General features: G+C 68.1%; 50 protein-coding genes (2 of these 50 only partly in view). 22 read left to right on the top strand and 28 right to left on the bottom strand.

The genetic code is table 11. The features are described from left to right. The 3 genes in view from R3E10_19275 to R3E10_19265 are tightly spaced (at most 1 nt apart) and all read left to right on the top strand, a layout consistent with a single transcriptional unit that may run on beyond the window. Positions 1–1,219: the 3' portion of a membrane dipeptidase gene (locus tag R3E10_19275; GenBank protein ID MEZ4417906.1), read on the top strand. The gene continues 8 nt to the left of window position 1, outside the view; the window shows 1,219 of its 1,227 coding nt (coding positions 9–1,227); its start codon lies beyond the left edge, outside the window; the stop codon is at positions 1,217–1,219. Next, positions 1,216–1,413: a hypothetical protein gene (locus tag R3E10_19270; GenBank protein MEZ4417905.1), complete on the top strand. Its 198-nt coding sequence runs from the start codon at positions 1,216–1,218 to the stop codon at positions 1,411–1,413. The genes R3E10_19275 and R3E10_19270 overlap by 4 nt, the downstream gene beginning before the upstream one ends. A gap of 1 nt (position 1,414) precedes the next feature. Beyond that, positions 1,415–2,899, top strand: a complete 1,485-nt coding sequence (locus R3E10_19265) for a sodium/proline symporter (GenBank protein MEZ4417904.1) — start codon at positions 1,415–1,417, stop codon at positions 2,897–2,899. Between the two features lie 23 nt (positions 2,900–2,922). Here R3E10_19265 and R3E10_19260 read toward each other — a convergent pair whose 3' ends face one another. The 17 genes from R3E10_19260 to glmM all read right to left on the bottom strand — a co-directional run bounded on the left by R3E10_19260 (position 2,923) and on the right by glmM (position 20,261). Further along, entirely contained in the window at positions 2,923–3,510 is a 588-nt protein-coding gene (locus R3E10_19260; GenBank protein ID MEZ4417903.1) for a YdeI/OmpD-associated family protein, read from the bottom strand. Beyond that, the gene (locus R3E10_19255; GenBank protein MEZ4417902.1) at positions 3,492–4,997 is read right to left on the bottom strand and encodes a hypothetical protein; all 1,506 of its coding nucleotides are present in this window, start codon (positions 4,995–4,997) and stop codon (positions 3,492–3,494) included. Before R3E10_19255 ends, R3E10_19260 begins: the two co-directional genes overlap by 19 nt. A 333-nt stretch (positions 4,998–5,330) precedes the next feature. Next, positions 5,331–6,758 carry a hypothetical protein gene (locus R3E10_19250; GenBank protein MEZ4417901.1) on the bottom strand — a complete coding sequence of 476 codons (1,428 nt, stop codon included), beginning with the start codon at positions 6,756–6,758 and terminating at the stop codon, positions 5,331–5,333. 121 nt (positions 6,759–6,879) lie between these two features. After that, positions 6,880–7,920, bottom strand: coding sequence for a threonine aldolase family protein (locus R3E10_19245; GenBank protein MEZ4417900.1), 1,041 nt, complete (start codon positions 7,918–7,920; stop codon positions 6,880–6,882). Positions 7,921–7,942: 22 nt separating this feature from the next. After that, the gene (locus R3E10_19240; GenBank protein MEZ4417899.1) at positions 7,943–8,182 is read right to left on the bottom strand and encodes a CcmD family protein; all 240 of its coding nucleotides are present in this window, start codon (positions 8,180–8,182) and stop codon (positions 7,943–7,945) included. After that, positions 8,179–8,868 (bottom strand): cytochrome c biogenesis protein, encoded by a 690-nt coding sequence (locus tag R3E10_19235; protein MEZ4417898.1) that lies wholly within the window; start codon positions 8,866–8,868, stop codon positions 8,179–8,181. The genes R3E10_19240 and R3E10_19235 overlap by 4 nt, the downstream gene beginning before the upstream one ends. Continuing rightward, positions 8,865–9,545, bottom strand: a complete 681-nt coding sequence (locus R3E10_19230) for a heme exporter protein CcmB (protein MEZ4417897.1) — start codon at positions 9,543–9,545, stop codon at positions 8,865–8,867. The genes R3E10_19235 and R3E10_19230 overlap by 4 nt, the downstream gene beginning before the upstream one ends. Then, complete coding sequence (ccmA, locus tag R3E10_19225) at positions 9,542–10,255, bottom strand: heme ABC exporter ATP-binding protein CcmA (GenBank protein ID MEZ4417896.1); 714 nt, start codon at positions 10,253–10,255, stop codon at positions 9,542–9,544. The genes R3E10_19230 and ccmA overlap by 4 nt, the downstream gene beginning before the upstream one ends. Beyond that, positions 10,252–10,671 (bottom strand): hypothetical protein, encoded by a 420-nt coding sequence (locus R3E10_19220; protein MEZ4417895.1) that lies wholly within the window; start codon positions 10,669–10,671, stop codon positions 10,252–10,254. The genes ccmA and R3E10_19220 overlap by 4 nt, the downstream gene beginning before the upstream one ends. Positions 10,672–10,675: 4 nt before the next feature. Continuing rightward, positions 10,676–12,736, bottom strand: coding sequence for a heme lyase CcmF/NrfE family subunit (locus tag R3E10_19215; GenBank protein ID MEZ4417894.1), 2,061 nt, complete (start codon positions 12,734–12,736; stop codon positions 10,676–10,678). Further along, positions 12,733–13,155, bottom strand: coding sequence for a cytochrome c maturation protein CcmE (locus R3E10_19210; GenBank protein MEZ4417893.1), 423 nt, complete (start codon positions 13,153–13,155; stop codon positions 12,733–12,735). Before R3E10_19210 ends, R3E10_19215 begins: the two co-directional genes overlap by 4 nt. 132 nt (positions 13,156–13,287) lie before the next feature. Further along, positions 13,288–14,787, bottom strand: coding sequence for a glycerol kinase GlpK (gene glpK / locus R3E10_19205; GenBank protein ID MEZ4417892.1), 1,500 nt, complete (start codon positions 14,785–14,787; stop codon positions 13,288–13,290). A gap of 112 nt (positions 14,788–14,899) precedes the next feature. Continuing rightward, entirely contained in the window at positions 14,900–15,985 is a 1,086-nt protein-coding gene (gene mtnA / locus R3E10_19200; GenBank protein ID MEZ4417891.1) for an S-methyl-5-thioribose-1-phosphate isomerase, read from the bottom strand. Further along, positions 15,979–16,560, bottom strand: a complete 582-nt coding sequence (locus tag R3E10_19195) for a Maf family protein (GenBank protein ID MEZ4417890.1) — start codon at positions 16,558–16,560, stop codon at positions 15,979–15,981. The genes mtnA and R3E10_19195 overlap by 7 nt, the downstream gene beginning before the upstream one ends. Before the next feature lie 30 nt (positions 16,561–16,590). Further along, positions 16,591–17,031, bottom strand: coding sequence for a D-aminoacyl-tRNA deacylase (dtd, locus tag R3E10_19190; protein ID MEZ4417889.1), 441 nt, complete (start codon positions 17,029–17,031; stop codon positions 16,591–16,593). After that, complete coding sequence (glmS, locus tag R3E10_19185) at positions 17,028–18,869, bottom strand: glutamine--fructose-6-phosphate transaminase (isomerizing) (GenBank protein ID MEZ4417888.1); 1,842 nt, start codon at positions 18,867–18,869, stop codon at positions 17,028–17,030. The genes dtd and glmS overlap by 4 nt, the downstream gene beginning before the upstream one ends. A gap of 6 nt (positions 18,870–18,875) precedes the next feature. Further along, a complete protein-coding gene (glmM, locus tag R3E10_19180; protein MEZ4417887.1) occupies positions 18,876–20,261 on the bottom strand; it encodes a phosphoglucosamine mutase in 1,386 nt (461 codons plus the stop codon). A 219-nt stretch (positions 20,262–20,480) separates the two neighbouring features. Here glmM and R3E10_19175 point away from each other — a divergent pair, with 219 nt between their 5' ends. From R3E10_19175 to R3E10_19150, 6 genes are all read left to right on the top strand, one after another. Further along, complete coding sequence (locus R3E10_19175; protein MEZ4417886.1) at positions 20,481–21,647, top strand: cystathionine gamma-synthase; 1,167 nt, start codon at positions 20,481–20,483, stop codon at positions 21,645–21,647. 58 nt (positions 21,648–21,705) lie between these two features. Continuing rightward, complete coding sequence (locus R3E10_19170) at positions 21,706–22,695, top strand: M48 family metallopeptidase (protein MEZ4417885.1); 990 nt, start codon at positions 21,706–21,708, stop codon at positions 22,693–22,695. A 7-nt stretch (positions 22,696–22,702) separates the two neighbouring features. Then, on the top strand, positions 22,703–24,001 hold the full coding sequence (gene purD, locus R3E10_19165; protein MEZ4417884.1) for a phosphoribosylamine--glycine ligase: 1,299 nt from the start codon (positions 22,703–22,705) through the stop codon (positions 23,999–24,001). Next, positions 23,998–24,318: a heavy metal-binding domain-containing protein gene (locus R3E10_19160; GenBank protein MEZ4417883.1), complete on the top strand. Its 321-nt coding sequence runs from the start codon at positions 23,998–24,000 to the stop codon at positions 24,316–24,318. The genes purD and R3E10_19160 overlap by 4 nt, the downstream gene beginning before the upstream one ends. 103 nt (positions 24,319–24,421) lie before the next feature. Further along, the gene (mutM, locus tag R3E10_19155) at positions 24,422–25,246 is read left to right on the top strand and encodes a bifunctional DNA-formamidopyrimidine glycosylase/DNA-(apurinic or apyrimidinic site) lyase (protein MEZ4417882.1); all 825 of its coding nucleotides are present in this window, start codon (positions 24,422–24,424) and stop codon (positions 25,244–25,246) included. Continuing rightward, the gene (locus tag R3E10_19150; GenBank protein ID MEZ4417881.1) at positions 25,216–28,275 is read left to right on the top strand and encodes a pitrilysin family protein; all 3,060 of its coding nucleotides are present in this window, start codon (positions 25,216–25,218) and stop codon (positions 28,273–28,275) included. The genes mutM and R3E10_19150 overlap by 31 nt, the downstream gene beginning before the upstream one ends. Before the next feature lie 49 nt (positions 28,276–28,324). Here R3E10_19150 and R3E10_19145 read toward each other — a convergent pair whose 3' ends face one another. Continuing rightward, entirely contained in the window at positions 28,325–29,053 is a 729-nt protein-coding gene (locus R3E10_19145) for a ubiquinone/menaquinone biosynthesis methyltransferase (GenBank protein MEZ4417880.1), read from the bottom strand. Between the two features lie 167 nt (positions 29,054–29,220). On the opposite strand from R3E10_19145, the gene R3E10_19140 reads away from it, so the two are divergent. From R3E10_19140 to R3E10_19120, 5 genes are all read left to right on the top strand, one after another. Further along, entirely contained in the window at positions 29,221–29,862 is a 642-nt protein-coding gene (locus R3E10_19140) for a sigma-70 family RNA polymerase sigma factor (protein MEZ4417879.1), read from the top strand. A 112-nt stretch (positions 29,863–29,974) separates the two neighbouring features. After that, positions 29,975–30,862, top strand: a complete 888-nt coding sequence (locus R3E10_19135) for a zf-HC2 domain-containing protein (GenBank protein MEZ4417878.1) — start codon at positions 29,975–29,977, stop codon at positions 30,860–30,862. A gap of 1 nt (position 30,863) precedes the next feature. Beyond that, positions 30,864–32,600 carry a hypothetical protein gene (locus R3E10_19130; GenBank protein MEZ4417877.1) on the top strand — a complete coding sequence of 579 codons (1,737 nt, stop codon included), beginning with the start codon at positions 30,864–30,866 and terminating at the stop codon, positions 32,598–32,600. Between the two features lie 10 nt (positions 32,601–32,610). Then, on the top strand, positions 32,611–33,468 hold the full coding sequence (locus R3E10_19125; protein ID MEZ4417876.1) for a LiaF-related protein: 858 nt from the start codon (positions 32,611–32,613) through the stop codon (positions 33,466–33,468). Positions 33,469–33,549: 81 nt separating this feature from the next. Next, entirely contained in the window at positions 33,550–33,780 is a 231-nt protein-coding gene (locus R3E10_19120) for a hypothetical protein (GenBank protein ID MEZ4417875.1), read from the top strand. Positions 33,781–33,978: 198 nt separating this feature from the next. Here R3E10_19120 and R3E10_19115 read toward each other — a convergent pair whose 3' ends face one another. From R3E10_19115 to R3E10_19105, 3 genes are read right to left on the bottom strand one after another with little or no spacing between them, the layout of a single operon-like run. Then, a complete protein-coding gene (locus tag R3E10_19115) occupies positions 33,979–34,185 on the bottom strand; it encodes a hypothetical protein (protein MEZ4417874.1) in 207 nt (68 codons plus the stop codon). Further along, a complete protein-coding gene (locus R3E10_19110; GenBank protein ID MEZ4417873.1) occupies positions 34,182–35,273 on the bottom strand; it encodes an Mrp/NBP35 family ATP-binding protein in 1,092 nt (363 codons plus the stop codon). The genes R3E10_19115 and R3E10_19110 overlap by 4 nt, the downstream gene beginning before the upstream one ends. Before the next feature lie 50 nt (positions 35,274–35,323). Further along, positions 35,324–35,584, bottom strand: coding sequence for a NifU family protein (locus tag R3E10_19105; protein MEZ4417872.1), 261 nt, complete (start codon positions 35,582–35,584; stop codon positions 35,324–35,326). Between the two features lie 210 nt (positions 35,585–35,794). Between R3E10_19105 and R3E10_19100 the strand changes: the two genes are divergently transcribed. After that, positions 35,795–38,128, top strand: coding sequence for a polysaccharide biosynthesis tyrosine autokinase (locus R3E10_19100; GenBank protein MEZ4417871.1), 2,334 nt, complete (start codon positions 35,795–35,797; stop codon positions 38,126–38,128). Continuing rightward, positions 38,125–39,753 (top strand): L-glutamate gamma-semialdehyde dehydrogenase, encoded by a 1,629-nt coding sequence (gene pruA / locus R3E10_19095; protein ID MEZ4417870.1) that lies wholly within the window; start codon positions 38,125–38,127, stop codon positions 39,751–39,753. The genes R3E10_19100 and pruA overlap by 4 nt, the downstream gene beginning before the upstream one ends. 43 nt (positions 39,754–39,796) lie before the next feature. Here pruA and R3E10_19090 read toward each other — a convergent pair whose 3' ends face one another. The 7 genes from R3E10_19090 to R3E10_19060 form a co-directional block, all read right to left on the bottom strand. Further along, a complete protein-coding gene (locus R3E10_19090) occupies positions 39,797–40,978 on the bottom strand; it encodes an aminotransferase class I/II-fold pyridoxal phosphate-dependent enzyme (GenBank protein ID MEZ4417869.1) in 1,182 nt (393 codons plus the stop codon). Positions 40,979–41,111: 133 nt separating this feature from the next. Further along, complete coding sequence (locus tag R3E10_19085) at positions 41,112–41,687, bottom strand: hypothetical protein (GenBank protein MEZ4417868.1); 576 nt, start codon at positions 41,685–41,687, stop codon at positions 41,112–41,114. A 6-nt stretch (positions 41,688–41,693) separates the two neighbouring features. Beyond that, complete coding sequence (locus R3E10_19080; protein ID MEZ4417867.1) at positions 41,694–42,584, bottom strand: hypothetical protein; 891 nt, start codon at positions 42,582–42,584, stop codon at positions 41,694–41,696. Continuing rightward, complete coding sequence (locus tag R3E10_19075) at positions 42,581–43,573, bottom strand: carbohydrate kinase family protein (GenBank protein MEZ4417866.1); 993 nt, start codon at positions 43,571–43,573, stop codon at positions 42,581–42,583. Before R3E10_19075 ends, R3E10_19080 begins: the two co-directional genes overlap by 4 nt. Then, positions 43,570–44,556 (bottom strand): ROK family protein, encoded by a 987-nt coding sequence (locus tag R3E10_19070; protein MEZ4417865.1) that lies wholly within the window; start codon positions 44,554–44,556, stop codon positions 43,570–43,572. Before R3E10_19070 ends, R3E10_19075 begins: the two co-directional genes overlap by 4 nt. Position 44,557: 1 nt before the next feature. Beyond that, on the bottom strand, positions 44,558–46,429 hold the full coding sequence (gene lepA / locus R3E10_19065) for a translation elongation factor 4 (GenBank protein ID MEZ4417864.1): 1,872 nt from the start codon (positions 46,427–46,429) through the stop codon (positions 44,558–44,560). Between the two features lie 93 nt (positions 46,430–46,522). Continuing rightward, entirely contained in the window at positions 46,523–47,896 is a 1,374-nt protein-coding gene (locus R3E10_19060; protein MEZ4417863.1) for a DUF4384 domain-containing protein, read from the bottom strand. A gap of 289 nt (positions 47,897–48,185) precedes the next feature. Here R3E10_19060 and R3E10_19055 point away from each other — a divergent pair, with 289 nt between their 5' ends. The 6 genes in view from R3E10_19055 to pdxA are tightly spaced (at most 47 nt apart) and all read left to right on the top strand, a layout consistent with a single transcriptional unit that may run on beyond the window. Further along, positions 48,186–49,115, top strand: a complete 930-nt coding sequence (locus R3E10_19055; protein MEZ4417862.1) for a DUF58 domain-containing protein — start codon at positions 48,186–48,188, stop codon at positions 49,113–49,115. Positions 49,116–49,130: 15 nt separating this feature from the next. Continuing rightward, on the top strand, positions 49,131–51,041 hold the full coding sequence (locus R3E10_19050; GenBank protein MEZ4417861.1) for a BatA and WFA domain-containing protein: 1,911 nt from the start codon (positions 49,131–49,133) through the stop codon (positions 51,039–51,041). Continuing rightward, the gene (mfd, locus tag R3E10_19045) at positions 51,038–54,370 is read left to right on the top strand and encodes a transcription-repair coupling factor (protein MEZ4417860.1); all 3,333 of its coding nucleotides are present in this window, start codon (positions 51,038–51,040) and stop codon (positions 54,368–54,370) included. The genes R3E10_19050 and mfd overlap by 4 nt, the downstream gene beginning before the upstream one ends. Before the next feature lie 37 nt (positions 54,371–54,407). Further along, positions 54,408–55,850: a peptidylprolyl isomerase gene (locus R3E10_19040; protein ID MEZ4417859.1), complete on the top strand. Its 1,443-nt coding sequence runs from the start codon at positions 54,408–54,410 to the stop codon at positions 55,848–55,850. Positions 55,851–55,872: 22 nt separating this feature from the next. Further along, complete coding sequence (locus R3E10_19035; GenBank protein MEZ4417858.1) at positions 55,873–57,207, top strand: peptidylprolyl isomerase; 1,335 nt, start codon at positions 55,873–55,875, stop codon at positions 57,205–57,207. Positions 57,208–57,254: 47 nt separating this feature from the next. After that, positions 57,255–57,671, top strand: partial view of a 4-hydroxythreonine-4-phosphate dehydrogenase PdxA gene (gene pdxA / locus R3E10_19030; GenBank protein MEZ4417857.1) — the 5' end (the start) only. The gene runs 465 nt beyond the window's last position; only the first 417 of its 882 coding nucleotides appear in the window; its start codon is at positions 57,255–57,257; its stop codon lies beyond the right edge, outside the window.

The raw sequence follows: 57,671 nt of genomic DNA, 5'->3' as shown, positions 1-57,671 counted from the left end.
GGGAAAGCGCAAGCGCTACTCGGGATATCGATCGTTCGACTACCTGCGCGCAACGCGTGACTTTCGCGAATTCGACCTGATCGACGGCGCGTCTCCCTTCGAACCCTATCTGCTCCCGCTCTCGGCGGAACAGGAAGTGCGCGTGGAGGAGCTGGCCACGCGGCTGGTCATGATCTCCTTGCACGAGCATCCGCACCTCTTCCCCAAGCGAGCCGACGAGATCCGACCGTACGACCAGGAAGCGCGCGTCGCGACGGCCTACGAGGCGCTATCCGATTCCTACTGGGATTGCGTCTTCGACAACTTCCAGGACGGCGCCTCCTTCATCACGTCGAAGAATGGCTGGAAGTGGAGCGACGTCATCTACGACATGGGCATGCGCCTGTGTGACCTCGCCCACCAGGACTTCCTCATCCGGTGTGAGAAGGTCGACGACATCCATCGCGCGCACCGGGAGGGCCGCATCGCCCTGGTACCCGCGCAGGAAGGCGCGGCCATGATCGAGAACGAGCTGGATCGCATCGAGATCCTGTACGGAATCGGGTTGAGGGTGTTGGGCATCACCTACAGTGAGTCCAACGCGCTGGGCAGCGGCTTGAAGGAAAGTCGCGATGGGGGCCTGACCGCCTTCGGCCGCAAGGCGGTGGCGCGTATGAACGAGGTAGGCATGGCCATCGACTGCGCCCATACCAGCGACCAGACCGCCATCGACACCGCTCGCGAAAGCAGCAAGCCGATCTTCCTCACACATACGGGCGCGCGTGGCCTCTGGAACATCAAGCGTCTGGCCTCGGACGAGGTGATTCGTACGGTCGCGGGCGAAGGTGGCGTCATCGGCATCGAAGCTGCGCCGCACACCACGGTCTCCGCGAAGCACCCGCGGCACGACCTGGAGTCCTTCATGGAGCACTTCGAGTACGTGGCCGACCTGGTCGGCATCGAGCACGTGGCGTTCGGTCCGGACACGCTCTACGGCGATCACGTCGGCCTGCACCAGGTCTACACCGCCCAACTGTCCATCGGGGATTCGCACCGGGCCGAGTCCGGGGAGGCGAGTCCTACCTACGAACGGGTCGCGTATGTGAAGGGCGTAGAGAATCCGACGGAGGCTTCCAAGAACATCCTCCGCTGGCTGGTAGCGCACGGGTATTCGGAGTCGGACATGGCCAAGGTGCTGGGAGAGAACATCCTCAGGGTGCTCGAGGACGCCTGGCAGTGACGCCCATCCGCCCCCGCACCCCCTGGGTCACCTTTCTGTTGATGGCGCTCTTCCTGGTGGGAGGAAGCGTGGCGCTGGTGCTGGACTGGCCGGCCGGGCCCGCGCACCTCGACTGGGGCGTGTGGTTGCTGATCTACGGGGGCTACCCGTTCGTGGTCGGCGCGGCGCTCTTCTACGTCCGCACCGGCAAGTAGCGTGGCCGGCACAGCGGTCTACTCCGCCATCCTGGTGGTCTATTTCCTGGTGCTGCTGGGAGCGGGGCTCTGGTTCAACCGACGCCAGGGTTCCCGGCAGGAGTACTTCCTGGCGCGGGGGAAGCTGGGACCAGCCACCGTCGGCTTTTCATACTCCGCCACGCAGATGAGCGGCAGCTCCTACATGGGCGCCGTGGGCACGGAGCGGGTCTTGGGCTACAACTTCTCGCCCGGAGGCGTCTCGTCCGCCGCGGCCGCCTGGTTCACCTACGTCCTCGTAGGGGAAAGGCTACGGCGCGTCTCCGATCGCGTCCGTTTGACCACGCTGGTCGACGTCTTCGAAGCGCGCTACTACGGCCGACGGATCGGGGGCCTCGCGACCGCGATCATGTTGATCGCGTTCATTCCCTTGATCGCGGCCCAGCTCAAGGCCGCCAGCAACGTCTTCGAGGTTCTGCTCGGACTTCCCTACCTGACCGGTCTCTTCCTCTTCGGCGGCATCGTGATCCTCTACACGGTGGTGGGTGGGATGCACGCCGTCGCGTGGACCGACCTGGTGCAGGGGACCATCATGGTGTTGGGCTTCGCATTGTTGGCGCCGGTGGCGGTCTCCCGCGCCGGGGGATTCGCCGAGATGCACCTGCGCTACGCGGCCCTCAATCCCGAGGGCATTCACTTCCTGGGCGGCATGCCCGCGCTGTGGGTGGTCTCCTCCTTCCTGGTGTGGGGCTTCTTCCAGATCGGCGGCGCTCCCGCGGCCGTGACCCGATTCTTGATCCCGGACGACGCCGACACGCTGAGGCGGGCCCTGGTCTATTCCATCGGGTTCTCGAGCTTCGTGTTCGTCTGCGGCACCTTGATCGCGATCGCCTCCGGCGTGCTGCTCCCCGAGCTGGATCGCCCGGACTTGGCACTTCCCACCCTGGTCTCGATGCTTCTGCCACCGGCGTTGGGGGGACTCATCGTCGCCGCCGTCCTGGGTGCCACGATGTCCACCATCGACTCGGTGCTGCTCCTGGCCAGCTCGCTCGTGGTCGAGAATCTCGTGGTGCCTCTCAGCCGGAGGGCCATCGACACGGAGCGTGGCGTTCGGATCGCGCGCCTGTCGACGCTGGCGTTGGGACTGGCAGCCGTGCTGGTCGCGATCGATCCCCCTGCCACGATCTTCTGGATCGTGACGATGGCCTTCAGCCTCATGGCCTCCGCCTTCACGTTTCCGCTGTTGCTCGGCCTCTGGTGGCCGCGCGCCACTCAGGCGGGAGCGCTGGCGGGGATGACCGGAGGGGCGCTTGCCTGCGTGGGGTGGTACGGGCTGGGGTATCTCACCACGGGCTCGTTCGAGAATTGGGTCGGGGGCATCTGGCCGGCACTCTTCGGGCCGGCGCTCTCCCTGGGGCTGATGGTGGTGGTGAGCCGGTTGTCCCCACCACCCCCGCAGACGGTCCTCGACCTGTTCTTTTCGGAGAGCGCGCCGACGGGCCCTTGAGGTCCGCGCCCGCCGACGGCGGGTCAGCGCCGCATCTCTTTGATGCGAAATCCCGCCGCCGAGTCCTCGATCAAGCGATCCAGGCGTCGGAGGCGGGTCTCTTCCCGCCTGGCGCTGACCACCCACCAGGTGACGGCCTTCCGGTAGGAGGCTGTCTCGCCGCCGAAGTGCTTCCAGGCCCTCCGGTTCGCGCGGAAGCGCTTCTCCAACTCCGGGGGCAAGGCAATCTCGTCCTGTTCGAAGGAGTAGCGGCGGCTCAGATGCTCCTTCCTCCGCTCGTAGGCGTCCTTCCCCGCGCGGCGCACGAGACCCCCCTCGAGGAGCACCTCCATGCGGCGGAGGTTCCGGTCGCTCCAGACACTCGCGTCCCTTCGTGGGGTGAAGCGGATCGTGTAGGCCTCGGCGCCCAGGGAGCGGCGTACACCGTCGATCCATCCGAAGCACAGCGCCTGATCCACCGATTCGGGCCAGGTCAAGCTGGGCTTGCCCGTGCTCTTCTTGTGATAGCCCACCCACAACTCCGTTGCCGACCGGTGGTGCGTGGCCAGCCAGGTGCGGAACTCGGCGGGCGAGGTGAAGAAGTGGGGCTCGGTCACGATGCGGGACGACACATTCCTTCCCAGCCTTGCTCGCACGCCAGAGCCAGCAGGCGTCCCGGGTCTCGTTCTCGGAGGGCCGGCTTGGTGCCCCTGAGGACGATGGGAAGATCGGCCAGCGTGGGGGACTCGCGTACCCAGTCCCCCCGCCCCGCTGCCGCCCGGCGTGCGTTTTCGCAGGCTGGCTCGAAGCCGCCGTCGCACCCTCGGGAGAAATGCAGCCGCGGGTCCTGGCGCAGAGCGGCCGCCTGGATTCCCACTTCATTACACGCCCAGCCCGACCCGTTGTTGCAGTAGGCCAGCGTGAGGAAGGTGGCATAGTCGCAGGCCCTCTCGCTGCCTTGCGCACACGCGTTCGCCCAGAACGGCAGGTACTGCCCGGGGTGACGATCCCCGAGGGCCCGGGTTCCGATCAAGGCCACGAACACCAGCGTCCAGATGCCGGCCCAGAGCGTGTTGCGCCGCGCCGGGGTCAGTGTTCGTCCCACGCGTGACGGATCGAGCGCACGGAGGCCGCCCTTCGCCACCACCCCGTCGATGCCGCGCACGGTCAGGTTCATGAGCGGCACCGGGAGCAGCTTGTCATAGAAGGTCGGGATGCCCCCCCGGGTCAGGAGGACGTAGAAGACCAGCGTGCCCAGAGCATACAGCACTCCGAACCCGACCCGCCCCAGCTCCGAGCGGGGGGACGTGGAGGGATCGGTGAACAAGAGATGCATGCCGAGGAAGACTGGAACGGGAATGAAGGAGTCGTAGAAGAAGTACGTCCCGGTCGCCTGGAAATAGGCCCACCCGAACACGACCATGGTGACCACAGCCGCCAGCGTCATGCGTGCCACACCGAACAGGAGTTGTCCGGGTAGCGCGGCGAGGAAGATCGCCAGGTAGATGAATGGCGGATCGTGCTGCGTGTTGGCGATCAGGTTGCCGAAGGTGATGTCCGACGCTCCCGTAGCGATGAGCACCATCGAGACGAGCGCCAGCGGGAACGACGACGGGTTGAAGATGTGCGCGGAACGGCCGTCACGCGTCCAACGGATCAGCTCTTTCCCCAGGTAACCGACGGCGATCATGGCGAACTGGAAATGGAACCACTCGGGGCGGAACCACAGGAAGAGATTGATGCTGCCAATCACCGGGAGCGGCCCAAACCCGAGCGAGTAGCGGTCGCGTCGCGACCAGGTCAGCAAGGCGTCGACCGCATAGGCGAAGAGCACCTGCGCGAAGAGCAAGGGCAGGTACGCGTACACGACCCGCACATACCACCCCCACCAGGCGTAGACGACGATCTGCGCCAGGGCCTGCACCCAATGGTGTTTGTAGAGGGCAAAGCCGAGTGTAAACGTGCGTCCCTGGCGTCGAGCCGAGACCAGCAGGGCCAGCGCCCAAAGACCGGCGACACCGGCGGCGGAGAGGCACGCGCGCAAGAGGAGCCCCTGTCCGGCCAGGACCGACCATCCGAACAGAGCCAGCGCCAGGGCGAACCCCAGGGGCAGCAACACAGCCCGTCCAGGGCTGAGCGCCCGCTCCGGCCAGGGCGTCTGTGGTGGGCCGGCCGCGGAGACCGGGGCGCCGTCCGGGTTCGAAGAGGGGGGAGCCGTTTTCATGGCCTACCAAGGGCTGGGTCATCGGGCTGGCGACGGAAGCCTGCCCCCGAGGATCGTTCCCGAAGGTAGCCCGCCCTGCCCGACGAGCAATGTCCGTGTGGACGTGGCGGAACCCCGCGCTCCCTGGAAAGGAAGACACCACGGGAGGGTCATTGCCCGCAGGGTGCCAAAAGAAAGGGGGCCCGCCCCGTCAGGAACGGACCCCCACCTCTCTAGGCAGACCGTGCGCTAGCCGCGCGTCCGCTGCAGGCCCGACTGATAGGCCTGCCAGACCCCCGGTCGCACCGGCACATACACCGTTTGGTACGGGGTGGACCCTCCGCGATCCGCGAAGAGCGGCACACCGTTGAACTCACCCACCTGCATGATGTCGTTACAGGATAGGCGCACCTCGCCACCCGACTTGGAGTAGCGACGGCGCTCGAAGGTCACCGCCTCGTCGTTCTCGAACCAGCTGGCGCCCTCGGCATACGTTCCGGCGAACACAACGCCCGGCCGCAACTGACGGACCGACACACGCTGCGGGCCGACCAACGTGTCGCCCTGTGCGGTGACGAGCACCGTCTCGGTGGCACCGGTCGCCAGACAGATCGGCGTCGACGTCCCGGTCGGGAGCGGCGGCGCGACCGTGCGCTCCACGACCACCGTGTCCGGCGGAGGCGCTGGCAGCACGATGGTGTCGGGCATGGGCCGATCCAGCAGTCCGGGCTTGCACAGGCCACCCGTCTGCGGGCAGAGAGCCACCGAGCCGAGCACGCCGAACTTCTTGGACCGGTAGATCGAAGTCTCCTCAGCGTAGTTCGCGCCGAGCAGGAAGCCACCGATGCGGAAGCCGCCGAAGTCCGCTTGGGCGCCCAGGTTGATGTCGAAGCCGTTCCACTCACCGATCAGGTTGAGCAGGCTCGTCTCGCCCAGCGCCATATGGAGGGCCGCGCCGGTGAACCACCCTTCCGAGTCCACGAACGAATACCAGGGAAGCTGGTCGCCGTCCTTGAACATCCCGGCACCCCACCCGAGCGCGAACGTGAAGTCGTGCTCCGGCAGAACGTCGGAGTCGAAGCCGCGCAGCTGCGCCGTTCCGACCACGTAAGGCGTGAAGGCGGTACTGACGTCGTCCCTACCGCTACCGGGATAGGTCTCCACCAAACGGGCGTCCGGATAGCCGAGCCGGCCCGGTTGATAGTCGTCGCGAGAGGTCCCGTCGAAGGACGGCGGCGTCACGTAACGCGCGCCCACAGCCAGACCCAGACCCTGCGCTTCCGGGCGGATGAGGGCGACCCGGCCGAAGGCACCCACCATGGTGCCACCCTGCTCGGCATCCGAGAAGTTTTGAACGGTGACACCGGCTTCGACACGGTCGAAGAGACCGATCGCTACAGACGCGTCCGACAACCATTTGTCGAACGATCCGCCGCGGCCGACGATGTCGCCGCGGGCGTTGGTCTGGACCATGCGGTCGATGCTGACTGGGAATCCCGAATAGGTCCCGACGATGGCCATGTGCGGGAGAACGCTGGCGACCGGCACGTCGAGAAGACCCGAGCCGTAACGGAGCGTGCTCGGCACCTTCGTGCTCTGGGCCGCGAGCGAACTCGTGGTGGCGAGCGCCACCGTGAGGACCATCGCCCCGGAGAATACTCCCCGAGCGATCTTCATGGGAATGGAACCTCCGTCTCAGTGTAGTTGCCGTAGACCCTGCCCCTCGGGGGCGAGACATGCGGCCTAACCCCTTCCGGGGCTTGGCCAAAAGCTAACCGCAGGTCCACTCTCAAGCCAGTCAAGGACTTGCCCCCTCCGCCGTCAGGACGTCCCCCACGAGGGTAACGACACGCTCGACGTCCGCCAGCGCGAAATCTCGGTGGGTCACAGCCCGCACCCGTCGTTCCCCGAAGCGGCTGAGGCGCACGCCCCGGCGAGCGAGGCTGTCCAGGACCGACTCCGTGGGGGGTGCCTCGTCCATGAGGTCGATCATCACGACGTTGGTCTCGGGCTCCGTGACCCGGAGCGATGGGATGCGGGCGAACCCACACGCCAGCAGGCGAGCCTTTTCGTGGTCCTCGGACAACAAAGGGAGATTGCGCTCGAGCGCGAAGAGACCTGCAGCCGCCAGCATCCCGGACTGACGCAGGCCGCCACCCATCCGACGCCGGACGCGCCACGCTTCGTCGATCAAGGCTTCCGATCCCGCCAGCACGCTCCCCACCGGGCAACCCAGCCCCTTCGATAGGGTGACCATCACGGTGTCCGCGAGCGCGCCCCACTCGCGAAGGGCGCATCCCGTGGCCACGTGGGCGTGCCACAGGCGAGCTCCGTCCAGATGCACGGCCAGCTTCCGCTCGCGGGCCCAGCCGACGAGCTCCTGGAACCGCGCGACGGGGAGCACGGCGCCCCCCGCGGAGAGGTGGGTGTTCTCCAACTCGAGGATCGAGACCCGGGGAACCAGACGCGAGGGCGGGCGCCATGCCGCATCCAGGGCGGCCACCGTCAGCCGGCCACGCTCGCCCGGCACGCCCCGGAGCTGCAACCCGGAATGCGCGGCGGCCGCCGCCTCTTCCCAGGTCAGGACGTGGGCATCCTGCTCACACAACACCTCGGTCCCTGGAGGTCCGAGGACGGCCAGCGCCGTCTGGTTGGCCATGATTCCGCTGGGAAAGAAGAGCGCGCGTTCCTGACCCAGGAGCACCGCCAGACGCTCTTCGAGGGCCCTGGTGGTGGGATCGCCGTCGAGGACGTCGTCGCCCACCGCGGCCTCCGCCATGGCGGCGCGCATGGCCGCGTCCGGGCGGGTGACCGTATCGCTGCGCAGGTCGAAGACCATGTGCGGCCCTCGCGGTCCAGACTCAGTCTCTGGAGACGGCGATATCCCGCTCCAACTTGCCCAAGCGCCTGGCGATGCTCACGATCCACCCGAACACCAGCACCCACGCGATCGCGTACGCTGCGAAGACATGCCAGTACGGTCGCAGCGATCCTCTCGCCACGCGGTCGCCGACCTCCTGGGCGAGCACGGACTCCGGCCCCGCCAGCACCACGAACAGCAGCGCCACCACGGGCCCGAACCAGCGGACGACTCTCATCATCGAGCACCCTCCAGGAAGACCGACGCCTGCCGGCGCGCTCGTTCCAGGCCGTAGCGCAGCAGGAAAAGGGAGAAGAAGAGGACGGTGAACGCGGCCAGGCCGGTCAGCAGCGTCGCGAGCATGCGCGGATCGAGCGTGGGACCTTCCGGCTTCATCACGACCGGCTGCGGGTGCAGAGAACGAAACCATACGACGGACAAATGGATGAACGGGATGTCCAGGGCACCGATGATCGCGATGACGGCTCCCAAGCGGCGCCCCCGCTCCTCCGATCCCGAGGACCCCCGGACCATGAAGTACCCGAAGAAGATCAACCACAGCAGAAGGGTCAGCGTCAGGCGCGGCTCCCACTGCCAGTACCATCCCCACGCGACCCGCGCCCACAGGGGTCCGGCGATCAACGTCATGGTGAGAAAGACCAGCCCGCCCTCGGCCAGCGAGACCGCGGCCATGTCCAGGCGTTCGTCCCGCAGCCACAGGTAGACGGCCGAACAGAGGGCGCAGAGGCCGAAGGCGAGCTCACCCACCCAGGCCGAAGGGACGTGCAGATAGAAGATGCGCTGCACGACGCCCATGGTCGCTTCCGTGGGCACCCAGAAGAAGATCATCCAATAGAGCAGCAGCACGCCCCCGACGCCCACGACGCCAAGGGCGATGGCACCACTGCGCAAACCCGTGTCGTTCATGCATCCTCCACAACGAATCGAAAGAGGATCGCCCCGACGGTCAGCGTGAGCAAGGCGAACGCTCCCAACATGCGCAGATTGCCACCGACCTCGGAGACCGAGAGGCCGGCGATCAGTCTGCTGGTGGCGCCGGAGCCGTAGATCACGACCGGCAGCAGCACGGGGAAGACCAGCACCGGCAGCAGCGTCTCACGCATGGAGGACCGGGCGGTGATCGCGCCGAACAGCGTTCCCACCGCCACGAAACCCAGGGCTCCCAGGGCCAGGAGACCCAGCAGGGCCGGCCAGCTGGGCCCGTAGTCGACCGCGAAGAACAGAGCGAAGAGCAGGAGCAGCAGGAGCACGAGCGCCAGGACCAGGAGGTAGTTGGAGATGACCTTGGCGAAGAAGATCGCTTCCCTCGGAATGGGGGTCAGCAGCACGCCCTCCAGCGCGCCGTTCTCGTCTTCGAGGTGGAACGTCTGACCGAGCCCGAGAAGGCCTCCGAACACGATCGTCAACCACAGAAGTGCGCTGGCGAAGTCGCGCGGGCGGACGACGCCGGGGTCGATCGCGTAGTTGAAGAGCACCGCGATCAAGACGGCGAAGGCGCCCATGAGCGTGAATCGGCGCCCGGTCCGGATCTCGATGGCCACGTCCTTCCAACAGATCCAGCCCACCGCCTTCAGCGTTCTCATGCGGCCAAGCCCACGGTGCGCTGGTAGAGTCCCTCCAAACCGGTGGGATCGGCGGGGAAGTCGTCCGTCACGAGGCGCAGCTTGCCCGCGACCTGGATGGCGATCCGATCTGCGAGCCGGGCACCCTGCACCAGGTCATGGGTCACCATCACCACCAGGCGCTTCCCGTCCTTGAGGTGGGTGAGGATCTCGCCGAGACGAGCGGCCGCGTGGGCGTCCAGGCCCGTGTAGGGCTCGTCCAGGAGCACGACCTGCGGGTCATGCAGGAGCGCCCGCGCCAGCGAGAGACGCTGGGTCAGGCCGCGCGACAGGGCCTTGGCCGGATGATGCTGCCACTTCCCCAGACCGAACCGCTCCAGGCTCTCGTCGATCCGCCGCGCGACGTCGTTCAGGCTGTACAGCGCCCCGTAGAACTTCAGATTCTCGCGCACCGTCAACTGGTCGTAGAGGAAGGAACGGTGGGACAGAACCCCCAGGCGGGCGCGCCAGGTCTCGTCCCGGGGATCGAGCGGCTCCCCGTCCCACAGAAGCTCTCCCCGGTCCGGTCGGAGCGCGCCAGCCAGCACCCGCAGCAGGGACGTCTTCCCTGCCCCGTTGGGTCCGAACAGCGTCAGGAAGCACCCCGGCTCGATGTCGAGGGAGAGGTCGTCCAGGGCCAAGGTGGCCCCGTAGCGTCGAGTCAGGCTGCGGGCGCCCAGCCCGCGGCTCATGTCGGGCTCGCCGCACCCAGCGGCGCGCCGCAGGAGGCGCAGAAGCGCCCCTCGATCAGCACCTCGGCCCCACAGTGTGTGCAGGCCGTCCCCGCGCGCATGCGCTCGCGCACCGTGCGGATCTCTGCTTCCACGGAATCGGTGGGTCCGGCAGCCCCGTCGTAGAGGACCTCGGCGGCCTCCGCGACCAACTCTCGCTTCAGGGCCCGGTAGTCCCCCTCGTCGAGCTTACCGGTCTGGAAGTCGTACTCCAGATCGCGCAGGGCACGCAGGGCCGCATGCTTGCGGAAGGCCTCGTTGTCGGCACGGTCCTCCGCCTGCAGCAGAGCCGAGCGCCCGGTGAGGAGCGGCTCCAACACAAACAGGACGATTGCGAACGCGAAGAGGACGGCCCCCGCAGTGGCGAGGAAGGGCACAGGTCTATCCCACCCTCTCGAGCGTGGCACGCTCCGTTGGCGCGGTCTCCACCCGTACGACGCCGGTGGGCCAAAGCGCGATGAGCGACCCCAGCGCCAGGATCATCCCGCCGTACCAGATCCACCCCACCAACGGGTTGACCTGGACCTCGACCGTCGCGCGCTCGGCGTCTCCGGTGGTTCCCTCGAACATGGTGCCCTGCATGTCTTCGACACCGGCCAGGATCACGTACAGGTCTTCGAGGAACGTGGAACGGATCCCCACCTCGGAGGCTCGCTGCTCGTTGACCACGTAGTAGTGCTGCTCCGCCGTCATGACCTCGTGCGGCTCACCGTCCTTCTGCACGTCGAAGGTCGCCACCCAACGCAGGACGTTCGGCTGAGACGTACCCAGACTCCCGTCCCTGGAGGTGGAGAGCCCCTCGTAGGTGAGGTGGTAGGTGTGTCCGAAGGCCGAGGTCACTTCGATCGTGTCCCCGGGGTTGACGGTCTGCTGGACCTCGGTATCGAACTCGCTCCCCGCGAACCCGGCGAAGATCACGACGACGGCAGCGTGCACCACGTATCCGCCCCAGCGACGTCGATTGCGCTGCACCAGATGGTAGAGCGCCGGGAGCCAGCCCTCCCCTTCGATGCGGGCCCGCGCCTTGGTGCCCTTCCAGAACTCCAGGACGATGATGGTGAGGACGAACGTGGAGATCGCGAAGGTGCTGAGGGCCCATCCGTTGCGCATCCCCAGGCCCGCCAGCACGGCCAGGACCAGCACGGTCGTGGCCAGCGGCACGGAGAAGGAACGCTTCAAGTTGCGCGCGGTGGCCCGGCGCCAGGCGATGACGGGACCGATCCCGGTCAGGGCCAGCAGAGCGAGGCCGATCGGCACGTTGACGCGATTGAAGTACTCCGGTCCCACGTTGGCCTTCTGCCCCGTGAGCCCTTCGGTCACCAGCGGGAAGATCGTCCCCCACAGCACGGCAAAAGCAGCGCCGATCAGGATGAGGTTGTTGAAGAGGAAGGCCGCTTCCCGCGACAGGAACGACTGCAGCTGATGCTCACTCCTGAGTTCCTGCTTGCGATAGAGGATGAGCACGGCGCCCACGATGACGAGCGCGCCCATGAAGCTCAAGAAGATGTAGGCGATCTTGAGCTCCTGTGCGAACGAGTGGACCGACTCGATCAGTCCCGATCGCGTGAGGAAGGTCGCGAACACCGTCAATAGGAAGGTCAGGAACACCAGGGACATGTTCCAGATCTTCAGCATTCCCCGGTTTTCCTGGACCTGGATCGAGTGCAGGAAGGCCGTGGCGCTGAGCCAGGGCAACAGCGAGGCGTTCTCCACCGGGTCCCAGAACCAGTACCCGCCCCACCCCAACTCCTCGTAGGCCCAACGCATCCCGAAGATGATGCCGTTGGACAGGAAGAACCACGACAAGAGGGTCCAACGCCGGGTCACTTTGATCCAGCGCGCATCCAGATGGCCACTCAGCAGCGCCGCCACACCAAAGGCGAAGGGAATGGTGAACGCCGTGAACCCCAGATAGAGCGTGGGGGGATGGATGGTCATCCAGTAGTTCTGAAGCTGCGGGTTGAGCCCGCGCCCATTCGCCGGCACGAAGTCCAGGCGCTCGAACGGATTGACGTCCGCGAACAGGAGGACGACCAGGAAAAAGGTGGTGATGGAGAGGAGCGTCCCCACCACGTACGGCATGAACTCCCGATTGCTCTTGCGGTTGCTGAACACGGTGACGCTCGAGAAGAACGTCAGCCACAACACCCAGAAGACGAGGGAGCCCCGCTGTCCCGCCCACAGGCCCGAGATCTTGTAGAACAGATCGAGCTCGCGATTGGAATAGGAGGCGACGTACCAGTACTCGTAGTGGTTTCCGACGAAGGCAGCGATGATTCCGGCCGAGACGAGTACGATGAGCGCGAACACGGCGTAGACGCTGCGCTCGGCCGAAGCCACCAGATCCCCTCGTCCCGACCGCCCGCCCACGAACGCGAGCACCGCGCCCCACAACGCAATGGGGAGCGCGATCCAGAGCGCCAGCTCTCCGAGTTGAATCACCCGGCCATCGCCTCCGGCGCGGCCTCGTAGCGGCTACCGCACTTCGTGAGGACGGTGGTGGCCTCGAAGACGCCGTCGGCCCGGAAGCGGCCCTCGACGACGACCTCGGACGCCTCGGCGAAGGTGTCGGGGATCAGGTCTCGATACTCCACCGGGAAGGTCACCGAGGGATCCTCCAGATCGGCCACCCGGAAGGTGTGCAGGAGCTCCCCGTTGGCGCTGTGATAGCTGCCGTCCACGACCTTCCCGCTCACCTTGACGCCGACGTCGTGATAGGAAGGATCCGCCTGCACCTGAGCCATCAGCTCGGTGGGGGTCAGATAGTAGACCTTGGCTTCCCGGACGCCTGTCCAGGCCAGATAGCTCACCACGGCGGCCACACCGACCAGGCCGACCATGAACCGTCGATCTTTCTTCATTCGATCTCCTCGAAGACACCGTCTCCCGAGTACGTCCTGAAATATACCCCGGCGGGGTCCCTCCGCGAGGCGTGCTCCCACTGCCCCGCAGCGGGCTCGTCCCCCGGCCCTGCCCCGCGCAGCGCGCTTCCCCTAGGCTCCGGCCCTCCCCCAATCCCGGGCAGCCGTCACCGCCCGATTCCATCCGGCCCGCAGGGCCGAGCGTTCGCCCTCGGGCAGGGTCGGCTCGAATCGATCCGGCTCGCCCTGCGCCTCGAGGAAGGCGGGAGCGTCGGCCCACACGCCGGCGGCCAGCCCGGCCAGCCCGGCAGCCCCCAGGGCGGTGGTCTCCACCTGAGCGGCCCGCCGCACGGGAATCCCCAGCACCCCCGCCTGGAACCGCATCAGCCAGTCGTTGCGGGATGCCCCCCCGTCGACCCGTAGCTCGCGCGTGGCCACGCCGGAATCGCCCTCCATCGCTTCCAGGACGTCTGCCGTCCCGTAGGCCATGGCCTCCAACGCTGCCCGCACGAAGTGTTCCCTGCGGGTCCCGCGCGTCAGCCCCACGATCATGCCCCGGGCCTCCGGGACCCAGTGCGGAGCCCCCAGCCCGACGAACGCCGGGACCAGGTAGACCCCTTCGTTGCCGGACAGGGACGCGGCGATGCTCCCCGACAGCGTCGCGTCTTCCAGGATCTCCAGGCCGTCGCGCAGCCACTGTAGCGCCGCGCCCGCGATGAAGATCGATCCCTCCAGGGCGTAGGCCACCTGCCCCTTCGCATCGCACGCCACCGTCGTCAGGAGCCCCGAGTGTGAAGGAACGGCATCCGAGCCCGTGTGCAGCAGCAGGAAGGCGCCCGTGCCGTAGGTGTTCTTGGCCAACCCCCGGGACCAGCATCCCTGGCCGAAGAGGGCGGCCTGCTGATCCCCAGCCACCCCGGTGACGGGAAGGTCGCGGCCGATCGCTTCGCCCACCGCCACTCCGAAGTCACCGGAGGAGGAGCGCACCTCGGGAAGCAGAGTCCGGGGCACCTCCAACGGGTCCAACAGCGACTCCTCCCACGCTCCGCTGCGCAGGTCGTAGAGCAGCGTGCGCGAGGCGTTGGTCGGATCGGTTGCGTGCACGGCACCGCGGGTGAGTTGCGCGATCAGCCAACTGTCGACGGTCCCCGCCGCCAGCTCGCCGGCCGCTGCCCGGCGCGCGAGCTCGGGCTTCTCTCTCAGCAGCCAGGTCAGCTTGGTTCCGGTGAAGTAGGGATCGAGCACGAGCCCCGTGCGTTGGCGGTACAGTGGCTCATGCCCTGCGGACTTGAGGGCCCGACACAGAACCGTGGTGCGCCGATCCTGCCACACGATCGCGGGATGAACCGGTTCGAGCGTGGTGCGGTCCCAGACGACGAGTGTCTCGCGCTGATTGGTGATGCCCACGGCCGCCGGACGCACGCCCGCTCGGTCCGCCTCCGCCAGCGCTTCCCGGGCGAGTCGGGCGGTCACGCTCCAGATCTCGGACGCATCATGCTCGACCCATCCGGGCGCCGGAAAGTGCTGGGTGAACTCCGCATAGGTCCGAGCCACCGCACGGCCGTCCGCCGACACCACCAAGCACGTGACGCCGGTAGTCCCTTCGTCTATGGCGAGGATGGCCTCCTGCATGCCCAGCTCCCCCTCAACACTCGGGTCGACGAACGAAGCTGAACCCGCCCGCACGGCCGAGCAAGGCACCGCACCCGCATCTCGAGTGCACGGGCCAAGGGGCAAGCGCTCCCTATTGCTCGGCTGAACCCTGCGACGCCGTCACCAATCGCGGCCCGAAGGGAGGACGGAGCACACCCCGGTCGGTCACGAGCGCGGTGACGAGCGACGCCGGCGTGACGTCGAAGGCGGGATTCCAGACCATCGCACCTTCCGGCACGCGCGCGGGCTCCGCTCCGCGCACCTCGGACTCCGGGCGCAGCTCGATCGGGATGTCAGCGCCGCCCGCCAGGTTCAGGTCCACCGTGGACAGGGGAGCTGCAACGTAGAAGGGAAGGCCGTGGTGACGCGCCAGCACCGCCACCCCGTAGGTGCCGATCTTGTTGGCAACGTCCCCGTTGGCGGCGATGGCGTCCGCTCCCACCACGACGAGGTCGGGTCTACGCAGTGCCATGCAGGCAGCCGCCATCGAGTCGGTGAGCACCGTGACCGGGAGGCCCGCACGCGCCAGCTCCCAGGCGGTCAGGCGGGCGCCCTGCAACAGCGGTCGTGTCTCGCACGCGAAGACCTCGATGTCCCGTCCGGCCTCGTGCGCTGCGTATACGATGGCCAATGCCGTTCCGATCCCGGCCGTGGCGAGCTGACCGGTATTGCAGACCGTGAGCAGGCGCACCGGATCCCGCGGCGGGAGCAGAGACAGGCCAGCCTCTCCGATGCGCCGACACTGCTCGACCTCTGCCGCGACCATGCGATCGGCCTCCGCCCGAAGCGCCCCGACCAGGGCGCGCGCGTCGGCCGCACCGCTCCGGTCCGCATACGCGACGAGCCGGTCCATCGTCCACCCCAGGTTTCTGCCGGTCGGGCGCGCTCGCCGCAGCGTCTCGGCCATGGCGGCGAGCTGGGCCAGCGCTTCGGTCCGGGACCGCGCGCACCCGTCCACCCAGCGCTCGAGCGACGACACCAGCGCCAACGCGGCGGCCACTCCGATCAGGGGCGCGCCCCGGACGCGCAGGGCACGGATGGCTTCGACCATCCCGTCGACGCCCGAGACCTCCACCCAGACCTCCTGGTCGGGGAGACGCGTCTGGTCGAGAACGCGCACCGTGCCGGGCGCCCTTCCCCACCGCACCGGGCCCAGCGGCTCCACCTCCCTCACCACTCCAAGGGTCCGAACGGGTAGGTCACGCCGGCACGCCCCAGCAGGTCCGTCAGCGCCACCACCGACAGGCCCATGACGGCGAAGAAGTCGCCCTCGACCCGATCCACCAGGACGGCTCCCTTGCTCTGCACTCCGTAGGCGCCGGCTTTGTCCAGTGGCTCTCCCGTCTCCACGTAGCGGCGCGCGGTGTCGGCGTCGAAGGAGCGGAAGTGCACGCGGACCTCCGTGCAGGTGCTGAAGAGCCCGCCCTCTGGATGACGCAGGGCCAGTCCGGAGAAGACGGTGTGGGGTTCGCCGCTGAGCCGCAGCAGCATGGCGAGCGCGTCCGCTTCGTCCCGGGGCTTCTCCAGAACGTCGCCACGATGGACCACCACCGTGTCCCCGGCGACGACCAGCGCGCGTGGGTCAGGAGCCGCTGCCGCCTTCTCGCGCGCCAACCGGACCACGTACTCCTCCGGCGCCTCGCCCGAGCCGCGTTCTTCGGGGACGTCGCTCGCCCAGGTCTCGAAGTGGAGCCCCAGCATGCGCAGGAGGTCCGCGCGACGCGGGGACGCCGAGGCGAGAATCAAGCGCATGGTGCCGACCGCACGGTCTGGGGTCGTCGCTCAGCGCTCCAGGACCAGCGTGACGGGTCCGTCACCCAGCAGCTCCACCTGCATTTCAGCACCGAACTCTCCGGTCTGGACACGACCAGGCAAGCGCCGCTCCATGCACGCGACGAACTGCTCGTAGAGCGGGATCGCCACAGCGGGCGGAGCGGCCTGCACGAAGGAGGGCCGTCGGCCCTTCCGGGCATCACCGTACAGCGTGAACTGGCTGACGACCAGAACCTCGCCGCCGGTTTCGTCGACGCTTCGGTTCATCTTGCCCTCGGGGTCCGCAAACACCCTCAGGTCGGAGACCTTGTCGGCCATCCACGCGACGGTAGCCCCATCGTCGCGGGCGCTGAAACCGACCAGAAGCGCGAGGCCGGGGCCGATCTCGCCCAGGGTGCGACCGCCCGAGCGGACTGCCGCGCGGGACACCCGTTGAAGGACGACCCTCACTCGACCGTGACGGACTTGGCCAGGTTGCGAGGTTGGTCGACGTCGCATCCGCGAAGGATCGCGACGTGGTAGGCCAGGAGCTGCAGAGGAATCGTCGTGAGGACCGGTTGCAGGCAGGGGTGGGTCTGCGGCACGCGGATCAGATGGTCGACCTTGCGGGCCAGCTCCTGATTGCCGTTGGAGACGACGGCGATGACGCGGCCCGAGCGCGCTTTCACTTCTTCGATGTTCGAGACGACCTTCGCGTAGACAGTGTCGCTGGGTGCCAGCACGACCACGGGCATGTTCTCGTCGATCAGCGCGATGGGGCCGTGCTTCATTTCTGCAGCCGGGTAGCCCTCGGCGTGGATGTAGCTCACTTCCTTGAGCTTGAGTGCACCCTCCAACGCCACCGGGAACTGATAGCCGCGCCCCAGATAGAGGAAGTTCCGCGAACTCATGTAGGCACGGGCCAACTCACGGATCTCGCCGTTGAGCTGCAGGACCTCCTCGATCTGACCCGGAAGCTCCCGCAGAGCTCGCACGAACTCGCGTCCCTGCAAGATGGACATCGTGCGACGACGCCCCAGGTACAGGGAGAAGAGGGCGAGCGCTACGATCTGGCTCGTGAACGCCTTGGTGGAGGCCACCCCGATCTCCGGGCCGGCGTGCAGGTAGACGCCGAAGTCCGTCTCCCGGGCGATCGACGACCCGACCACGTTGACGATCCCCATCGTGTGCGCACCCCGGCGCTTCGCCTCCCGTAGGGCGGCCAGCGTATCCGCGGTCTCTCCCGACTGCGAGATGGCCAGAACCAGGGTCTTGGAGTCCACCACCGGATTCTTGTAGCGGAACTCCGAAGCGTACTCGACTTTGACCGGAATCCCCGCCATCTCTTCCAGCATGTACTCGCCGATCAGGCCAGCATGCCAACTGGTTCCACACGCGGTGATGACGATGCGCTTGACCTTGTCGAGCGTCTCCTCCATGCCGTCCAGCCCGCCCAGCCGAGCCATGCCCTCCTCTTCGAGCAGACGACCGCGCACGACGTCGCGGATGGTGTTGGGCTGTTCGAAGATTTCCTTGAGCATGAAGTGCTCGAATCCGCCCCGTTCGATGGCGGACAGATCGAAGTCGACCTGGTGCACGGAGCGGCGCACGGACCCTTCGCCGAGGTGGTAGATCTCATAGCCGTCCTCACCCACCACCGCATAGTCGCCCTCGTTGAGGTAGACGACCTTGCGGGTGTGTTCGAGGATCGCCGCCACGTCGGAGCCGATGAAGAACTCCCCGTCACTGGAACCGATGCCCAGCAGCAGCGGGCTGCCTTTGCGGGCCGCGACCAGCTTGCCGGGATCGCGCGAACTGATCACGGCGAGTCCATACGCCCCCTCGATCTGCAGAAGCGCGGCAGCGACCGCATCCTCCAGGCAGGGATTGGTCTTCCACGCTTCGTCGATCAGATGGACCACCACCTCCGTGTCCGTGTCCGACGTGAAGCGGTAGCCGAGCTCCTGGAGCTTGGTCCTCAGGAGCTCGGCATTCTCGATGATGCCGTTGTGGACGAGCGCGATGTCCCCGTCCCGGCTGGTGTGGGGGTGGGCATTGATCTGGTTGGGGGGACCGTGCGTCGCCCAGCGGGTGTGGGCGATCCCCGCGGACCCCTGGGGCATGATGCCGTCCAGCGCCTTCTCCAACTCGCTGATCTTCCCCGGCTTCTTGATGGTGGCCAGCTTCCCCCGCTCGGTGAGGATGGTCACCCCGGCCGAGTCGTAGCCGCGGTACTCGAGGCGGCGGATTCCTTCCAGGAGGATGGGTCCGGCCTGCTTGGGTCCGATGTAGCCCACGATGCCGCACATATGACTTCAGCCTACTCCTTCAAGAACTGAGCGTGCCTCGGAAACAAGCTCCCGGGCCCCTTTCACATCCTCCGCCTCCGCGATGAGGCGCACGATCGGCTCGGTACCGGACGGTCGCACGTGCAGCCAGGCCCGTCGCTTGGGCCAGGCCAGGCGCAGCCCATCCGCCCGGTCCGCGTCCCCTCCCTGGAAGTGCTCTGCCAGAGCGCGGTACGCGTCGGAGACGGCCTCTCGCGGAAAATCCAGCTTCTCCTTCACGATCTGGTAGCGAGGCCACCGAGCCACCGATTGTGAGAGCGTCAGGCCCTCGTCCAGCAGGTGCTGGAGGATGAGGGCGGCACCCACGGGGGCGTCCCGAGTCAGATGCAGCGCCGGCAGGATGACCCCACCATTGCCCTCGCCTCCGACGACCGCTCCCTCCGCCTGCATGCGACGGGCCACGTTGATCTCGCCGACGGGAGCGCGGACCACCCGGCCCCCATGGGAGGCGGCCACGTCTTCCACGACCTGGCTGGTGGAGAGGTTGGTGACAACCACGCCGGGTTGCCGCCGGAGGACCACGGCCGCGGCCAGGGCCAGGGTCAGATCCTCCCCCAGGGGCGTGCCGTTCTCGTCCACGAGGGAGAGGCGGTCGACGTCGGGGTCGACCGCGAATCCCACGTCCGCCCCGGTGCGGCGAACCAGGTCCCCCAGCTCGGCCAGGTGCTCCGCGGTGGGCTCGGGATCCCGCGGGAAACGGCCGTCGGCCTCGAGGTGGATGACCTCGAACGACGTGCCGAGCGCACGCAGCAGATCGGGCATGATCGTGGCGCCGGCGCCACGCACGCAGTCCAGTGCAACCCGGAAGCCGCGTCGTCCCAGCCCGTCCCGATCGAGCAGCGGCAAAGCCAGGATCCGATCGAGGTGCCGCGCCGCGGCTCCGTCGTCCTGGGTCACCGCGTGCAGCTGGTCCCAGCGGGCCCGGGGAGGCTCCCGTTCCTGCAGGTAGCGCTGGAAGCGAGCCATCCGCTCCGCGTCGAGGAAGACTCCTTCGCCCGCCGCGAACTTCATTGCGTTCCATTCAGCCGGGTTGTGGCTGGCGGTGATCCCGATGCCTCCCGCAGCGCCCGCCTCCTCCACCGCAAGCATCAGGGTTGGAGTCGGGACCATCCCGAGATCCACCACCCGAGCGCCCACCGACGTGAGTCCCGCCATGGCGGCGGCGGCGAGCATGGGTCCGGACGTGCGCGAGTCCCGCCCCACGATCACCAGATCGCCGGAGCCTTCCTCCTGCAGAAAGGCCCCGAAGCCTGCGGCCAGGGCCGTGACCAGCTCGGGAGTGAGCGGGCTGCCGACTCGACCGCGGAACCCGGAAACCGAGACCATCAGGTCGGGAGGGAATCGGATGGGCATCTGTGCGGTCCAGCCTGCCGAAAGCGCTTCCAGGATAACGAGATCGCCCAACGCGGGTGCAAGAAGCTCGCCACGTCTTCCAGGGGGGTCAACGACCGGTGGCCCCCACCCCGCGCCCCGGGCTAGATTCGGCGCCGGGCATCCTCCGCGGATGCTCTTTTCCGCCGGCGTCGCGTCAAAGGCCGGCACCCACTGGACCTTTGAACTGCAGAGCCCCGAGTGAGCATCGAATCCGATCAGACGCACCGCTTCGGGACGGTGGCGATCCATGGCGGACAGGCCCCCGAGTCGGTGACCGGCGCCATCACCCCACCGATCTTTCAAACCTCCACCTACGTGCAACACGGAATCGCCGAGCCCCGGGGCGGCTACGAGTACGCTCGGGTCCAGAATCCGACCCGGGAAGGGTGGGAGCGCGCTCTGGCCGCGGTCGAGGGCGGACGCCATGGGCTGGCGTTCGCCAGCGGACTCTCCGCCATCGAGACGGTCGTCAAGCGACTCTCGGCCGGCGATCACGTGGTCAGTGAGGAGAACACCTACGGGGGCACGACGCGCATGTTCACCCGCGTCCTGGCCCGTCTGGGGATCGAGTTCTCGTTCGTGGACACGCGGGACCCCGACCAGGTCCGGGACGCCCTGCGCCCGAGCACCCGCCTCGTCCACATCGAGACACCCACCAACCCCCTCATGCGGGTGAGCGACATCGCAACCCTGGCTGAGATCGCGCACGGGAGCGATGCCATCCTGTGCGTGGACAACACGTTCGCCTCCCCCTTCAACCAGAATCCCCTGGCCCTGGGCGCTGACGTGGTGATGCACTCCACCACGAAGTATCTGAACGGGCACTCGGACGTGATCGGAGGAGGACTGGTCGTCAACGACGACACGTTGGCGGAAGACCTCTATTTCATCCGCAAGTCCACGGGTGCCGTTCCCGGACCCTTCGACGCTTGGCTCTGCCTGCGCGGGTGCAAAACCCTGGAGGTCCGGATGCTCCGCCACAACGAGAACGGTCAGAGGATCGCGGAATACCTGGAGGGGCACGCAAAGGTGGAGCGGGTCCACTACCCCGGTCTCGCGTCCCATCCACAGCATGCCCTGGCGAGGCAGCAGATGCGGGGCTTCAGCAGCATGCTGAGCATCGAGCTACCGTCTCCGGAGGCAACCGCGCGCTTCTGCGCCGGCACCCGACTCTTCCAGCTGGCCGAGAGCCTCGGTGGAGTCGAGTCCATGATCAACGTGCCCTCCCGCATGACGCACGCTTCGGTTCCTCCGGAACGGCGACTGGCAATGGGGATCACGGACTCGCTCGTGCGGCTTTCGGTGGGAATCGAAGACGCCGCCGACCTCATCGAAGACCTGGACCGCGCGCTGGCCCAGGTCTGAAACCGACCTCGAAACCGCGGCGTACGGGGCGAACACACCTCAGCCGTAGGAGAGCCCGATGACCGAAGAGACCGCATACGACGGGGAGGCCCGTGCCCGGCGCATCTTGACCGGCATCTCGTCCCGGACCTGGGAGCATCCGGCCGACCGGGCGGCGCTGGCCGCGCTCCGAAAGCTCCCGGTCTTCGATCTCGTCCTGAAGAAGCTCTTCGGCATCTTCGGTGAAAAGCCCATCCGGCTGTCCTTCCAGGCCAACGCCGTCCGCGTGACCCCTCGCCAGTTCCCCCGCATCCACCGCCTCTACCTGGAGGTGTGCGAGACGCTGGACGCCCCCGAACCCTACGATCTCTTCATCTCGCAGACCCCGGTGGTGAACGCCGGCGCCTACGGAATGGACAAGCCCTTCATCATCCTGAACTCAGGGATGAAGACCCTGCTGGACGAGCGCCAGCTCCAATACGTGATGGGACACGAGCTCGGTCACATCATGAGCGGGCATGTGCTGTACCGGACCATGACGGTGCTCCTGCTGCAGTTGGCTCAGCTCGGCTTCCCGATCGTAGGTATCGCCGCGCGGGCCGTGCTCATCGGGCTGTTGGAGTGGTCCCGCAAGAGCGAGTTGTCCTCGGACCGTGCCGGGCTGCTGGCGATCCAGGATCCCGATCAGGTGATGACCGCGCTCATGCGCATGGCGGGCGACGGCACGCCCGACGAAACGAACCTGGGCGAGTTCATCCAGCAGGCGGAGGAGTACCGCACCTCCGACGATGTCGCCGATTCGGTGTTCAAGATCCTGAACCTCCTCGGTCAATCGCACCCCTTCCCCGTGTTGCGAGTGGCGGAGCTGCGCACCTGGATCGAGGAGGGACACTACGAGCAGGTGCTCGCCGGAGAGTACCCTCGGCGTGGCGACCCGGACCCGCAGTACAAGAGCGACCTGCGTGAGGCCGCCCGCGCCTATGCCGAGGGGGCTCGCGGCCTGATCGACGACGTCGCCGATGCCGCACGCAAGATGGGCGAATCCCTGCTCGACACCCTGCGCCGCTAGCAGCGGGATGCGGATCCTGATCGTTGGAAACGGCGGACGCGAGCACGCCCTCCTCTGGAAGCTGGCCCGGGACGCACCCGAGGCGCAGATCTACGCGACCCGCCCCAACGGCGGCATGATGACGCACCCCGGCCTCGAGGTCGTGCCGATCGCGCCCACCGACGTCGAGGCCCTGGCTGGCTGGGCCGCGTCCCGGCAGATCGACCTGGCCGTGGTCGGCCCCGAGGGACCCCTGGCACAGGGAATGGTGGACCGCATGCGCAAGCACGGCGTGCCTGCGTTCGGGCCCACGGCCGCTGCGGCGCGGATCGAGACCAGCAAGGCCTACGCGAAGGCGCTGATGGAACGGGCCGGAGTGCCCACCGCCGCCTTCCACACCTTCCGGGATCTCGAACCGGCCCTCCAACACATCCGGGAGCACGGCGCGCCCATCGTGGTCAAGGCTTCCGGGCTGGCGGCGGGCAAGGGTGCCGTCGTGTGCGAGAGCGAGGCGGAAGCCGTCGATGCGGTGCAGTCCATGCTCGGCGATCTGCACTTCGGCGAGGCGGGACGCGAAGTCGTCATCGAGGAGTTCATGCAGGGCGAAGAGCTCTCCGTGTTCGCGCTGACCGATGGCACTCGAGCGCTCCCCCTGCTCCCCGCCCAGGATCACAAGCGCATCGGGGAGGGAGACACCGGTCCCAACACGGGCGGCATGGGCGCCTACGCGCCCGTGGGGTTCGTGACACCGACGCTGCTGGACACGATCCAGGACCGTGTGCTGGCGCCCACCTTGGCGGCCCTGCAGGCGGACGGCTGCGCCTTTCGCGGTCTGTTGTATGCGGGTCTCATGATCACGTCGGAAGGCCCCAAGGTCGTGGAGTTCAACTGCCGCTTCGGGGATCCCGAGACGCAGGTGGTGCTCCCACTGCTGCGCAGTCCCCTGCTCCCCGTGCTGGAAACCATCGCCACGGGAGGGGACCTGGGGGCCGCCGCGTTGGAGTTCGAAGCGGGCGCCGCCGTCACCACCGTGCTCGCTTCAGCCGGCTATCCCGGCACCGTTCGCACGGGCGACCCGATCACGGTGCCCGACGCGCTGCTCGAGGATCCGGACGTGCTGCTGTTCCACGCCGGCACCCGCCTCGAGGACGGTCGTCTCACCACGTCCGGCGGTCGTGTCCTCGCGGCAACCGGGTTGGGGACTACCCACCAGGAGGCGCACGCACGCAGCCTCGGCGCGGCGCGTATGATCGAGTTCGACGGAAAGCAGCTACGGACAGACATCGGATGGCGCGAACGCGCCCGTGACGAGCGAGGCAGACCATGATCCTGACGACCACCCCGAGTGTCGAAGGCCGCCAGATCTCCGACTACCTCGGAATCGTGACCGGTGAGGCCATCATCGGCGCGAACATCTTCAAGGACATCCTCGCGACCGTTCGTGACATCGTAGGTGGGCGCTCGGCAGCCTACGAGAAAGCGCTGAGGTCCGCGCGCGAAGAAGCCTTGCGTGAGATGTCGAATCAGGCGTCGGAGCGAGGTGCCGATGCCGTGGTGGGCACCGACCTCGACTATGAAGTGCTCGGTACGGGCAACGGCATGCTCATGGTCACCTGCAGCGGAACTGCGGTCTCCCTCAAGTGAGCCGGCCAACACAACCCGAGCACGCAGACGCCCTCACCGAGCCGCGCACGCGGGCAAGCTCGGCAGAGGGGCCCCGGGACCTTCCCTAGAGAAGCTTGCGCCGGTGCCCGAGCTCCCCGAGGTACAAGCCGTGGTGGACGCGCTCGTCCCCCGCCTGCCCGGTCACCGGATCGTGCGGGTGCGCGTACGCCGAGCCGACGTGGCCGTCCCCTCGGGTGCGGCCCTGGTGCGCGCCCTTCAGGGTGCTCGCATCCAGAGCGTGCGACGGCGGGCCAAGAACATCCTCATCGAGACGGACCGCCCCCTGATCCTGCGCGTCCACCTGGGGATGACCGGACAACTGCTCTACTTCAGGGGGCAGGCGGGCCGGCCCGGCCACACCGCCGTCTCGCTGGTGCTCGACGGAGATGCGACACTCGTATACTCGGACGTGCGCCGCTTCGGACGTGTGGAAGCCCTATCCAGCTCGGAGTGGAGGGACAGAGAGTCTGAACTGGGCCCGGAGCCACTCGACCCTTCGCTGACCCCTGACCTTCTTTCCGACCGTCTCGCCCGGTCGGAGAGCCCCATCCGCTCCTGGCTTCTGGACCCGCGTCAGATCGCGGGGATCGGGAACATCTACGCCACCGAGGCGCTGCACGCCGCCGGGATCCACCCCAGGCGCCCAGCCAGCTCGCTGGACGCCCCGGAGGTGGCGCTGCTGTTGACCTCGCTGCGGGCCTCTTTGCGATTGGGAATCGACTCTGGGGGCACCACCCTGAGGGACTACCGGAACATCGATGGTCAGCAGGGGGAAAACGCGAAGAACCTCCGCGCGTATGGGCGAGAGGGATCGGCCTGCAAACGGTGTGGCACGCCGATCGAACGCCTGACCTTTGGGGGACGATCCGCCTTCCTGTGTCCAAGCTGCCAGCCCGTCCAGCGCTGACCCGCCCGGGTCTCCACCGCCCGATCCGCCTCGTTCTCGCGCTCCTCGCCTCGGCAGCGCCGGGCGCTCCGGCCCAGGCGCAGGAGGAGCCGGGAGTTCCCGAGCTGCCGGTCCGCACGCACACGCTCGAGAACGGGCTGCGCGTGGTGGTACTCCCCCGCCCGACATCCCCGACCATCGCCTTCGCGGTCTACACCGGCGTGGGCGGCGTGGACGAGCGTCCTGGCGAGACGGGCATCGCCCACCTGCTCGAGCATCTCCTCTTCAAGGGCACCACCACCATCGGGACCCGCTCTCTCGAGCGTGAGATGGAGCTGTTCCCCCAGATCGATGCCGTCTTCGATTCGCTGGTCAGCGAGCGGGACCGAGAAAGCGCAGAGGACGGGCGGGTACGCCGGCTCGAAGAGCGGCTGCGCTCTCTCGAGACGCGCGCCCGCCGCTATGTGAATCCGAACGAGCTCGACAGGATCTACTCGGAGAACGGCGCTCGGGGGCTGAACGCGACCACCACGGCGGAAGAGACCGTCTACTTCGTCGAGCTCCCTGCCAACCGGCTCGAGCTGTGGATGATCTTGGAAGCGGACCGACGTCTGAACCCCGTCCTCCGGGAGTTCCACACGGAGCGCAACGTGGTCATGGAGGAGCGCAGCCTGCGCGTGGACACGGACCCGGCCGGCAAGCTCGCCGAAGCGCACCTGGCCGCCGCGTTCCAGGTCCATCCCTATGGCCAGCCCGTGGTCGGCACCGTGCACGACCTGGAACGCCTCGACCGGGCGCGGGTGGACGCGTATTTCCACCGCTACTACGGCGCGCGCAATACGGTGATCGCCATCGTGGGCGACGTCGACGCGGAGGAGACGCTCGCCATGGCCGAGCGCTACTTCTCGGCACTGGCGCCGGGGGACGTACCAACGCCGGTCACGGTCGTGGAGCCCCCGCAGGAGGGAGAGCGGCGAGTCCGGGTCGAGTTCGAGGCCGAACCGCGGATCCGTATGGGATGGCACGTTCCCGAGGATACCCACTCGGATGGGCCGGCTCTGGCAATGCTCTCGGCGGTGCTCACCGCCGGGCGCACGTCCCGCCTTTACCGCCGACTCATCACGGAAGATCGGATCGCCTCCTCGGTGGTGAGCTCAACCGCCCCCGGAGGGCGGTACCCGCGTTTGTTCGTGATCGAGGCCCTGCCCGCTCCTGGCCACGACGTCGTCGAACTGGAGGCGGCCATTCACACAGAGCTAGCGCGCCTCGCGTCGGAAGCTCCTCGCGAGGTGGAGTTGACCCGCGTGCGCAACCAACTGCAGGCGAGCGCCGTGCGGCGGTTGCGCTCCAACCTCTCCCTCGCCTTCGAACTGGCCGGGGCGGTGTCCCGCTACAACGACTGGCGCGAGGTCTTCCGAGGCACCCAGCGCATGGTGGACGTGACGGCGGACGATGTCCGGCGAGTGGTCGCCACCTACTTCGGCGATGCCAATCGCACCACCGCGGTCCTGGAGCGACCTCAGGTCGTTGCGGCAGCTGAAGTCGAGGCGCCTCCGGCTGATTCGCTGCACGCCCCGGCGGACCCGACTCCTCGGGCCCGGCCGCGGACCGGACAGGTGGCCCGTCGGATCGAGCTCGGGACCCGTCCGGCCCGTTCGACGGTTCCGCGGGTCGAGGTGGGGCGAGCCGCGGCTCTGGCTTTCGAACCTCCTCCGCTCGACTACGACGAGACCGAGCCGGTGGTCGAGCGCGTCGGAGGGGTGCCAGTGATCTTTCTCGAGGATCGCTCCCTTCCCCTGGTCAGCGTCTTCTTCCGCTTCGACCGCGGCTTCTCCAACCTCCCTCGCGAGCGCTACGCAGCGGTCACCGCGTTGGGTTCGATGCTGCAGAACGGCGGAACCGAGGCGCTGTCGCCGGACTCGCTCGCGCTCCGCATGGAGCTGCTGGCGATGGAGAGCTCGTTCAGCTCCAGCGGGGACGCCATGGCCTCCGGCTTCAGCGTGCTCTCGCGCGACCTGGATGCCGGCCTCGATCTGTGGCGCCAGGTGCTGTTGGAGCCTCGCTTCGACAGTGCGGAGATCGAAGTCTGGCGCAACAAGGAGTTGGACTACACACGGCGTAGTCAGGACTCGCCCCAGAGCGTGGCCTACTCCGCGTTCAACCACCTGATGTTCGGCGATCACCCCATCGGTTGGGACATGGGGCCGAGCGACCTGACGCCGGAGCGCGTGAACGCGGGTACGCTGGTAGAAGCACACCGCGAGCTCTTCTGCCGGGACGATCTCATGATCGGTGTGGCTGGCGACGCCTCCTGGGAGGCGATCCGCGACCGGATGGCGCGCCTGATCGAACAATGGCCCGCGTGCGAGGGCGAGCTGGGCGACTCGCCACGGCCGGAAGTGCGCCGGGAGGGCGGCATCTTCCTCATCCCCCGCAAGGTCGATCAGGCCACCGTCGTCATGGGACTTCCCAGCACGGTGCACGAGGGGGACAAGGGCACCTACTTCGCGTCGCGGGTGGCGAACGCCATCCTGGGGTCGAGCGGAATGTCGAGTCGGCTCATGCAGCGGATCCGCACGGAGAAGGGGTACGCGTACGGAGCCACGTCCACCTGGACGGCCCCGAGGAAGAACGACGGCATCCTGGCCATGGTGGCCAGCTCGCGTACGGAAACGGCCACGGCCACGGCCGAGACCATGCTGGAGGTGCTCGAGGAGATGAGCCGGGAGGCCCCCGCGGCCTCCGAGGTGAAGAGCATCCGCGAGGAGATCACCAACGGCATGGTGTTCAGCCTGCAGTCGGCCGCCCAGATCGTGCAGCGGCGCATGGCCTACCTCGCCTCCGACATCCCGGTGGATTGGTTGGAGACCTACCTGAGAGAGATCCAGCGAGTGGATCCGGGCGACGTGCTGCGCGTGGTGCGCGCGCAGTTCGATCCGGCCGCCCTGACCTGGCTGGTGGTGGGCGATCCGGAGATCCTGCGCCCGCAGCTGGAACGGCTGGGACCGGTGACGCTGCTGGAGGAGTCGACGGCGGTCCCGGTCGGTTGAGCCCCCGGAGAGCCGGAACTCCGAGCACCCGCCTCCGAGGCGGGGCGGGCTAGCGGGTCCCCACGTGGAGAGCGGCGATCCCCCCGGAGAGCAGGCTCCACTCCACCGCGCCGAACCCTGCCGTCCGCATCCGGTTGGCGAGCCCTTCCGGATCCGGGAATTCCTTGACGGACTCGGGTAGATAGGTGTAGGCCCAGGGGTGCCCGGACACCCAGCGACCCACCCGAGGCAGGACGCGGTTGAAGTAGAAGAGGTACAGCTGCCGGAGGAGAGGACGGGGCGGTACGGTGAATTCCAGGATGACCGCCCGGGCCCCGGGGCGTAACACCCTCGCCAACTCTCCGAACCCCCGGTCGAGATCCGAGAGGTTGCGCACACCGAAGCCGACCGTAGCGCCGTCGAAGGAGGAGTCCGGGAACGGGAGGCGCAGCGAATCCCCACACACGGGCTCGATGCCCAGATCCCCGAGCTTGGGCCTGCCCTGCACCAACATCGGATGGGCGAAGTCGGACGCGATCACCCTTCCTGCGAACCCCGGTCGGCGCGCCAGCTCCAGCGAGAGGTCGAAGGTCCCCGCGCACCCGTCCAGGTAGCGCCCCTCGGGCGCGCGCTCCCATCCCAGGCGATCCACGGCGCGCCGCCGCCAGCGCCGATCGATGTTCAGGCTGAGAACGTGGTTCAGCAGGTCATAGCGGGGGGCGATCTCGGAGAAGATGCGCCGAACCTGACGCTCCCGGTCGGCGCCCACGGAGGGCCGGGCTTCTGGTACAGAGGACATCGAAACGGACCCGTGCGCGTGCCGGTCGGAGTGGGTAGGAAGGCCGGTTGGCCCCCCGGGCGAACGCCGGAACCCCGGCCGAGCCGCCGGGTTCCGAAACCCGGACCCCCTCGGGTCCGTAGGACCGGCCGGAGTCGGTCCGCCCCGATCCCGAGCAGGTCGAGCCCATGGCCGAAGCACCACAACCGGAACGATCGGCACCGGCCGCAGCCCCCGAGGCCGCGGGCGCAGTCGTCGACGACCGTGAGCTGGTGGCCCGAGCCCTGCGCGGACGCGAATCCGCCTTCCGGGAGCTCCTGCAGCGCTACGAGCGCCCGATCTTCTCGCTGATCCTCCGTATGGTACGCGACCGCGGTCTGGCGGAAGACCTGGCCCAGGAAACCTTCATCCGGGCGTTCAACGCACTCGGTCGCTACGACCCACGCTACAAGTTCTCGAGTTGGATCTTCAAGATCGCCAACAACCTCACGATCGATCACCTGCGCAAGCGGACCCTCGATACGGTATCGATCGACGGGTCTCCGCACGCCCTCACCGCGGAGGAGCAGTCCCAGTCCAGGCTGAGCGTCCCCTGTGACGACGAGAGTCCCCAGGAGTATGTCGAGAACCGCGAGCTCGCCGCCCAGATCGAGGAGGCCATCGGCCATCTTCGGCCCGAGTACCGGACGGCGGTGCTTCTGCGCCACGTCGAGGGATACGCCTACGAGGAGATCGCACAGATCATGGAGATCCCGCTGGGCACCGTGAAGACGTACCTCCATCGGGCTCGGCATGAGCTGATGGACCTGCTGGAGCCGGCCCGCCAATGAGGCCAGCCGATATATCGACTCAAGGCGTTCCCTGCCAACGGTTTAGCAGGCCCCGCCCCGCGAAACCCCGAATGGGGGGAATCCGTAGGGTGGAAGAACCGAGGGGATGAGGATGGACGGACACCTGAACAGCAGCGAGATCCAGGCCCTCCTGGACGGGCGGCTCTCCCGCGAGGAGAAGCTGGTCGCCGAAGGGCATCTGGGCTCGTGTGGCCGGTGCCGATCTGAGTACGCGCGCTGGACACGCCTGTTCGGAACGCTGTCCGTGCTTCCCTCCCTGGCGCCTCCCCCCGACCTGTCCACCCGGGTGATGGACCGCCTGGCCGGCGTCCGTCCCCTGGTGCAGGCGTCGCAGAGCCTTCCCAGCGAGGGCTGGCACCCCACGCCGGAAGAGCTGCTCGACAGCGTCGACGGTGTGGCCCCGGCCGAGGCGGACGCGCGGCTACGAAAGCACGTGGCCGCCTGTGCACCCTGCGCAGCCGACTACGTCCGTTGGGAGGGGCTCTTCCAGGCCGTCGCCTGCCTGCCCCTCAGCGCGCCCTCGGCAGGGTTCGCCGATCGCGTGTTGTCGCGGGTACCCGCAGCACAGCCGCAGACGTTGAAGGGCCGGGTTCAGCTCCTGGCGGCCCGCTCGGGCGCGGCGCTCGCGCGGATCCGTCCGCGGGGATGGGCGGCCATCGCCGGCGTGGCCACCGCGCCGGCCGCCGTCGCGGCCCTGATCGTCTGGAGCCTGTTCTCCAACCCCATGGTGACCGCATCCGCCCTGGCGAGGTATGCGTCCTGGAAGGTCGTCGAGTGGTCGGCGGTCCTGTGGCGGCCCGTGGCCTCCGCGGTCGCTGGCCTGGCCCCGGGTCAACTCTCGGCACTCTCGTCGCCGGCAGCCCTGGTGGGTGGCTTCCTCGTCTTCAGCGCGCTGACGTTGGTCGCGCTGTGGACGCTCTATCGAAACTTGATTCCTCACGGCTCGTCGGGTGGAACCTATGCGCGGGCGCGGATCTGACATGTCATCGAATGCGGCTCTGCGGCCGGCCGGAAGCACTGCGCTCGTGCGGCATTGGGCGTGGGTGTTGGGTGCGGGCCTGCTGACCTGCCTGCCCTTGCAGGCACAGGAGTCGATGCTGGTCTCCAGTGAGGTGGCGGTGTCCTCGAACGAGGCACGCCTGGACCTCGAGCTCGTCGGAGGCCAACAGCTACGGATCTCCTTGTCGGACGGCCAGGTGTGGATCGGGTCGGAGGACGTCGCCTCCTATCGCAGCGGGGACAACCTGGATCGGGCCTGGCGAGCGCTCTTGGCCGAGGCCATCGCGCTGAGCGGGGAGTCGCTCTCCGATGCGCTCGTGCAGTGGTCTCCCCCCGAAGGGCTCGCAGGGGAGGCGCGGGCGGCCGCCGAGCGGATCGACCGAGCCCTTGAAGAAGCGATCGCCGCTCAGACCGCCGCCGAAGCACCCCAGGCGCCGACATCCGGGTTCGGTAGCCGAGAGTTGCTGCGACTACTCAGCCACGCGAACCAACTGGCGCAGGTGGGCGATGCTCTCGAAGGAGTCGACCTCGAGGAGCTCCAGCTCTATGTGGGCGACGACGCGGTCGTGGCTCGCGGCGAGACAGTCGATCGATCGGTGCTCGTCGTCGACGCCGACCTGGATGTGGAAGGACGCATCACGGGTGACGTGATCGTGGTCGGGGGCCGCCTGCGCCTCGAGGACGGCGCCGAGATCGAAGGCGACGTACGCCTGTTCGATGCGCAACTCACCGATCACGGCGAGATCGGCGGCAGCGTAGAGCGGGTGCGTGCCGAGGCGCGCGGCGCCGGTCCCGATCTCGAAGAGATGCGCGAGCAGATCCGGGCCGATCTCGAGCGCGAGATCGGGCGGAGCGTGGAGCGGGACTCTCGCCGCCAGCTCTGGCGTCCCTTCCGCAACATCGCGGCGGGAATTGGAGGCATCCTCGAGAACCTCCTCACCTTCGGAGTCCTCTGCGCAATCGGCGCGGTGCTGCTCCACTTCGGTGGGAACCGACTCGACGTGATCGCCGAAACGGCGCGCCGGTACCCTGCCCGCTCCGCGGCGGTGGGACTTGCCGGGGCATTCCTGCTCGTCCCCGCCTGGGTGCTCGGCATCGTGGCCTTGGCCATCTCCATCGTGGGAATCCCGCTGATGATCGCGTGGGCCCCGCTGTTCCCACTCGCCGCCGGCGTGGCCATTCTGGCTGGAGGCCTGGCCGTGGCCATGAACGTCGGCGAGTGGATCCGCACCCATGAGGTGCGCGGGTTCGAGTGGGCGCGGGAGCCAGGTGCCATGTACCGCATGGCAGCGGGACTCTTCGCACTCACCCTGATCTTCGTCGCCGCCAACACGCTCCAGATGGCGGGGTCGCTGCTCGGGTTCCTCCACGGGATGCTATCGGCCGTCGGCGTGCTCGCCATCCTGGCCCTCTCCACGGTGGGCTTCGGGGCGGTGCTCCTGACGCGCGCGGGCTCCCGGCCCGATCTGGTCGGTGAGAGCTTCACGTTCGACGATTGGCGTACGGGGTGGCGGCGCGAGCGTTGGTATACGGAAGACGCGGGCACCACCGCGGAAGCGGAGCCGACGTCACCATCCGGCGAAGCGACGGAGGCCCCGGCTGAGGCGTCTCCGTCCGCGGCAACGAGCTCGGAGGCCCCCACCGCCGAGCCCGAGGACATGGAGCCCTGGAGCGACGACGAGGGCGAGGAACCGGAAGTCCGGGGGCCGAATGCCTGATGGGCGCCGCATGAGGGCAGCCGCGGCGGCGCCGCGGTTGGGCGCCATCGTGCGGTTGGCCGTGGTGCTCTCCTTCGCAGCAACTCCCCTGCACGCGCAGGATTGGCGGGATTTCGCCAGCTCGCGACGCCGTACCGACGAGCAGGAGCTCCGGGTGAAGGTGCGCTACGGCGCCGGCCGCATCCGCCTCTCGCCGGCGCAAGGCTCGCTCCTCTACCGCATGCAGCTGCGCTACGACGCCGACCACTTCACGCCGGTCGCGGACTACCGCCGGGGCGATCTCGAGGTGGGCATCGACAGCGGGCGGGGCAACGTGGAGCTCAAGGGGCGCTCGCAGGGCTCTTTGGACCTGGAGCTGACGCGCGAAGTGCCTCTGGCGCTCGATCTGGAGATGGGTGCGGTGCGCTCCGAGATCGAGTTGGGAGGGCTTCGGCTGACGCGGCTCGACCTCAAGACTGGAGCGTCGGAGACGACCCTCTCCGTGTCGGAGCCGAACCCGCTGGACGCCTCCACCATTTCGGTGCAGGTCGGCGCAGCCGATTTCGTCATGGAGGACATCGGCAACCTGAACGCCGAACGCGTGGAGATCCACGCAGGTGTCGGCGATGTCACCGTGGACTTCGGTGGGCAGTGGCGCAAGGACGCCCGCGTGAGCGTCGAGATGGGCCTGGGCGGCCTGGAGTTACGTCTTCCGCCCGATCTCGGCGTCGAGATCCTGCAGGACAGCTTCCTTACCGCGCTCGACGCCGAGGACCTGGAGCGCCGGGGGAGCCGCTACGTGACCCCGGGCTTCGACCGGGCCGAGCGGCACGTGCGCATCGAGATCGAGGCGGCCTTTGGCCGTATCCGGGTCGTGCGGGCCCATTGAACCCTTCCCTGGCCCCCCTGCGTAGTATATAGGTGTGCTGAGGGCGCCACGCGGTGCTCCGGCCTCGACGCAGGAGGAAGAATGATCGGAACACTTCTCACATTCTTTGCGGTCGGCGTGGCGACGCTGATCGCGGCCGGCGTGGTGCTGGCCGTGTTGGGGACGATCTTCTCGATCACGTTCGGGTTGGCGACGTTCCTCCTCTTCAAGGTCGCCCCGGTCATGTTGGTGGGCTGGGTGGTCCTCAAGCTGATCGACCGCACCCGCGGCGGCTCGATTTCCGCAGCCGACCGGCGCTGGCTGGAGGAGTAGAGCGCCGCGCTCAGAACCGCGGGGTCACCCCGCGCCGCGCGCTACGCCCCGCGCCTTGGCGGCGGAGTCGTCCCGCATCGCCGCCCTCGAAGTACTCCTCCAAGTCGACCAGCAGCAACTCGCCGCTCGGCACTTGACCGCCAGGTCCTGGCGGCCGGCACGCAACGCCCCGCGGCCAGCGCCACCCGAAGGAACGGATCAGAGTGGGGGAGCGCTCCGGAGTGCCTCGAGGAGCTCAGGCTGCTGCGAAGCCAGCGCGCCCAGGGTCTGGCACCCGTCACGATCAGCGGCGATCCCCTGCTCCAGGAGAATCACCAGCGCCGCCGGTATCTCACGCACAAGCTCTTGAAGCTGAACCGTGCTCGCGGCTCCCAGATCGAGCGTGTCTCCAGGGGTGGCCCTCATGAACGCTCGACGGCGCTCCACACCGCTCCGGTGACATCGCGCAGGGACGCCGCGGCGGGCGAGTCCGGCGCTCCGAGGACGATGGGGCGTCCTTCGTCCCCAGAGACCCGTACGCGCGGATCGAGCGGGACGCGCCCGAGGAAGACGAGGCCCATCTCCGTGGCAAGGGCCTCGGCGCCGCCTTGTCCGAAGACGTCGATCACCTCCGAGCAGTGGGGGCACACGAGTCCCGACATGTTCTCGACGATGCCGAGCACAGGGGTGTTCACCCGTTCGAACATCCGCACGGCACGGCGCACGTCACCGGTGCTCACATCCTGTGGGGTCGAGACCAACACCGCTCCGTCCACATCGATTGTCTGCACCAGGGAAAGCTGCGCGTCGCCCGTGCCCGGAGGCATGTCGACGACGAGGGCGTCGAGCGAGCCCCAGGCGACCTGCTCGATGAACTGCTTCAGCACGCCGGCGATGAGCGGTCCGCGCATGATCGCAGGCTGCTCCTTCTCCAGCAGGAAACCGAGGCTCATCAGTCGGACGCCGTGGGCGACCAAGGGCTCGATCCGCTCCTGACCCTTGGCGCCGGTGACCGCGGGCCGCCGGGTCTCCCCGAACATGGTCGGGATGTTGGGGCCGTACACGTCGGCATCCAGGAGTCCGACCCGTAGGCCGCGCGCGGCCAACGCCGCGGCCAGGTTGGCGGCCACCATCGACTTCCCCACGCCGCCCTTCCCCGAGCTCACCGCAACCACATGCTTGACGTCGGCCAGGATTCCGGGGCGCGGCGTGGGAGCCGGTACGCTCCCCGGCTTGAGACCGCCCCCCGCGGGCCGCTCGCCCCCCGCTCGGGGCAGTTCCACATTCACCTTCACGGAGCGGATCCCCTCGACCGCCTCAGCGGCCGCACGCGCGTCGCGCACCAGCGTTCCCGGATCCGACGAGCCGAGCGCGAAGGAGAAGCGAGCCTCACCTTCCTCGGAGACCGCGACGTCCCTGACTTGCCCGCCGGCCAAGACATCCTGACCGGTGCGGGGATTGCGGATGCCGGTGAGCGCGACGAGCAGTGCTTGCTTGAGTGCTTCGGGATTCATCGGACCGGAGCGGGATGGAGGAGGTGGGGACCGCCCGTCCCCGGCGGACGTCAGACCGCTTGGACGCCCGTGACTTCGGGAACGGACTCGGTGACGCGACGCTCGATCCCCAGCTTGAGGGTCTGCATGGAGATCGGGCACGACTCGCAGGCGCCCAGCCAACGGATCTCGGCGACTCCGTCCTCGGCACGGAACCCGAGAAACTCGACATCGCCGCCGTCCATACGCAGGGCCGGGCGGATGCTCTCCAACACGGCCTCGATCTGCTCCTCGACGGAAACCACCTGAATCCCCCGCTGGGCGTCATGCACGGCCAAACCTACCCGGCCCGCGGAGGACGCGTCAACGAGGTCGGTTCCCCCGCTCCGAGGCCCCTTCCCGGGTCATTGCCCCACGAGCGGGCGGGGGCGATGATACGGCTCCCGCAGGCCCGCAACGGCGTGGTGGAACACCCGATCGGCAGGCCTGCCCGTGTCCAGCGACGGTCGGTATCGCCGAACGCGAAGATCATCCGGAGCTCGATGGAGCCCGATCCCACCCTTCCCTATCCCGAGCGTTCCTCCCAGGCCGCCCCACCGCACCTGGCGGACTATTGGGAGATCGTCCAGCGCCGGCTCTGGCTGGTCTTCCTGATCGCGGCCTTGGCCTCGGGTGCGGCCCTCTGGGTGGTGGGTCGTCAGCCTCGACTCTTCCGCTCGACCCTGTCGCTTCAGGTCAACGACCCTTGGCAGCGATCGCGGTCACTGACCTCGGTTCCCGGCTTCGGCGCCGATGGATTCATCGATCCGATCCGCTCGGAGATCGAGGTCCTCGGCTCGACTCCGATCGCCGCCGCCGTGGTCCAGGATCTCGGTCTGCGTGTCCAGACCATCACGAGTCCACCCCTGCGCAGTGCGTTGTTCCGGGATGCGCGGGTCGAGCCCGGCGTGCCGCCGCAGGCCCTCGAACTGGCCTACCTCGACGGCAACGAGGTCGCTCTGGTCGCGCCCGACGGGCGCGAGCTCGCCCGTGGGCGCGTAGGCGCGCCGTTGACGGCACCTGGGCTCTCGCTGACGCCCCTCCCCAATCCCGGGGACGGCGCGCGGTACGGCCTGCGGGTGCGTACGGAGACCGAGGTCGTGGACGAGGTGCGTTTCGCAATCTCGGCCTCGGCGCGCGAGAGCACCAACATCATCGACGTCGGATTCGTGGGCACCGATCCGGAGCTCGTGGCGGCCATCCTCGACGGAGCGGCCCGCGCCTTGCGCGCGTACGGAGCTCGCCGCGTCGCCGGACAGGCCTCTCGTGAAGTCGAGTTCATCGAGCAGCGCCTGGACAGCGCCTACGCCCAGCTCGGCAAGTCCCTGCAAGACATCCGCGAGTTCAAGGAAAGCCAGGCCTTCACCGACCTCTCCGTGCAGGAGCAGACGCTCGTCACGCAAAGCGAGGGCAACGCCGCCTCCATCGCGACCCTGGAGTTGCAGCGCAGTGCCCTTTCCGCCGTTCTTCGACAGGTCGAGCGTGGAGACGCGACCGTCGATCAGGTGCGCATCGTCGCTGAGCTACCGATCGAGATCAACCCACAGATCCGCGAGGTCGCGGGCCGGCTTCAGACGCGCAAGGAGGAGCTGCAACGCCTGGTCACCACCGAAGCGAAGACCGGTGACCACCCCGAGGTGATGGGCCTGCAGCAGCAGGTCGACGGGTTGGAGCGGCAGTTGGTCGCCGCTGTGCAGTCCAATCTCACCGCGGTGGAGAATCGACTTCAGCTCCTTGGACGCGAACGCAGCTCCCTGCGCGACCGCCAGCGCCAATTCCCCGGCCTGGAGAACCAACTCGCGACGCTGGAGCTCCAGCAGAACCTGGATCGAGGCACCTACGAGTACCTGCTGTCGCAACTGTATCAGGCCCGCATCGCCGAGGCCGGTGCCAGTCCGTACGTGGAGGTGCTGGATCCAGCGTCCATTCCGACGCCGACCGGCGCGAGGCCCGGCCTGGCCTTGCTGTTGGGCGCGATGCTCGGCGTGCTGCTCGGCATCAGTGGCGCGTTCTTTCTCGAGTACCTGGATCGGACCCTTCGCACCAGCACGCAGGTGCGAACTGCATTGGGCCTGCCCGTGCTGGGAATCGTACCCGAGCTCCCCCATGCCCAGGCGGGGAGCCGGAATGGGAACGGCCGTCCCCTGCTGATCGCGATGGACCCGGGGGACCCCGCCGCTGAGGCCTATCGGGCGCTCCGGCTCAACCTCGCCTTCTCGGACGGGGATCGGACCGGCGTGCGCACCGTGGCCTTCACCAGCCCTGGCCCGAACGAGGGCAAATCCACGTCCGCGGTGAACCTGGCAGTGCTGATCGCGCGGCAGCGGGAACGCATCCTCCTGGTCGATGCCGACCTCCGGCGGCCTGCCTTGCATCTCGCTCTGGGGCTGCCTCGCCAGCCGGGGCTCGCCGACGTGCTGGCGGGCACCGTCACCTTGGACGATGCGCTACAGATCGATGTCCTGCCGAATCTGGACGTGCTCACCGCCGGGCCGTCTGCCGACAGCCCGTCCGATCTCCTCACGTCGCGCGCGATGGAGGATCTACTCGCGGTTCTGGAGAGCCGCTACAACTACGTGATCGTCGACTCTCCACCCATTCTCGCGGTGACCGACGCGGCCGTGCTGGCCGCGCATGTCGACGGTACGGTCCTGGTGGTGCGCTCCGGGGCCACCGACCAACGTGCTGCCCTGCGGGCGCGCACCCAGCTGGAACGCGTGGGCGTGCGCATCCTGGGGGTTCTGCTGAACGACGTATCCGTCACAACGACGGAAGAGAGCTACTACTTCCGCTACATCTATCGCTACTACCAGAAGGAAGCAGCCACTCCATCATGAGCAGCCGAGCCTTTCCACCTCAAGCCACGAACGAGCCGATCCTCTCCTACGCCCCAGGGTCGAGCGAGCGTGACGCGCTCAAGCGCGCCCTGATAACCCACTCCGGGCAGCAGATCGAGATTCCGTTGTTGATCGGCGGCCGCGAAGTCCGCACCGGGGATACTTCAACTGCCCTCGTGCCCCACGATCACGGCCACGTCCTGGCCACGTGGCATCGCGCCGGCCCCAAGGAGGTACAGCAGGCGATCGACGCGGCGATGGCGGCCCGGGCGGAATGGAGCCGTTGGCCCTGGGAGGAGCGGGCCCGGGTGTTCCTGCGCGCCGCCGAGCTCCTCGCCGGCCCGTGGCGACAGACGCTCAACGCCACCACCATGTTGAACCAGGGCAAGACGGCGTTCCAGGCGGAGATCGACGCAGCCTGCGAGCTGATCGATTTCTGGCGCTTCAACGTCGAGTACGCGGCGCACATCTACGCGGAGCAACCGAACTCCAGCGCGGGCCTCTGGAACTGGACGGACCACCGGCCGCTCGAGGGGTTCATCTACGCCGTCAGTCCCTTCAACTTCACCGCGATCGGCGGGAATCTGAGCGGTGCGCCGGCGCTGTTGGGCAACGTGGTGGTCTGGAAGCCCTCGGATCACGCCGTCGTGAGCAACTACTACGTGGCACGACTCCTGGAAGCCGCCGGCCTCCCGCCCGGCGTCATCAACTTCATCCCTGGGGACCCGGTCGAGATCACAGGGGCGGTCCTGGCCCATCCGGACTTCGCCGGTCTCCACTACACGGGATCGACGGCCGTCTTCCGATCCCTGTGGCAGCAGATCGGGAGCAACCTCGCCCACTACCGCTCCTATCCCCGTATCGTCGGGGAGACGGGCGGAAAGGACTTCGTCGTCGCGCACGCTTCGGCCGACCCCGAGGCGCTGCGGGTGGCTCTGGTCCGGGGAGCGTTCGAATACCAGGGCCAGAAGTGCAGTGCGGCCTCTCGGGCCTACATCCCGGAGAGCGTGTGGCGGAGGATGGGGGACGATCTGGTTTCCGAGACCAACGGGCTGGCGATGGGCGATCCCGCCGACTTCCGCAACTTCGTCGGCGCAGTCATCCACGAGCGCGCGTTCGAGAAGATCGCGGGCTACATCGACCGGGCCCGCCAGAACCCGGAAGTGGAGATCATCGCGGGGGGCGCGTGCGACCGCTCCAAGGGCTGGTTCGTTCGTCCCACCATTCTCAAGGCGACCAACCCGCGCTACGAAGCGATGTGCGAGGAGATCTTCGGGCCGGTGTTGTCCGTCTACGTGTATCCGGATGGCCAGTGGGAAGACATCCTGGACCTGGTGGACTCGACGTCACCGTACGCGCTGACCGGTGCCGTGTTCGCGGACGATCGCCGGGCGGTCCAGAAGGCATTCGATCGCCTGCGCGATGCGGCCGGGAACTTCTACATCAACGACAAACCGACGGGAGCGGTGGTCGGTCAGCAGCCCTTCGGAGGCGCGCGCGCGTCGGGGACCAACGACAAGGCTGGAGGCCCCGGCAACCTGCTGCGCTGGATCTCCCCGCGAAGCGTCAAAGAGACGCTGGTCCCACCCAAGGACTATCGGTACCCCTTCATGGGGGCCGAGTAGATCCGCGCGAGGGCCCGATCGCAGCCGCGGTCGGGCCCTCCCTCTATCCGTCGGCGCGGGCTGCCTGCAACGCCCGACCGAAGTCGCGCTCCAGGTCGGGTACGTCCTCGAGTCCCACCGAGATCCGCACGAACCCCTCGGGGATCCCCTGCTCTTCCATCTCCTTGGCGCCCAATCCCACCTGCGAGGTGAAGCGGGGCTGACTGACCAGCGTCTCGACTCCACCGAGGCTCGGCGCATACAGCGCGATCTGCAGCGCACGGCAGAAGGTATTGGCCGCGCGACTCCCACCCTCCAGCACGACCGAGAGCATTCCCCCGTAGCCCTGCAGGATCTCCTTGGCGAGCTCGTGGTCGGGGTGTTCGGGCAATCCGGGGTGGATGACGGCCTTCACACCGGACTGCTCCTTGAACCAGCGCGCCAGGGCCAGCGCGCTTTCGTTCTGTCGCTGGACGCGCACTGAGAGCGTACGCAGTCCGCGCGCCAACAGCCAGGCGGCGTGCGGATCGAGAGCCGGCCCGTAGAGCATGAGCATGCGCCGAACCTCGTCGATGATGGCGGTGCTGCCGCACACGACACCCGCGACCACGTCCGAGTGGCCGCCCAGGTACTTGGTGGCGCTGTGGATGACGACGTCGACGCCCAGGCTGGCCGGACGAAGATTCACCGGGGAGGCGAACGTGCTGTCGACCACCAGCGGCACGCCGGCTTCGCGTGCCAGGCGGACCAAGGGGCGGGGATCGTGGATGCGCAGCGTCGGGTTGGTGGGGACCTCCATGAACAGGAGCCGCGTGTTCGCCTTGAGCGCCAAGCGCCAGGTACGAGCGCTGTCCGGGTCCACGAAGTCCACCGCGACGCCGCGTCGGGCCAGCTCCTGCTGCAGGAAGGACTGCGTGGTGCCGTAGATCTGTCTCGAGGCGACCACGTGGTCCCCCGCACGGGTCAGGGCCAGCAGCGTCATCGCCGTAGCCGCCATCCCACTGCCCAGGGCAATCGCGGACTCGGTCCCCTCCAAGGCCGCCAGCTTTGTTGCCACTTCTTCCTGGTTGGGGTTGTTCCCGTAGCGGGCGTACCGCAGATCGATGGTGGCGTCGTGCCAACCGCCGTAGTAGGTGGCGCTCTGCACCAGGGGAGGAACGACGGGCGCCCCCTCCGCTGGCGTCACGGAGCCGGCGTGCACGCTCTGGGTCGACAGCCCGCCGTGCGTGGGACGGTGCGCGGTCATGGATGGTCTCGCGTTGAGCCGAGGGGCCGTTGGAGGACGGAAGGTAGGGGAGCGAAGGAAGGCTCAGCAACGCCGCGGCGCCACCCACCAAGGCGTCGGCCCGCACACGGCTGGCTCGAGCGAGGCCCCCGGCTCAGCGGAGGCGTCGGGCCAGATTGGCCAGGGTGCTGAGTTCGCGACCCCCGTCCAGTTCCAGCAGCAGCCGTTCCTCCATAAGGCTCTGCAGGGCCTCCGCCTGGCGTCCGCGCACCTCCGCCAGCGCCCCACCCCGCAAGCTGCCCCCGCCGTCCAACTGATGCCAAAGTGCCCTGGCGTCCTCGGACAGGGCACCCACCAGCGCAAAGTCCCCACCTGAGGCCTCGACGAGCGCGGTGAGACGCTGCCGCCTCAGGACCTCTTCCAAGGTCTCGAGGTGGTGCACGTCGATCGTCCTGAATACGAAGAACACCTCGAAGGGCCGGTCCGCTTTTCGGTAGCGGGTAAGAAGCTTCGCCACCACCTCGTCGGCGCAGGAGTAGTCGAGCACCGCGACCTCGGAGAGGTCGATGGTCGACAGCACGGGCCGCTTCGGATCCCCGAGGTGTTCACCAAGCTGAGCTTCGATGGCCAGTCGCACGGCTCGGCCGGTGGGCCGCGTCACCAGATGCGAGTAGAGCGAAGCGACGTTGCGGCGGACCAGGTCCCGAACATCGATGGCGATCGGTTCCATCCTCGGCTACCCCTTCGGTGCAGCGGGAAGGACGATACTGATCTGAGCGCCGGGGAACGGCGGAAGCTCATCCTCCAAGGGCGGCGAGTCGTCCCAGTTGGGGACATCCGCGATGCGCGCCGTCCCGGAACGCACGGCGATGATCCCATCCCAGCGCCGCACCTGACGCCGGATCTGTTGGATCCCCTGTCCGCGCCCCGAATCCGGGAACCGCGTGAGCCCGTGGATGAACGCAGCCTCCAGTGCCGTAGCATCCCCCCACCGATCGCCGAAACGGGCGGCATGCTCGGAGGCGAGCGATCCCCGGAATCCGCGACCCACATCGACGACCGAGAGCACCAGCACCTCTCTTCCCAGGCGCTTGGTCCACTTGTAGACCTGGGCGGCCACCCACCCTGGTGCCTCGGCATGCTCCAGGATGTTCTGGCAGACCTCCGAGAGGATCACGGAGAACTGCACTACAGAAGAGGTCGGATAGCCCAGGGTCTTCGAGAGGATGGCACCCGCGCGGGACTGCACCCGCTCGACCACCTCGTGGACGTCCTGGTTCTCCGCGATGGACGTGATCTCGAGCAACACGTCCGACGCGCGAGCGCTCCGCCGGGACGGCGGCGCGTCGGTCATCTGGAAGATCTGGGACGCCTGCTGGAAGAACCCCATGCGGGAGAGGTAGCCCACGACATCCGCGCTCTCCGGTAGGTTGAGCTTGACCGGTCCCTGCTGGCGGTCGCTGAGGACCCGCCCGACCGCCAGAAGCGCCAGCATCCCGGCGGGGTCGATCCAGCGCAAGTGGCGAGCGTCGAGGAGCGAGCTCGACTCGGAGGGCGTGCCCACCTCGCGAAAGAGGTCATCGACACTCTTCATGTCGAGTGCACCCGGGACGTCGATGAGCCTCATCCGTGTACCTCCGAGGACAACCGGCCGGTCAGGTGCAGATGCAACCCCGTGGCGCCGTTCAGAGCGGCGTTGCGGCCCGCCAGCGTGTTGGCCCGTGACATGGCCACGTCCAGGGCGTCTCCGGCCAGCAAGCGAGCGAAGCAGGTGGCGCCCCACACGTCCCCACATCCTGTGGGATCGGGCTCCGGTACAATCTCCGTCGAGGCGATGCGCCTGCTGAGCGCCGTTCCCGTGGGCCCCAGCGCCCTGCGCGCCTTGGGCCACCGCAGCGGATCGGGATGGAAGTCCGGAGCGGCCACGAAGGCCGCGCCGCGTTCGCCCAGCGTCACCAGCAGCACGCGCAGCGGTCCGCCCACCAGCTGCGCCGCCAGAGCCCAGGGGTCTCCGGAGTGTTCAGCCAGCAGAGCGAACTCGGCCTCGTTCATCTGTATCGCGTCGAAGCAGCGCAGCCAACGCGCCAGCTCGGGCAGAGCCTGGGGCGTGCGCAAGCCGCCCGCCGACACAGCCAGGAAGAGCGAGTGCAGGTCGGCGTAGATCGGGCCGTCGAAGGCTTGCCGAAGCCACTCCGCGGTCTCCACCGTCATCTCGAAGCCGGAGATGAAATTGACGTAGAGGGCGTCCAGGTCGGACAGGCGGGGAAGCAACTCGGGGGCGGTCCAGGGCCCCACCCCCCCAGACAACCGCTCGGTCCGACGCGTGTGGTCGGCGTAGATCAGCTCCACGCGGTTGTTGGGCTCGGGGACGGGTTGAATGGCCTCGAAGTGGACGCGCGGCAATCCTCGCAGGAAACGGACGGCCCGTCCTTCGAGGTCACGGCCGACCTTCAACAGGGGTACCACCTCCCACGCCTCCGGCAACGAGGCACACACCCCGCCGAGCGCATAGGCGATTCCACCCCACTCTTCGATGGGGGCTCGCCCCACCCGGCGGATCGTATCCCACACCAGCGTGCCGACCACGCCCAGGCGTGGGCCCTTCCCCAGCGTCACGGCGCGACCATCTCGGCGCGGAATACCCCCGCGGCTCCCACCACGCCGGCGCCGTCACCCAGCTGCGCCACACGGATCTCACACGCATCCACCGCAGAGCGGAAGGCGCGCTGACGGACCGTGGCCCGCAGGGGGCCGAGAAGGAGATCGCCGGCCTGCACCACCCCGCCCGCGATGACCACGATGTCGGGATTGAACGCGTTGATCAGATTGGCGATCCCCGCTCCCAGGATCTTGGCGGTCTCCTGAAGCACCTCGTGCGCGTAGCGGTCTCCCGCCACAGCGCCGTGGTAGACCGTCGCGGCCGTGATCCGATCGAGGGCCCCGCCCACGGTCTCCGCCAACGTGGTCTCCGCACCGGCTTCGATCCCTTCGACGGCTCGGGCCGCAATCGCCGGACCCGACGCATAGGCTTCCAGGCAACCGTAGTTGCCGCAGTTGCACTTGCGCCCATGGAAATCGATGGTCATGTGTCCGAATTCCCCGGCGGCATCGGAGGCGCCGTGGAAGATCCGTCCATCGATGACCATCCCACCCCCAACCCCGGTGCCGATGGTCACGCCGATCAGATGTCGGGACCCCCGCCCGGCACCCAGCCACCACTCGCCGTAGGTGGCACAGTTGGCATCGTTGTCCAAGGTGGCTGGCAGGTCCAGGGCCCCCGCCACCAAGTCGCGGACGGGGAAGTTCTCCCAACCGAGGTTGGGGGTATCGAGCACCACACCGGTCGTTCGGTTCAGCGGTCCGGGCGATCCGATCCCCACCCCGAGGATCTCCGCGTCCGCGCCGGCCTGCTCCCGCACGGCGGCAATCACGTCCTTCACCATGCGCACGACACGCTCGACCACGGAGTGGCCTCCTCGCCGCGCTTCCGTGGGTCGCTGCAGGAGTCCGACGACCGGCCCACCTTCTGCCGGAACGGCGCCCACGACGAGGTTGGTCCCACCGATGTCGACTCCCACGATCCAACGGGACCCGGACACCTCAGTCGCTTCCCAGTGAGAGGACGGCCAGGAAGGCCTCCTGGGGGATCTCCACCGCACCGACCTGCTTCATGCGCTTCTTTCCTTCCTTCTGCTTTTCCAGGAGTTTGCGCTTCCGGGTGATATCGCCGCCATAGCACTTGGCGGTGACGTTCTTCCGGAGTGCCTTCACGTTCTCACGAGCGATGATGCGCGTGCCGATGGCCGCCTGCAAAGCCACCTCGAACTGCTGACGCGGAATCAGCTCCCGCAAGCGTTTGATGAGGTCGCGTCCGTAGGTCTCTGCCTTGTCCTTGTGGATGATCACGCTGAAGGCGTCGACAGGGTCCCCGTTGACCAGGACATCCAGCTTCACGAGGTCTCCGGCCCGATACTCCTTGAACTCGTAGTCCAGCGATGCATAGCCTCGCGTGCTGCTCTTGAGGCGATCGTAGAAATCGAGGACGATCTCGGCCAACGGTAGCTCGTATTCGAGTTCCACACGCAGCGGATCGGGATAGTGCATACCCAGGAAGAGACCGCGCCGTTCGTGGCAGAGCTTCTGCACGTTGCCGATGAACTCGGAAGGCGAGACGATGCGCGCCCGCACCATGGGTTCGGCGATCGTCTCGATGCGAGAGCGATCCGGCATGAGCGTGGGGTTCTCGATGTGGATCTCCTGCCCGTCCGTCAACCGCAGGTGGTACTCCACGTTGGGGACCGTAGTGATCAGGTCGACCCCGAACTCCCGGTGGAGCCTCTCCTGGATGATCTCCATGTGCAGCAGACCCAGAAAGCCGCAACGGAAACCAAAACCGAGGGCCGTCGAGGTCTCGGGCTCGTAGTGCAAGCTGGCATCGTTGAGTCGTAGGCGTCCCAACGCGTCCCTCAGCTCCTCGTATTGGTCGGAGTCCGTGGGGTAGAGGCCGGCGAACACCATGGGCCGCACTTCTTGATAGCCGGGAAGTAGCTCGGTGGCCCGGCGGTCGGCATCGAGAATGGTGTCGCCCACCCGCGTGTGGGACACGTCCTTGATGGCCGCGACCACGTACCCGACCTCTCCGGGGCCGAGCTGGTCCCTGGGTACGCGCCCCAACCGATAGTAGCCGACCTCGGTGACGTCGTAGACCGCGGGCACCGCGCCGAACGCGATTCGCATGCCGGCCCGCACCGTCCCATCGACCACGCGCACGCTGGGGACCGCGCCGAGGTACTGGTCGTACAGGGAGTCGAAGATCAGCGCTCGCAGAGGCGCCTCAGGAGAGCCTCGGGGAGCGGGGATCCGGGCGACGATGGCCTCGAGAATGGCCTCGGCCCCAGTGCCTTCCTTGGCACTGGCCAGGAGAATCGAGTCAGGCTCGACACCCAGGAGGTCCGACAACTCCTCGCGTCGCCGCTCGGGTTCCGCACCCGGCAGATCGATCTTGTTCAGGACCGGGATGATCTCCAGCCCGGCGTCCAACGCCAGAAAGAGGTTGGACAGCGTCTGTGCCTGCACACCCTGGCTGGCGTCCACCACCAGCAGCGCCCCTTCGCAGGCGGCCAAGGAGCGTGAGACCTCGTAGGTGAAATCGACGTGACCAGGGGTATCGATCAGGTTGAGCTGGTATTCGCTGCCGTCGGCGCCCCGGTAGTCCATCCGTACCGCGTGTAGCTTGATCGTGATGCCGCGCTCGCGCTCCAGCTCATTGGAGTCGAGAACCTGTTCCCGCATGACACGCCGATCCAGCGTGCCTGTGCGTTCGAGCAGCCGGTCGGCCAGGGTCGACTTCCCGTGGTCGATGTGCGCGATGATACAGAAGTTGCGGATGTGGTCGGTCTGCACGGCTGAGTCCGGGGGTCGGATCGGCAGGCTCGCGGCCCGCCCGAAACGAAGGGGCTCGCGGGGCAGCATCGTGCTCCGCGAGCCACCAGAAGGACAGCGAAGTATACCGCGGCTCCGCCGTCACCGGGAGCGTGGCCGCCGTTGGGCGGCTGCGAGGGACGCTCAGCCCCCGTCGGAGCCACCTCGAGGCCGACGCGGACGCTCTCCACCGCGTTCCTTCGGCGAGCCGCTGCCGGAGCTCCGAGCGACGGGCGGTCTGGAGGATCCAGAGGGCCGTCGCGCTGCGGGCTGGTCGGACCCGCCCGAGGGCCGGCGCACCGGTGGCGGCGCGGCGCTGCCGGGCGGACGCCCTGCCGCGCCCCCGGAGGGTGCATTGGAAGGCCGGCGCACCTCGGGACGTCGTCCGGCGGAGGGGCCCCCCCCGCGATCCACCGACCCGCTGCCTCCGGAGCGAGAGCCCGGGCCTTCGAGGCGAGGCTGGACGCGCGGGCGGGGCTGGATCGACGGCCGAAGTCGCTCAGTGGGCCCTGCCCGCCGGGTCGACGAGCCCTCCGAGGCACGCTCGGGCCGCGAGCGCTCCAGGGGGACGGGCTGGCGCCGCACCCGCCCGTCCGTGGAACCGGAGTCGCCTCGCCGGCGGACGGTGGGCTCCTCGGCCGGGGCGCGCCCCCGCGAATTGGGCGGCCGAGCCTCCGCGTCGTTCCGACGAGTCGGCGTGTCGTACTCCCCCGGGCGGCGACGGCCCTGCCGGGGGCTGAGCAGCACCGCATCCGGAATCCTCAGTCCCTTCTCCTTGAACTCGTAGCGCGGGCGACCCCGAGGCCGGGGGAGCACGGCGTAGCTGCCCCGGTAGCGGGTGCTGATGTAGAACCACGGGTCGCTGCGTCCGTAGACGTCGAACTCCAGGCAGGTGGAGTAGTAGGGGTCCCAGACGTAGAAGGGCCGCTCAGCGTGACACTCGTAGCAGAGGAAGCGGGGGTATTCGTAGTCGTCCCCCACGTCGTACTCGGCGTAGTCGAGCGCATAGGGAACGTACTCCCATTCCGGGATGAGCCGCGCGACGAATTCGTCCATCGCCAGGAAGGGGTCGCCGTGCACCTCGCCCCCCACGGTGCGGAGGTCCCAGGTGCGCTCATAGCGGGAGTAGTCGAACGCGGAGAAATCAAGCGGCTCCGGCGACGCGACGATGAAGTAGTACCCGACTCCCGGATGTTCCTCCACGTACCAATACGCGGAGTTGCCGAACAGGAGCCGGTAGTCACGACCGCCCCTCACGAGGTTGGGTTGGCCGGGGCGCTCGGGAAAGACCAACGCGGCGCGGCCGTCGGTGTCGAGATGGAACACGGCGACGTACGCGTCCTGCGAGATCCGGTAGTAGATGCGGATGCGGTCACCCAGTTGGAGGACGGGCTCGGAGCCCCGGTCCAGCCACACGCGCGCCTCCACCTCCAGCGCTGCGTCCGGTGCTTGTGCAAGCGTCGGGGTCGCGGCCCCGAAGGTCGCCGCCCCCAGCACCCACATCCGGCCCACCTTCATCGATGCCACCTCCCGCAAGCCCGTCCCCTCTCCATACCCGCGCCCAGTCTGTTCGGCGCATTCGTCCGTAGGTCGAGAGGGCAGGAGCCATGCCACGGTACGGCGCGTCAAAACCCCCTGGATTGGGCGTTTCGGGCCTGGGGGCCGGTGCCGTGTCCCCCTCTGGGGACGCCCATCCTCGCCCGCCGAGGACACCCGACCCCGGGTCCAGCGCGCTCCACGGGCCCCATGGCTCGCCTGTCCCACACGTTGCTCGCGCGTCTGCCGGAGAGGTACTTTGCCAGTCTCCATGAGTCAGACGACGACGCGTTCCCGCGCCCACCTCCGGCGCGCCGATCTCCTGCATCCCACCGAGCTCTCCCGCCTCGGGAACCTCGAGTTCGTGGCGCGCAAGGTGGTCGAGGGTTTCCTCCTGGGCCTCCATGCCTCGCCCCACCGCGGGTTCTCCGCCGAGTTTGCAGAACTCAAGGCCTATCAGCCCGGGGACGACGTACGCTACATCGACTGGCGCATGTTCGGGCGTTCCGATCGCTATTTCGTGAAGCAGTTCCAGGAGGAGACCAACCTGGTCAGTCACCTCCTGCTGGACATCAGCGAATCGATGAACTGGAAGTCCGGGACCGGACTCCTGTCCAAGCTGTCCTATGGGAAGCAGCTCCTCGCCGCACTTTCGCTGCTGCTCGTGCGGCAGGGCGACGCAGTGGGTCTCACCGCCTTCCATGACGGCGTGCCGACCCGCATCCACCCCCGAGGCGGAAAGCACCACTGGTACGAGCTCCTCCACCGGTTGGAGAGCCTGCAGGCTTCGGGGCGCACCAACGCTCCGTCGGCCCTCACCGACGTGGCGCGGCGCCTGCGCCGCAGGGGGCTCGTCGTGCTCGTATCGGATCTGTTGGTGGACCTGGATCGGACCAAGAACACCCTTCGGTTCCTTCGGCACCGGGGACATGAGGTGTTGGTGCTGCATCTGCTCGATCCCGGTGAGCGGGAGCTGCCGGCAGCCGGGGATGCGTGGTTCTACGACCCCGAAACGCAGGAGGAAATGCGCGTCAACGCGGCCGACCTGCGTGCCGACTACCGAGACGCGGTGAAGGAGGCCCTGCGCGAGTGGGAGCGCGCCCTGAGGCCCTACGGCATCGACTATGTGACCGTGGACACCGACCAGCCCCTGTCCCGCGTGCTGGGCGCGTACTTGAAGAAGCGCGCCCGCCTGGGCTAGCGGGTCGATCGGCGCATGGGGTTCCTGAGTCCTGCCTTCCTGATTGCCGGTGCCGCGCTCGTGGTCCCGCTCTTCCTGCACCTGTTCCATCGGCAGGAGACCGAGCGCCTGGCCTTCCCCGCCCTGCGCTACCTGCGTCGAACGGAGAAGGAGCACGCCCGCCGCATCCGCCTGCGCCAGGTGATCCTGCTGCTCCTGCGGGTCGCTGCACTGGCGCTCATCGTGGCGGCCGGCGCACGCGCGTTTCTGACTGGACCCACCAGCGCTCACCCGCCAACCGCGTTGGCCATCGTCCTGGACAACTCCGGCAGCAGCGGCCTGGTGCTGGGAGACGAGCGGGTCCTCGACCGCCTGAAGGCCGCGGCCCTTAGGTCGATCGCCAATGCCACCGACCGCGATCGCATCTGGGTCCTGCGCGCCGGCGACCCGGAGGACGTGGCCCTCCCGAGCACGCCCGAACAGGCGCGCTCACGCGTGCTCGGGACCGAGGTGAGCGAGTCGGCCACCGACTTGGATGCTGCGCTCGATCGGGCCGAGGCTCTCGTGGGGAGCTCGGAGCTCGATGCCAAGGAGATCCACCTTCTCTCCGACCTGCAGGCCAGCGCGTTCGGAGAGGAGCCCAGAACGGCAGCGATTCCTGTCCGCGCCCTGCAGCCCGATTGGGACCGTCCACGCAACCGCGGCGTCGGCACGGTGTTGGTTGGCGGAGGTCTGCCACCGGTCACGGGCCAGCGCACCGAGGTGAGCGCTGAGCTGCTGGGGCCGGACGCCGCGCAAGGGGACTCGGTCCCGGTTCGGCTGATCCTGTCGGGGCGCGTGGCCGGCGCCACGGTCGCTCCCCTGGGTGCAACCGTCGTGTTTCCAGTCTCTCCCCTCGCACCGGGCGTGGTCGAGGGTCACGTGGAGATCGACGCGGACGCCCTCGCCGCCGATGATCGCCGCTACTTCGCGTTCCGTGCCGGGCCGCCCCCGCGGGTCGAAGTCCGCGGACCGGCGTCTCCGTTCCTGGCCAGCGCCATCGACGTCCTGGTCGAGAGCGGACGAGCCCGCTTCGACCCCCCGGCCGAGGTCGTATTCGCCGTGGATGGGGAGGGGCTGGAGTCGCGCCGACCAGGCGTCACCTTCGTGATCGTTCCGTCCGCAGATCCCACCCGCCTGGGCGCGCTCAATCGACGCCTCGGCGCCGCGGGCCTGCGCTGGCGCTATGCACCCGCGGACGACGTGGGCGAGCTGCCGGTGGCGGCTCCGGGGCTTCTCCAGGACCTCACCGACCTGCGGGTCCGCCGCCGCTACGCGCTCGAGTCCAGCGGGAGTCCGCTCGGCGTCCTGGCCAGCGTGGGCGGCGCCGAGCCCTGGATCGTCACGGACGAGGATGAGGCAGGACGGGTGTTGCTGTTCGGATCCCCGTTCGACGCGGAGTCCACCAACCTGGTCGTGGGCGCGTCGCTCCTTCCCTTGCTCGAGTGGATGGTGGGACGCTGGTCGCGCGCCGACGCGCTCCCGGCCTCCATCGATGTGGGCCAGTCGCTGCCCCTGTTCGAGGGCATCGACGCCGTTGCCGACCCGACGGGACGGGTGGTGCCCATCGAGAACGGGCGCGCGATCACGCAGGTCGCCGGACTGTATTCCCTCCTGGCCGGGGACTCCGTGGTCGCCAGGGTTGCCGCCAACATCGCCACGCGGGAGTCCCTGCTCGACCCACTGCCTATCGACGCCCTCCGCCGTCATCTGGGGCCGGGGCTCGAAGTGGCGGTCGACCCCGACGCGTGGGAAGCTCGGATCTTCGCCCGGCGGCAGGGACCCGAGATCTGGTGGCCCCTCCTGCTCGCAGCCCTCCTGTGCCTGCTTCTCGAGAGCTGGGTCGCGGGCAGCGGCCTGGCGGCGTCGACACGTCGGTCCCCGGTTCCGTCCCCAACCGCGCGGTGAGGTCCACCCCGTCGACACGGCTGCATCGCATCGTCGAAGCGGCAGCCGCCTGCCCGGCACTCCGTACCGTCGCAGCTCAGACGCCGGCCCCCGGTGAGCGGATCGTGTTGGGAGGCGTCCTGGGCTCGGCGGCCGCGGCGGTGGTCGCGACCCTCGCCACGCGGGGCGCTCCGCTTCTGATCGTCACCGACACGCCGTCGGAAGCCGTCGACTTCGAGGCCGATCTCGAGGTGCTTCTCGGTCCCGAGGGGGCGCACCTCTTCCCCCAGCGGGAGTCGTTGCCCTACGAAGCGGCCGAACCGCACGTGGAAGTGGCCGGTCTGCGCATCGAAGCAGTCGAAGCCCTCCTCGCCGGTCGGACCCACGTTCTGGTGACAACGCGGCGTGCCCTGCAGGAGCGATCCCCCCTCCCTCAGCGACTGAGCGACCTGACTCTCGACCTCGAGGTCGGCATGACGCTCCCCTTCCGCGCGCTGACGGACGCGCTGACGGCGCTGGGCTTCGAACGCGTTCCTCTGGTGGAGGAGGTCGGGCAGTTCGCCGTGCGCGGAGGGCTGGTGGACGTCTTCTCCTTCGGGTCCCCGGAGCCGGTCCGCGTGGAGTTCTGGGGAGACGAGGTCGAATCGATCCGTGCGTTCGACATCCTGGACCAACGCACGCAGGGTGAGCGCACCGACGCCCGCATCCTGCCACTGGACTTCCGGCCGCGAGCCGACCGCACCACCACCGCCGACCTATCGCTGTTCGACATCGTCCCGGATGGGACCGTCGTGGTGGACGTGACCCAGCATCCCTGGGAGCCGGAGGCGGAACGCGTCTGGAGCCAGGTGCTTCGCCTGCGCGAGGAGGCGGTGGAGGCCGGTCTCCAGCCGGCGCCACCCGACACGGTGATGATCCCGCCCGCAGACTTCCTCATGCAGGCACAGCGGTGGGGAACGCTGCGTCTGCAGAGCGAAGGGACTCGCTGTGACGCGGTCCTGAATGCCCTGCCGGCGCCCGCCGTGGACCGGGACATGAAGCGGCTGAAGCGCCTGCTTGAAGACGGCGCCGGACTGGGTCTGGAAACCCTGCTGCTCTGCGACAACGAGGGACAGGCAGAGCGCCTGGAAGAGATCCTGGGAGGCGCGGGCTCGCTGCCACCCGGCACCACCGTGGTGGTGGGGTCCCTGGCGCGGGGCTTCGAGCTGCTCTGCGCCGAGCCGCCCCTACGCGTGCTCACCGACCACGAGATCTTCCGCCGCTCCCGGCGCGTCCGACGTGGGCGCCGGTTCCGGGGCGCCGTGGCGCTGGAGTCGCTCGCCCAACTCAGTCCCGGCGACTACGTCGTGCACATGGATCACGGCATCGGTCGCTTCCGGGGCCTCGAGACCGTCACAGTCGGCGACGAAGCGCTCGAGGTGCTGCTTGTCGAGTATGCCGGCAACGAGACGCTCCGGGTCCCCGTGTACCGGATCGACCTGCTCGAGCGCTGGGTGGGCGCGAGCGAGGAGGGTCCAGCTCCCGCTCTGCACCGGATCGGAGGGAAACGCTGGAAAGGGCTCAAGGCGCGCACCGAGGCGGCGATCCAGAAGATGGCCCAGGAGCTGGTGGAGCTTTATGCCAGCCGCGCCACCGCCACCGGACACGCCTTTCCTGCGGATACACAATGGCAGCGGGAGATGGAGTCCTCCTTCCTGTACGAAGACACGCCGGATCAGCGACAGGCGACGCTGGATGTGAAGGCCGACATGGAGTCGGGGCGGCCCATGGACCGGCTGGTGTGCGGCGATGTCGGCTACGGAAAGACCGAGGTCGCCGTGCGCGCCGCGTTCAAGGCCGTCCAGGATGGAAAGCAGGTTGCCGTGCTCGCGCCCACCACCATCCTGGTCGAACAGCACCGTCACACCTTCGAGGAGCGGCTGGCGGACTATCCCGTCCGGGTCGGGGCGCTTTCGCGCTTCCGCCCCGCCGCGGAACAGAACGCCCTTCTGGAGCACCTGGCCAGCGGTGAGCTCGACGTCGTGATCGGCACCCACCGGCTCCTTTCACGAGACGTACGCTTCCGGGCCCTGGGCCTGTTGATCGTCGACGAGGAACAGCGCTTCGGCGTGAAGCACAAAGAGCGGCTCAAGGAGTTGAAACACTCCGTGGATGTGTTGACGCTCACAGCGACACCCATCCCCCGCACACTACACTTGGCGCTCTCGGGCCTCCGCGACCTTTCGTTGATCCGGACGCCGCCACGCGACCGCATGCCCATCATCACGACGGTGCTCCCCTGGCGCGACCCCGTCCTCGCCGACGCCATTCGCCGTGAGTTGGATCGCGGGGGCCAGGTGTACTTCCTGCACAATCGGGTCGAGACCATCCACACGGCCGCCGAGCGGGTCCGGCAGCTGGCTCCGGATGCGCGCACGGCAGTCGCGCACGGACAGATGCGACCCGGCGAGCTCGACCACGTCATGCGCGACTTCGTGGAAGGGGACATCGATGTGCTGGTCTGCTCGTCCATCATCGAGAACGGACTGGATGTACCGAACGCGAACACGCTCATCGTCGACGATGCGGATCGCTTCGGACTGTCCCAGCTCTACCAGATCCGCGGCCGGGTGGGCCGCTCCGACCGGCGCGCATTCTGCTACCTGGTCGTACCGGAGCGGATTACCGACGACGCCGAGAAGCGTCTCCAGGTGCTGGAGCACTACACGGAGCTGGGCAGCGGCTACTCCGTAGCACTCAAGGACCTGGAGCTACGCGGTGCCGGAAACCTGTTGGGGGCTGACCAATCGGGGTTCGCGCAGGCCGTTGGCCTGGATACCTATCTGCGGCTCCTCAAGGACACCATCGAGCGCATGCAGCGCCCCGACAGCCGGCCGGATTTCCCGGATCCGGAGATCGTGATGGATGGACCCGCCTTGATCCCGGACGATTACATCTCCGATGCGGGACAGAAGCTTCATTTCTACCGTCGCATCGCGGGCACCTCGACTCTGGCGGACGTCACCGCCCTCGACGAGGAGTTGGTGGACCGCTATGGCGGGCTGCCGACGGCGACCCGACGGCTTCTCGACCACGAGCGACTGCGCATTCTCGGCGGTCCGCTGGGCGTGGAGCGTGTCTTCCTCCGCCCCCAGGAGGCCCGGCTCAATTTCCGAGAGGGAGCCCATCCCCGCATGGCAGCCCTGGCAGGCCCGCTGGGGAACCGCCAGGTCACGGTGGAGGTACGCCGCATGGCACCACTTTCCTTGGTTCTGCGGCGAGAGGGGTCGGACTCGCTCGCCGCCACCGCCATCGAAGCGCTCACCGTCTTGCGGGAGGACGACGCCCTCCTTGAAGCGGCGGATCGGTGAGCCAGACGCCCCCCGGGCTGAAGAGACAGGAAACGATATGTCGAGAAGGACGCCGCTGGTGATGTTGCTCGCCGCAGCGCTCGCAGCCTGTGGTGAGCGAGCGCCCGCTGATGCGGTGGCGGTAGCGGCCGGGCACGTGCTCACCGTGGACGAGGCGGTCGGTCTGGTGGTCGACGAAACCGAGCTGCCCGCCGACCGCGAGTTGTTGGCGCAGCTCGCAGATCTCTGGATCGACTACACGCTTCTGGCCGAGGTGGTGGCCTCGGACACCGCCGTGGGCGCCCTCGACCTCGATGGCGTCATCCTGCCGCAGATCGAACGGGAGATGGTCGAGGAGCTTCAGCAGCGGGCCCTTCAGGTTGACACCATCCTCGGCGACGACGAGTTGCGCCAGCTCTATTTCCAGGAGCTCCCGGGAGCGCGCATCCGAGCCCGTCACATTCTCTTGCAGTTCGACCGCCAGAGCGCGCAATCGCGCGACAGCGCCACGGCACTGGCGTCCGAGCTGAAAGCGCGCTTGGAACGGGGAGAAAGCTTCGCGACCGTGGCACGCACCTACTCGACGGACGATGGTTCGAAGAACAACGGAGGCGATCTGGGCTTCTTCGACCGGCAGACGCTCGCTCCGACGTTCACGGCAGCGGCTTTCGCTCTAGCGCCGGGGCAGATTTCCGATCCGGTGGTGACCGAGTTCGGTGTCCACCTCATCCGTGTGGACGAGCGACAGCTGCCCGAGTTCGACTCGGTGAAGGTGGCCTACGCCAACAGCGTGAAGAACCGGCGCTTCGCGGAGGCATGGCAGACGTTCGTGCGTGGGCTCGAAGACGGCGCCGGGATGACCGTTCAGGAGGGCGCGGCGGCCGCCGCCCGGGATCTGGCCACCGACGTCCCCCAGCCGCTGCCGGCCCGAGAACAGAACCGCGTGCTGGTCTCCTTCCAGGGCGGCACCTTGAGCGTGGGTGACCTGCAGGCGTTCCTGCTGACCCAGCCGCGGGCGCTGCGCTCGGAGATGATGTCCGCCACCGATGAGCAGGTGAACCAGTTTCTCGAGGGTGTGGCCCGGGGACGACTGATCGTTCAGGAGGCCAGCGACATGGGCATCGCCGTCTCCGACCAGCGGCGCGACACCCTCCGACTCGATGCCCGCGTCCAGTTGGTCACGGTGGCCGACCGCCTTGGACTGCGCGACCTCACCGAAGACGGCGCGCGCCCCGCGCCCGCGGCCATCGACTCGGCCGTGGACCGAACCATCGAGCGCATCATCCGGGGCGAGGGTGAGTTCGTGGAGCTGGCCTCCCTGGCCCTGACACTGCGGGCTCGTTCGGACGCCCGCGTCGTGGCCGGCGGTCTGGACAAGGCCCTGGAACGGCTCCGGGAAGAGCGACGCGCCCGGGCGCCCGCCAGTGCGACCACGGGCGAGGCCGGTGTGGCGCCGCCCCTCCCGACCGCTCCCGGTGACTCCGCCGGCGGAACACGCTGACCCGACCCCGGTTACCCACGTGATGATGCACGTCAGCCCCCGAGCTTTCGCCCTGGCCGCCCTCGGTCTCCTCGGCGCTCTGGCCACGCCCGGCGCCCGCCTCGGTGCCCAGAGCACGCGCCCCGCCGAAGAGGTGGACCGGATCCTGGCCGTCGCCCAGGATTCGATCATCTTGATGTCGCAGCTGCGGGAACGGGAGTTCCAGCTACAGGCCCAGGGCGTGGCGCTTCCGCCGGACTCGGCTGGCCGCCTGCAACTCCGTCGGGAGCTTCTCGACCAGATGGTCAATGAGCAGCTCATCGTTCAGGCGGCGCTGGCCGACACCACCATCCAGATCAGCGACGAGCAGCTGGACGAGGCGGTGCGCCAGGACCTGGACGCCCGCATCCAGCGCGCCGGAGGCCAACAGGCGTTCCAGCAGATCCTGGATGCGCAGGACCTCACCATGCAGGCCTTCCGGGACTTGTTGAAGCAGGACGCCCGCGCGCAGCGCTTGCAGCAACAGTACATGGCCAAGCAACAGCGCAATGTCCGCGTCGCCGAGATCGAAGAGTCGGAGATGCGGGAGTTCTACGAAGCCAACAAAGCCCAATTGGGACGCAGGCCGGCCACCATCACGTTCCGGCAGATCATCGTGGAGCCCAAACCCTCGAACGAGGCCGACTCCAGCGCGCTCCGACTGGCCGACAGTCTCTACGTCGAGTTGCTGGGCGGCGCGGATTTCGAGGAGTTGGCGAAGCGCTGGTCCGACGACACCTCATCCAAGCCGCTGGGCGGAGACATCGGTTGGTTCCGCAGAGGATCGGGCTTGGTGCGGGAGTTCGAGGACGCTGCTTTCGCACTGTTCAGCGGCCAGACCAGTCCCCCCGTCCGCACACAGTTCGGCTACCACATCATCAAGGTGGATCGAATCCGAGGGCCGGAGCGCAAGGCACGGCACATCCTGATCGGCTTCAAGCTCTCCGGCGACGACGACGTACGGGCCCGGGCGCTGGCCGACAGTCTCCTGGCCCGCGCACAGGCCGGGGAATCCGTCCGGACCCTGGCGAACACCTATGGAAGCCCGGAACTCCCCGATTCGCTCACCACGACCGTGGACCAGCTCAGCAGCCTTCCTCTCGGCTACGCGGCTGTGCTGGGCAACGCCAAGGCGGGTGACGTGCTGGGCCCCATCACCATCCCCAACGGCCCCACCACGGTGTATGCCGTCGTCCAGGTGATCGAGACTCGTCCGGAAGGCGAGTACACGTTTACGGACCTCGAGCCCCAGATCCGGCAGCGCCTGTCCCAGGAGAAGATCCTCGAAGAGCTGATGCGAAAGCTCCGCGAGGAATCGTACGTCGAGATCCGGATGTGAGGGCTCCTGGCCCGGGGCTCGTCCTGACCACCGGGGACCCCCGGGGGGTGGGACCCGAGCTCCTGACAACGTCGCTCGATCTCCTGCGAGCCGAACTGGCCGACACCCCTCTGACCGTCCTCGGGGCCGAAGGCGCCGGTCCCTTTCCCGGTGCGCGCTTCGAATCGGTTGGCCGCTTCGACGGCAGCGAAGCATCCGCGGGTCGCGTGAGCGGCCAGGCCCTACGACGCGCGGTCCAACTCTGTCTGGCCGGAGAAGCGGCCGGGGTGGTGACGGGGCCGGTCCACAAGGGAGCGCTACACGTCGCGGGCTTTCGCTCGCCCGGCCAGACGGAGCTGCTGGGCGCTTGGGCCGCCGCGCCCCGGGTGGGGATGCTGATGTGCGCCGAGCAGACCCGGTTGGGCGGACCGCTGCGCGTGCTCCTGGCCACCACCCACGTGGCGCTGCGACGCGTACCGGATCTG

Source organism: Gemmatimonadota bacterium (assembly GCA_041390105.1).
Lineage (GTDB): Bacteria > Gemmatimonadota > Gemmatimonadetes > Longimicrobiales > Gaopeijiaceae > JAGQIF01.
This window is presented reverse-complemented; position numbering and strand designations above follow the sequence as displayed.

Coding starts and splice junctions, on each gene's coding strand:
- R3E10_19250 (MEZ4417901.1), bottom strand. CDS start 6,758: ATGAAGATCGCTCGGGGAGTATTCTCCGGGGCGATGGTCCTCACGGTG.
- R3E10_19245 (MEZ4417900.1), bottom strand. CDS start 7,920: ATGGTCTTCGACCTGCGCAGCGATACGGTCACCCGCCCGGACGCGGCC.
- R3E10_19240 (MEZ4417899.1), bottom strand. CDS start 8,182: ATGATGAGAGTCGTCCGCTGGTTCGGGCCCGTGGTGGCGCTGCTGTTC.
- R3E10_19235 (MEZ4417898.1), bottom strand. CDS start 8,868: ATGAACGACACGGGTTTGCGCAGTGGTGCCATCGCCCTTGGCGTCGTG.
- R3E10_19230 (MEZ4417897.1), bottom strand. CDS start 9,545: ATGAGAACGCTGAAGGCGGTGGGCTGGATCTGTTGGAAGGACGTGGCC.
- ccmA (MEZ4417896.1), bottom strand. CDS start 10,255: ATGAGCCGCGGGCTGGGCGCCCGCAGCCTGACTCGACGCTACGGGGCC.
- R3E10_19210 (MEZ4417893.1), bottom strand. CDS start 13,155: ATGAAGAAAGATCGACGGTTCATGGTCGGCCTGGTCGGTGTGGCCGCC.
- glpK (MEZ4417892.1), bottom strand. CDS start 14,787: ATGCAGGAGGCCATCCTCGCCATAGACGAAGGGACTACCGGCGTCACG.
- R3E10_19195 (MEZ4417890.1), bottom strand. CDS start 16,560: ATGCGCTTGATTCTCGCCTCGGCGTCCCCGCGTCGCGCGGACCTCCTG.
- glmS (MEZ4417888.1), bottom strand. CDS start 18,869: ATGTGCGGCATCGTGGGCTACATCGGACCCAAGCAGGCCGGACCCATC.
- glmM (MEZ4417887.1), bottom strand. CDS start 20,261: ATGCCCATCCGATTCCCTCCCGACCTGATGGTCTCGGTTTCCGGGTTC.
- R3E10_19170 (MEZ4417885.1), top strand. CDS start 21,706: ATGACCGAAGAGACCGCATACGACGGGGAGGCCCGTGCCCGGCGCATC.
- purD (MEZ4417884.1), top strand. CDS start 22,703: ATGCGGATCCTGATCGTTGGAAACGGCGGACGCGAGCACGCCCTCCTC.
- R3E10_19160 (MEZ4417883.1), top strand. CDS start 23,998: ATGATCCTGACGACCACCCCGAGTGTCGAAGGCCGCCAGATCTCCGAC.
- R3E10_19145 (MEZ4417880.1), bottom strand. CDS start 29,053: ATGTCCTCTGTACCAGAAGCCCGGCCCTCCGTGGGCGCCGACCGGGAG.
- R3E10_19140 (MEZ4417879.1), top strand. CDS start 29,221: ATGGCCGAAGCACCACAACCGGAACGATCGGCACCGGCCGCAGCCCCC.
- R3E10_19135 (MEZ4417878.1), top strand. CDS start 29,975: ATGGACGGACACCTGAACAGCAGCGAGATCCAGGCCCTCCTGGACGGG.
- R3E10_19130 (MEZ4417877.1), top strand. CDS start 30,864: ATGTCATCGAATGCGGCTCTGCGGCCGGCCGGAAGCACTGCGCTCGTG.
- R3E10_19125 (MEZ4417876.1), top strand. CDS start 32,611: ATGAGGGCAGCCGCGGCGGCGCCGCGGTTGGGCGCCATCGTGCGGTTG.
- R3E10_19120 (MEZ4417875.1), top strand. CDS start 33,550: ATGATCGGAACACTTCTCACATTCTTTGCGGTCGGCGTGGCGACGCTG.
- R3E10_19115 (MEZ4417874.1), bottom strand. CDS start 34,185: ATGAGGGCCACCCCTGGAGACACGCTCGATCTGGGAGCCGCGAGCACG.
- R3E10_19110 (MEZ4417873.1), bottom strand. CDS start 35,273: ATGAATCCCGAAGCACTCAAGCAAGCACTGCTCGTCGCGCTCACCGGC.
- R3E10_19100 (MEZ4417871.1), top strand. CDS start 35,795: ATGGAGCCCGATCCCACCCTTCCCTATCCCGAGCGTTCCTCCCAGGCC.
- pruA (MEZ4417870.1), top strand. CDS start 38,125: ATGAGCAGCCGAGCCTTTCCACCTCAAGCCACGAACGAGCCGATCCTC.
- R3E10_19090 (MEZ4417869.1), bottom strand. CDS start 40,978: ATGACCGCGCACCGTCCCACGCACGGCGGGCTGTCGACCCAGAGCGTG.
- R3E10_19085 (MEZ4417868.1), bottom strand. CDS start 41,687: ATGGAACCGATCGCCATCGATGTTCGGGACCTGGTCCGCCGCAACGTC.
- R3E10_19080 (MEZ4417867.1), bottom strand. CDS start 42,584: ATGAGGCTCATCGACGTCCCGGGTGCACTCGACATGAAGAGTGTCGAT.
- lepA (MEZ4417864.1), bottom strand. CDS start 46,429: ATGCTGCCCCGCGAGCCCCTTCGTTTCGGGCGGGCCGCGAGCCTGCCG.
- R3E10_19060 (MEZ4417863.1), bottom strand. CDS start 47,896: ATGAAGGTGGGCCGGATGTGGGTGCTGGGGGCGGCGACCTTCGGGGCC.
- R3E10_19055 (MEZ4417862.1), top strand. CDS start 48,186: ATGAGTCAGACGACGACGCGTTCCCGCGCCCACCTCCGGCGCGCCGAT.
- R3E10_19050 (MEZ4417861.1), top strand. CDS start 49,131: ATGGGGTTCCTGAGTCCTGCCTTCCTGATTGCCGGTGCCGCGCTCGTG.
- R3E10_19040 (MEZ4417859.1), top strand. CDS start 54,408: ATGTCGAGAAGGACGCCGCTGGTGATGTTGCTCGCCGCAGCGCTCGCA.
- R3E10_19035 (MEZ4417858.1), top strand. CDS start 55,873: ATGATGCACGTCAGCCCCCGAGCTTTCGCCCTGGCCGCCCTCGGTCTC.